Source organism: Streptomyces sp. NPDC043952 (assembly GCF_056435325.1).
Window position 1 is genome coordinate 1 of sequence record NZ_JBWKES010000046.1, and the last position, 50856, is coordinate 50856.

The following is a 50856-nucleotide window of genomic DNA, read 5'->3' on the forward strand; positions in this document are numbered from 1 at the left end:
CGCTACGACAAGACCACCCAGTCCTACCAAGCAGCCGTCACCCTCGCAGCACTCCTGATGTGGGCGTGACATTTGACGACAGATCCTAGCGCGGCCTCGGCGGTGGTCGGGCACCACATGCACTTCTTCCCGGCATGCTCTTGTGGGCTCATCGCGCTGTTCGACGGCTTCTCGTGAAGCACGATGAGCTGGTTGATCAAGCGCTTCTCCTCGGCCGGATCAAGGTCCGGCTCCGGCGGCTGTGGCGGTGCGGGTTCCATCGTTCTCCTTGGTGGCGCGCACCCCGCCCAGGGTCTTCTGGGACTCCGGGTGGGGTGGCGGCCCGCCGCGCTCGTGGTGGAAGGCGAGCCGCTGCCTTCCGGCGGCGTGCCTGGTGGGTGCGGCCCTGGCCCGAGACGGCCGCCATGGGGGTGCTTCAGTGCGAGGCCCTCGTGAGCACCAGGGCGAGGGCAGGAGCGGTCACAGCGGCCACGTAGACGAGCAGGCCGACGATCACCCTCACCGCGCCGCGTTGCCCTCGTAGTGGTCGAGGAGGGCCCGCAGGACGCGCGCCAGGCGGCGGGCGTACTCCACCTCGCCGTCGGGGCGGGGCGCCGGCCGTGCCGCGAGCTTTCCGCGGGCCTCGCCGGCGCACGCGCTCGCGCAGTAGCGGCGGCTGCTCTCCTTCGGCAGTTGGGCGAGCTTCTTCTCCACCTCGGGGATGAGCATTTCCAGGTGGTCGCGCAGTCGGCCGATGAGGGTGTCGAAAGCCTCGGGCGCCGGGAGCGGCGCGTCGGTCTCGTCCTCGGGGCCGAGCGCCTGGGCGGCGGTTTCGCGCATGGTGGCGATGTCCACGGGCTCGGTGCCGGTGGCCTGCTTCACGCGAGCGCTCATCGGGTCACCGGCCTTCCGAGGAGGCAGAGCGGGCACTGGCACGCGGGGTAGGAGTCGGCCAGGGGCAGCGGCGGCAGCTTGCCGTCGACGGCCACGGTGACCGTGCCCCGGTCCTGGGTGATCGTGCCGTAGCGGTCCACGGTGTAGACCCGCATCGTCATCCGGCCACCCCGTGCGTTCACCGGGGGCTGGGCGGTAGCGTTTGTCATGTCGACGCTCCCTCTCGGGTTCGAGCGTTGGCCACGCCCGGCGGTCGTGTGCCCGCGGCTGCCGGGTCTTCGTGGCGTTTCTGTAGGGCTAGGCATCTCCCGGCGTTCCGCGTCGGCAGCCGCAACTTCCGATCTGCCAGACTCGGGCGGCGCCGCGGACGACAACTTCGCCCGCCGCGCGCAGAGGACGGTTCACGTCTCCGCAGTCGAAGCACGCCTCGCCATGAAGGCGGACGGCGCTCACACGACGGTCAACGACCGCCGGGGTGAGCGAACGTGCTTCCTGCATTTCCCGTGCCCGTCTTTGGCGCCTGCGCGTGGCACACATGTTGAGGGTGATGGAGCGTCACAACTACCCCGGCAAGGGGTACTTGGTAATCGGCAGTGCTCAAGTGGCGGCGCACCACTCCGCGAAAGATGTCAGTGTCTCCGAGTCGGTGCGGCGCAGGCGCCGCAGTGTCGAAGCGTCTTCCCGGACCCAGGGATGGTCACGGGTGTGCTGAGGTGCGATCTTGCGAGCAACCTTCAGCGACTCGAACGCGCCGTCGGGCATGCCCGCCCAAAGCTGCGCGCGCGCCAGCTCGATGTAGAAGCCCGAGCGGCGCTCTGCGGCAAGGCTGGTCGGAGGCTTCCACTCGTGTGTGACGTCCAGGGCAGTGCTCACATGGTCGCCGCCCAGGCTGACCGCGACCGACACCTGGTGAATCCGCACAGAGTCGGGCCCGAAGGCGGTGCCGTAGTACACGTCTTCTTTGACCTGCTCGGCCAGGCGCGCAGCGTCGCTCAAGTGCGCGACCGCAGCGTCCGCGTCCTTGGCACGGCCGGCGATGACGGCAGCCCTCATATGCAGGGCGCCGCGTGCGGCATGCTGTGCTGCCGTCGTCGGTGCGGGTGCCGCGTCGATGGCCTGCCTGAGTGCGCGTAAGCCTGCGGCGTGAGCGCGGGCCGCGAAGAAGGTCTCGGTGCGCACGTACGCCACGGATGCGGTCAGCAGGGGATCCTCGGCCGCCGCCGCGGCCCACCGCATCAGTTCGATCAGGCGCGCCGAGAGATCGTGCGCGCCGAGCTTGTAGGCGGCCGCATCGGCGCAGCGGTAGGCGCTCACCAGCAACTGCGCCGGTTCGGTGCGGTCGCCGTCGGCTGCCGTGTGGTAGGCCCGTGTCAGCTCGGTCAGCAGCTCCGGGAGGTCGCGAACGATCCGCGTGTACTGCGCGCCGAGCCGCCACTTCACAGCCGCATCGACTGCATCGCGCAACTCGGACACCGGTCGGACGGGACCGTCGTCCGGGCAGTCGTACGAGGCGATGGCTGCCGACAGCATCGGCAGGCCCTCCCGCGCCTGTGAATGAGCGGGCCCGCGATCGTGGCGCAGTCGTACCGGGTCTACCCCCAGTGCGTCGGCGAGGGCTTGGAGGGTATCGTCGCTGACTCCTCTTTCGCCGCGCTCGATTTTGCGGATCGTCCCCAGAGCGACGCAGGCGGCATCCGCCAGCTCCTGCTGGGTCATCTTGGGCCGGACGACGCTTCGGTAGTAGGCGATCCGTCGGCCTACTCCTCCGTCGGTGTTCGCGGGCATACTGTCTCCGTTCGGGCATCCATTCCGAACGGTACTGGCGGGAGACCGCGTCTGTACTGAAGCAGCCTCTCGCCAACTCGGTGGGACTACTCCCTTGTTGTCACCCCGCGAGGCTCACCAGCTCCATGAGGCCGTCGATGCGCCAGTCCGCTGCTGCCACGGTCTTCGGGTCATCGGCCCAGAGATGCCCCCAGGGCCCGCGCCGCAGGTGCGCGGTGCGCAGGCCGGCCGCCTTCGCGGGGTGGACATCGTTCGCTGGGTGATCCCCGACATAGACGGTGCGGGCTGGCGAGGCCTCGGCCACCTCGATGACGCTCTGGAAGAACTCCTGCTGAGGCTTGGCCACGCCCCACTCTGCCGATGTGGCGATCAGGTCGGCGGGCAGGTCCAGGCCGCGCAACAGCTGGCCCGCGCGGGCGGTCTGGTTCCCGGCGACGATGACACGGACGCCCGCCTGACGGAGAGCAGACAGAGCGGGCCGTACGTCGTTGTAGAGGTCGGCCTCATCGAGATGCTCGCCCCGGCCTGCTGCCTCACGGGCGCGGTACTCCGCGTCAAGGTCAATGCCAGGCCGCAGCAACCGGATCGCGTCCGCGTTGTCCTGGCCTGCGGCCACGACGGCTCCGACGAGCGCGGATAGGGTGTGTCTCGGTACGTTGAGCCAGTCTGCCCACGACGCCCAATACCGATCGTCACGGATGATCGTCTCTCCGACATCGAACACGATGGTCTCAATCACCCATGCAGCGTACGTGCCTTCGTGGCGTAAGAATTCGACCACGTGCCTCGATCGGAACGTGGGATCGATGCACGGAGCTGAGGCTCGATTACGAGGCGCTGGTGCCGGTCTGCATCAGCGCCGCCATGTCCTTGTTGTGGGCTGCGGCGATGCGGAGCCGGTGGCTGTAGCGGGGGTCGGTGTCGCCCGACTCGATCATGGTCGGCGAGTGCGTATTGGCCATGCAGGTCAGCAGGCCCCCGTCGTAGGAGATGCTGACCTGCCGCCCCCGGTCGTACTCGTGCGCCGGGACGGGGATGGCCGCGGTGGAGGGCGCGGCTTGATGCCCTACTCTACCGGCGTTGTGTTGGCGGCGATCCACTCCAGACAGGCTTCGGAGCCCGCCTCGATCGGCACTGCCGCGACTTCTGGATTCTGCCACGGATGATGTTTCAGGAGGTGGGCTTCCAGTTCGGGATACCGGGCGGCAGTGGTCTTGAGCAGCAGCTGCCACTCCTCGCCTGTACCGAATTCCCCGTCGTGCCAGAAAGCGGAGATCACCGGGCCGATGATTTGAGCGCCTGCCGCCAGGCGACGACTGACGACGGTACGTGCGAGTTCAACAGCTTGTTCCCGTTTCGGGGTTGCCGTGGATACCTGGAAGTAGCCAGCCATGCCGCGAGCGTAGCTTGATCTCTGATCTCCGCGAAGACGGACCGCAGCGCCCCACTGGCCCCGAAACGAACACCGAGTAGGCCGCTGTAGCGGGCGTCGGGTCGCGGTTCACAGGTCACCGATGCGTTCGCCCAACGCGCGACGTCGGGTCGTGATCCAGTCCGGTTCGTCAGGAGGCACTGGACAAGATGGACTGGCCTGCCGCATGGCTGATGTCCGGGTGGGAAAGCCGGAATCGGCTCCGCGAGCGCCCGCCCCACACTGGAAAGACCAGAGCGAGGCGGGCTTCTTGTGGGCCTCCAGCTCGGGGTACCGCGCGGCAGCGGTCTTCAGCAGCCGCCTCTCTTCACACGCAGCCCCGGTCGAGGGGTACCGCAGATGCTTACCAGGGCAGCGGGCCCGACGTGCCGAAGTAGCCGCCGGTCGGGCCGTCCGGGCCGAGTTGGGCCATCCGGACGATGATCTCGGCGCCCTGCTCGACGGTCTGCGTGCCCTCGTGCCGGTTCAGGTCGGTCGCGGTGTAGCCGGGCTCCACCGCGTTGATCCGCATCCGCGGGAATGCCTTGGCGTACTGCACGGTGAGCATGTTGACCGTGGTCTTGGAGGCCGGGTAGGCGGCCCCCGGATAGCCCTTGCCGGCCAGGGCCAGTGAGGCCAGGCCGCTGCTGACGTTGACCACGACCGGCGCGGCGGAGCGTTCCAGCAGTGGCAGGAAGGCGTGGGTCACCCGGACCAGGCCGAAGACGTTGGTCTCGAACACCTCCCGCATCACGTCGGCGGTCAGCTCCGCGGCGCCGATGATGTCGCCGCCGGGTGACCGCACCTCGATCCCGGCGTTGTTCACCAGGACGTCCAGGCCGCCCTCGGCCTCGATGGTGGCCGCCGCGGCGGTGACCGACGCGTCGTCGGTGACATCGAGCCGTACGAAGCGGGCGCCGAGCCCGGCCGCGGCCGCCGCGCCCCGCTCGGGGTCGCGCGCTCCCAGGTAGACGGTGTGGCCCGCGGCGATCAGCCGGCGGGCGGTCTCATGGCCGAGGCCCTTGTTGGCCCCGGTGACTAACGTTGTCGTCATGGGGCACAGCTTCCCTCCGGTCGCCGCGGTCGACCACTGGATTACGGCGAGGACGGGTTCGCCGGACTTCACGCCTCCGCCCTGCGTCCACGTCCTCCCCGTCGGGAGGGATCACATCGCGGCCGGTACGGTCCGCCGATGTCTTGGCGGCAAATGCAGGGGGCCCGCCCATGAAATGACGCCTGAAGAAAGAGAATTGGCCCGATGGTGGGGTGAATCGGCTGGCGGGACCGTTGCCTTGGGCTCGTACGTGTGTCTGAGGGTGGCAACCCCGTCCGGACACAGGTCGGTTAATGCTTGCTCACGCGCTGGTTGCAACGGGGTGAGCGCGTCATGATGGGCCCATGACGTTGGCCTCGCGCGCGTACGCGCAACTGGCGACCTGGCCGGACCTGAGACAGGCCGTGCCGAGCTGCGGTCAGGGACAGGCGGTGGTCTCCGCCAAGGGTGAGATCGTCCATTTCCACTCCGGCCGCGATGTCGATCTGCGGCTGACCGACCGGGCCATCCGGCGGTTCGCCAGGGACCTCAAGCGCTCCGGCGCGATCAGGATCGTGCCCGGCTCGCCGTGGGTGACCCTGCGCCTCGACGCCGCGAGCGACGTCGATCTGCTGCTGACCCTGGTCAGTGTGGCGCTCCAGGCGCAGCAGTTCCCGCCCGGCCCGGTCGACCGCCCCCTGATGGGCTGCAACGACCAGCGTGGCGCGGGGTTCGTGAAGGCGGATCTCGGCGCCCTCTGGTAGGCGGGCGGCCCGCGCGTCATACGGCGATGACGCGGATCCCGGCCTCCTCGAAGTGCTGGACCGTCTCCGGGTCCACCGCCGTGTCCGTCACCAGGGTGTCCACCAGGTGCGCGGGGCAGATCCGGGCGAACGCCCGCTGGCCCAGCTTGCTGGAGTCCGCGGCGACCACGACCCGCTCGGCGCGCTCGCACAGCAGCCGGTTGATCGCCGCCTCGGCCTCGTCGTGCGCCGCCGCACCGTGCACCACGTCGAAGGCGACCACCCCGAGCACCGCCACGTCCAGCCTGATCTGCCCGAGCACCCCGTCCGCGAGCGGACCGACCAGCTCGTACGACTGCGGGCGGGCCACCCCACCGGTGACCACGATCTTGAACTGGGGCCGTACCGCCAGCTCGTTGGCGATGTTGAGCGCGTTGGTGACCACGGTCAGCGCCGGGGAGCCGGTGGCCAGGTCGGCGCGGACGGCGAGGGCACGGGCCACCTCCGTGGTCGTCGTACCCCCGGTCAGCCCCACCGCCTCGCCCGGCGCGACGAGATCGGCCACCGCGGTGGCGATGCGCTGCTTCTCGGAGGCACGGCGGGCCGTCTTGTAGCGCAGGGGGAGTTCGTACGACACCCCGTGCACCACCGCGCCGCCACGGGTGCGGACCAGCATCTGCTGCTCGGCGAGCCGGTCGAAGTCCCGGCGGATCGTCGCCGCCGACACCGCCAGCTCGGCGGCCGCCTCCTCGACGTCCAGCCGGCCCCGCTCCACGAGCAGTTCCAGCAGCGCCTTCCAGCGGGCGTCCCGCGACATCCGCGGCCTCCGATCCTCGGTCGTTCTCAGATCGGTGACCCTAGCGCACCCCCGAAGTGCGCCCCTCGTCCGCCAAGAATGCTTGATTGTGCTCGAAAGCTCGCTATATCTTGCAGGAATAATCAGTCAGGGCAGGGGAAGGTGTGGGCATGACTCATGTCGAGGACGAGCTGAACAGCCAGCCGGCGTGCTGGACGCGGGCCGCCGGGGAGGCGGGGCGGCACCGGGACGCGCTGCCGGCGGCGGGCGAGAGGGTCGCCGTGGTGGGCTGCGGGACGTCGTACTTCATGGCGCAGGCGGTGGCCGCGCTGCGCGAGGGCGCTGGGCAGGGCGAGACCGACGCCTTCGCCGCCTCGGAGTTCCCCTACGGACGGTCGTACGACCGGGTGGTCGCCCTCACCCGCTCCGGTACGACCACCGAAGTGCTGGAGCTGCTGGGCCGGTTGCGCGGTACGGCGACCCGCACCACGGCCGTCACCGCCGACCCGGCCACGCCCGTGATGGGCGCCGCCGACGAGGTCGTGGTGCTGGACTTCGCCGACGAACGCTCCGTCGTCCAGACCCGGTTCGCCACCACCGCCCTCACCCTCCTGCGCGCCCATCTCGGTCTGCACACGGACTCGGTCGTCGCCGACGGCCGCACCGCGCTCACCACCCCTGTGCCCCAAAGCCTCGTCGAATGCACCCAGTTCACCTTCCTGGGGCGCGGCTGGACGGTCGGGCTCGCGAACGAGGCCGGGCTGAAGATGCGCGAGGCGTCCCTGTCCTGGACCGAGGCGTACCCGGCGATGGAGTACCGGCACGGCCCGATCAGCATCACCACGAAGGGCACCGCCACCTGGGTGTTCGGCGAGGCGCCCGAGGGGCTCGCCGAACAGGTCCAGGGCACCGGCGGGCTGTGGATCGCGGGCGGCCTCGACCCGCTCGCCGAACTCGTCCGCGCCCAGCGGCTCGCGGTCGCCGTCGCCGCCGCGCGCGGCCTCGACCCGGACCGGCCGCGCCACCTCACCCGCTCGGTGATCCTCACGGCGGACGCCTCCGCCCGCGAGGCCGGGGCCGCCGGGCTTCCCGGACCCCGCGACCCCCAGGCGCCCCACGACGCCTCCGAGAGCGCCGGCTCCGCCGGCTCCGTCTGACACTTCCCGCCGTACCGCGCCCCGGAAGGACACCCGAAGTGCCTCTCGCACCCACCGGCGAGCTGGTCGCCCGCGCCGTCGAAGCCCGCTCGGCCGTCGCCGCGTTCAACGTCATCACACTGGAACACATCGAGGCCGTCATCGCTGGCGCCGAGGCGGCCGACGCGCCCGTCATCCTCCAAGTCAGCGAGAACGCGGTCAAGTTCCGCTACGGACGGCTGCTGCCGCTCGCCCGCGCGGCCCGTGCCACCGCCGAACGGGCCGCCGTACCCGTCGCGTTGCACCTGGACCATGTACAGAGCGACGACCTGCTGCGCCAGGCGCCCGGCGCCGGGTTCAGCTCGGTGATGTACGACGCGGCCCGGCTGCCGTACACCGAGAACCTCGCCGCCACGCGGGCCGCCGCCGACTGGGCGCACTCCCAAGGGCTGTACATCGAGGCCGAGTTGGGGCAAATCGGCGGCAAGGACGGGCAACCCCCGCTGGACGCGCACGCGCCCGGCGCCCGTACCGACCCCGCGCAGGCGCGGGACTTCGTCGGCGGCACCGGCGTCGACGCCCTGGCCGTCGCCGTCGGCAGCGTGCACGCCATGACCACGCGCACCGCCGCCCTCGACCACGCCCTGCTCAAACAGCTGTTCGCCGCACTGCCCGTCCCACTGGTGCTGCACGGCTCCTCCGGCGTACCGGACGACGGGCTGGTCGAGGCGGTCGCGGGCGGCATCGCCAAGGTCAACGTCGGCACCGCGCTCAACATCGCCATGACCGGTGCCATCCGGGAATTCCTCGCCACCCACCCGGAGGCCGTCGACTCCCGCACGTACCTCACCGTCGGCAGGGAGGCGATGGCGCGGCAGGTGCGACACCTGATCTCGGTCGTCACCGGTGCCGCCGGGCCCGCTATGCCTGCCTGACCGCCCGCTATGCCGTTCTGACCGCCTTCAGCAGCACGAACTTCGGGTCGCTCGCGACGAGTTCGCAGTTGCCGAACACCCGCTTCAGGGTGACGTGATAACCCAGGTGCCGGTTGCCGATCACCCACAGCTCGCCGCCCGGCCGCAGTGCGCGCCGCGCGCCGGTGAACATCCGCCGCGCGGTCGCGTCCGTCGTCGCCTGGTGGGAGTGGAACGGCGGGTTGTTCAGGACGAGGTCCACGCTGTCCGGTGCCACCCCGGCGAGTCCGTCGCCGACCCGGAACTCGGCATGCCCCGGTACCCCGTTGGCCTTGTAGGTGGCCTCGGCGGAGGCCACCGCCTGGAACGACTCGTCCACGAACAGCACCTCCGCCGCCGGGTCGGCCAGCGCCACCGCCGTACCGACCACGCCGTTGCCGCAGCCGAGGTCCACCACGCGGGCCGGTCCCGGTCCGGGCAGGTGCTGGAGCAGGAAGCGGGTGCCGATGTCCAGCCGGTCGGCGCAGAAGACGCCCGCGTGGTTGACGACCGGGTGGCCGGAGATCGCGCCGACCCCGGCCGGGAGGTCGTAGCGGTACGGCCACGGGTTCGCGGGCCGCTCCATCGCCGGGTCCGGGGTGCAGAAGATCAGCCGGGCCTTCTGGCGGGCCAGCGAGGTCCGGGTCGGGCCGAGGATACGCTCGAAGGTCCGGAGCGTGGAGGTGTGGATCTCCTTCACCATGCCGGTGCCGATCACCACCGTGTCCGGGTGCACGGCGGGCGCGAGCCGCAGCAGCTGGTCCTCCAGCAGCGCCAGGCTTTTCGGCACCCGTACCAGCAGCACGTCCACCCGCTCGGGCGGCTCGTCCTGGGTGGTCAGCAGCGGTACGGCGCCCGGTTCGACACCGGCCCGCGCCAGATTGGCACGGCTCGCCTCCTGGCCCAGGAACGAGTCGGTGATCTGCGTCGGCCGGTGGTCCGCCAGCGCCGTCACCAGCGCTCCCCAGCGGTCCCCGAGCACCACCACCCGTCCGGTCAGCGGCACGTTCTCCGCCGCCAGATGGTGCAGCAGATACGCGTCGGAGGCGTCCCAGGCACGCAGCCGGTCGCGGGGGTCCTCGGGGAAGCGGGCCAGCTCGACCTCGCCCCACGGTGTCGTCATACGGTCGCTCATCGCGCTCCAGGCTAGCGGAACCGCAGATCAGGGCCCGTACGACCGCGGACCCGCAGGGGAGTGGGCCGAAGACCCGCAGGGGGCTGGGCCGAAGACTCGTAGGGGCTGAACCGAAGACCCGTAGGGGGCCGGTCAGGGTTTTGGCCCTGACCGGGCCGGAGCCCCGGCCGGTGGCGGGAGCGGTGCGGCAGGATGGGGACGTGGACGCGGAACTGTTCCCCCGTGAGCGCGCGCGGATCGCGCCGGGTGCCGCGCACGTCCCGGACTGGCTGCCGGCCGGGCGGCAGCGGGAACTCCTCGCGGCCTGCCGTGACTGGGCGCGGCCCCCGGCGGGGCTGCGTACTGTGCGCACACCGGGCGGCGGCACCATGACCGCCCGCCAGGTCTGCCTCGGCCTGCACTGGGGCGTCGTACGCGCCTGCCCCGCCTGCGGACGGCCCGTACGGGACAACCCCGACTGCCCCGGCCCCCATCAGTACCCCTACGCGTACACCCCTACGGCCGCCGACGGCGACGGTGCCCCGGTCAAGCCCTTCCCGAAGTGGCTGGACGGGGTGGCCCGGCGCGCGGTGGCCGACGCGCTCGGACCGGCGGCCGTACCCGGCCCGTCGTACGACATCGCGCTGATCAACTTCTACGACGGCGCCGCCCGCATGGGCATGCACCGCGACAGCGAGGAGCGGGCCGACGCCCCGGTCGTCTCGCTGAGCCTCGGCGACACCTGCGTCTTCCGGTTCGGCAACGCGCGGACCCGGACCCGGCCGTACACCGACGTCGAGCTGCGCAGCGGCGACCTGTTCGTCTTCGGCGGCCCCGCCCGCGCCGCCTACCACGGCGTGCCCCGCGTCCACCCCGGCACGGCACCGCCCTGGCTGGGGCTGGCCGGACGGCTCAACATCACGCTGCGGGTGAGCGGGCTGTGACGGCGGCACGGGCCACGAGCGCTGCGGATCATGGGAGACTCGCCCTCATGAGCGGCAAGGCGGAACCCCGGACGGCGGGGGAGAGGACCCCCACGAGGGCGCGGCTGGACCGGGGGCGGGGCGCGCTCGGGCCCGCGCTGGAACTGGTGCACACCGGGCGGGCCCCGACCCGAGCCGTGCTCACCGCCGAACTCGGCGTCACCCGCGCGACGGCCGGCGCGGTCGCCGCCGAACTGGAGGCCCTGGGCCTGATCCGGGTGGACGCCCGCCCCGCCGCGGCGGCCGGCTCCCAGGGCCGCCCCTCGCACCGGCTCGACGTCGCCGAGGAGGGACCGGTGGCGCTCGCCGCACAGGTGCACGCCGACGGCTTCCGGGCCGCGCTGGTCGGCCTCGGCGGCCGGATCGTGGCCACCGCGCCCGGCTGCGAGACCGTGGCCGCCGACCCGGCGAAGGTGCTCGGCTCGGTGGTCGAGGCGGGCGCGGAACTGCTGCGCACCACCGGCCGCCGCTGTGTCGGCGCCGGGCTCGCCGTGCCCTCCGCCGTCGCCCAGCCCGAGGGCCTCGCCCTCAACCCGCTGCACCTCGCCTGGCCCGTCGGGGCACCGGTCCGGCGGCTGTTCGAGGAGTGCGTGCGCGCGGCGGGCATCGACGGGCCCGCGTTCACCGGGAACGACGTCAACCTCGCGGCGCTCGCCGAACACCGGCACGGCGCGGGCCGGGGCGCCCGCGATCTGCTGTGCGTGGCCACCGGGCACCGCGGCGTCGGCGGCGCCCTCGTCCTCGACGGCCGTCTGCACACCGGCAGTTCGGGACTCGCCCTGGAGGTCGGCCACCTCACCGTCAACCCCGAGGGCCGCCCCTGCCACTGCGGCGGCCGGGGCTGTCTGGACGTCGAGGCGGACCCGCTGGCGCTGCTCGTGGAGGCCGGCCGCGAGCCGGGCCCGGAGGTCTCGCTCCTGAAGCAGGCCGACGACCTGCTGCGCACCCAGTACGACGACCCCGCGGTACGCCGGGCCGCCGAGGCCCTGATCGACCGGCTCGGCCTCGGCCTCGCCGGGCTCGTCAACATCCTCAACCCCGACCGCATCATCCTCGGCGGGCTGCACCGCAGCCTGCTGGACGCCGATCCGAGCCGGCTGCGCGCCGTCGTCGCCGACCGCAGCCTGTGGGGTCAGAGCGGCGGCGTCCCGATCCTGCCGTGCACCCTCGACCACAACAGCCTGGTCGGCGCCGCCGAACTGGCCTGGCAGCCGGTCCTGGACGACCCGCTGGCCGCACTGCGCTGAACCCCTCGGGGAGGTCACGCCCGGCCGCATGTCAACGCCCGCGCAGGGATGGCTTGTCGATGCGGGCCGTCGGCCGGCATGGCACCCCGCTGTCACGCCCAGTCGACGGAGAACGCCCTCCACGGGTGTTCGGTGAGGATCCGGTCGACCAGTTCCGGGCCCAACTCCGCCGCCAGGCGCGGGCGCAGGCGGCGCAGCAGATACGGCATTCCCGGACCGCCGTCGACCGAGCGCGTACCGGCGGTCACCGTGTCGCCGCCGAGCAGCAGCCGGTCGCCGAAACCGGCCTCCGCGAGGGCGCGGGCACCGGCCGGCATCTGCCAGTCGGTGGCGTGATGGGCGCGCGAGGGGCCGTCGAAGGCGAGCCAGCAGCCGGTGGTGGCGGCCTGCCGCTGCGTCACCGGATCGGGGAAGCGGTTCAGATGACCGAGGATCACCCGGTCACCGGGCACGCCCAACTCACCGCAGAGCAGGTCGAGTACGTCCAGGGCGCCGGTGCCCAGCTCCAGGTGGACGGCGATGGGCGCGCCGGTCGCGTGGTGCGCCTCGGCCGCCGCCGCCATGGTCCAGCGGGCGTGCGCGTCGAGCGCGTGGAACCCGCCCGCCACCTTGATCAGCCCGGCCCGTACCCCGGTCGTGCCGATGCCCTCGGTCAGCTCGGTGACGAACACCTCGGCCAGCCGGTCGCGCAGCCCCGCCAGCAACTCCGGTGCGACATGCGGGGCTTGGTGCAGGCCCGTCGCGCAGACCAGGTGCACTCCGGTGGCGCGGGACAGGGCCGCGAGGTCGGCCGCGCGGCGGCCCATGCCGTGCGGCGTCCACTGCACGACGGCGGCACCGCCCGCCGCCCGGAACGCCTCCAGTTCGGCCCGCGCGGCGGCCACGTCGTCCAGCTCCTTGCCCGGCAACTGCCTGCTGCGCAGGAAGAGATGGTCGTGCGCGTCGCACACCCCCAGCTCCTGCGGGCGGATGTCGCCGAGGACGGTACGGATCACCAGTGCCGCCCGCGCGCAAGCCGGTCGAGGCCGGGGGTGGACAGGTGCAGCACCCGGAAGAGGTCGCCCTCGGCCTTCGGGGTGTCGTGCTCCCAGAGGGAGAAGTGGACCAGCTCCCAGCGGTACGGGTCGGCGGCGGTCGCGGCCAGCACGGCACCGTCCTCGGCGGCCAACTGCTCAGTCGCGCCTACCGCTTCCTCCATCAGGCGTGCCAAGTCGGCGCCCTCCGGCACCGGTTGCCGGCGCCGCAGCGCGAACGCGGCACGGGTGCCGGTGCCCTCCGCGTAACCGAGCCCGGTCCACTGGCGCACGGCCGGACGCCCGAAGTCGTCGGCCAGACGCTGGAACCCGCCGCCCCACAGGAAGCGGTTCATGCCCTCGACCGTGTGCCACAGACAGAACGGCGCGTACTGGTTCACCGGCGAGCCGTGGACGCCGCGTTCGCGCAGCAGATACGCCTTGAGGCCGAGCCCTTCCCAGTCGTCCAGCAGCTGCCCGACGCGGTTCACACGGGCGCGGATGATGTCCGTGCCGTAGTCCGCGGGCAGCGTCACCTCGTACTGCATGGCGTGCATCAAGTGGCCCCTTCCCTCAGGCGGTTCGGGGCGCGAGGAGGGCCAGCAGCCCGTCGACGGCCGCGTCGAAGGCGGCGGGGGAGCCGGCGGCACGGGCCAGCACATAGCCGCCCTGCACGGTCGCGAGGATCGTCGCGGCGATCCGCCCGGCGTCCAGCTCCGGCGCGAACTGCCCCTGCCGCTTGCCCTCTTCGACGACCCCGGCGAGCCGTTCCCGGATCCAGGCGAGGGTCTCGTCCACCGGGGCGCGCAGCTCGTCACTGGCGATCACCTCCGGGTCCATCGTCAGCCGGCCGACCGGGCAGCCGCGCAGCACCTCGCGCTCGCGGCGCAGATACGCCTCGACGCGTTCGTACGGCGTGCCGGGGCCGTCCAGCGAGCGCTCGGCCGCCGCCCGCAGCTGCTCCGCGGTCCGCCGGATCGCCGCCAGAGCGAGGTCCGGCTTGCCCTTGAAGTGGTGGTACATGCTGCCCTGGCCCGCGCCCGCGCGCTCCAGGATCGCCTTGGGGCTGGTGCCCACGTAACCGCGCTCCCAGAGCAGGTCGCGCGTTGACTCGATGAGTCGTTCGGAGGTGCTCATGAAGGCAGTGTACATACTGGTAGATACAGGAGTGCTCGCCTTGCGGGGGTGCGGGGGTGCGGGGGTGCGAGGGTGCGGGGGTACGGCGGGCGGTTCGTGGCTGCTCGCCGTACACCACGCGCCGTACGGTGCGCCCCCTATGCACTGTCCGCCGGTTCCGGTCAGCCCGCCGCGACCGGGTGGCTGGCGGCCAGTTCCTGCCCACCGGGGGCCGACCTGATCGCCGCCGGGACGGGTGTCCGCGCGGGGGAGGCGGGGGCAGCCGTCCCGATGGCTGCCGCCGCGACCGGGGTGGGTGTGGGCTGGTGTTCCGGGGCGCGGCGCGGCGTACGGGCCGGATGGCCGGGCGTGGCGGGCAGGGTGAACCAGACGACCTTGCCGTTGTCGCCGTCCGGCCGCGCGCCCCAGCTCTCGCTGACGGCGGCGACCATGGCGAGGCCCCGGCCGCAGGTGGCGAGCGGCGTCGTCTCCTCCGCGCCCGCGTCCGCGTCGTTGGTCGGCACCGGCAGGCGCGGATCGTGATCGTGGACCGACACGGTGAGCCGGTCCGGCTGGAGCTCCAGCTCGACCGTGCACGACTTGTCGGGCCTGGCGTGCCGGTGGACGTTGCTGAGCAGCTCCGTCACGCCGAGCGCGGCGCGGTCTATCAACGGGTCCAGATGCCAGTAGCGCAGTTGCGCAGAGACGATTCTGCGGACCTGGCCGATCCGCGACGGCAGGGCTTGGAGCTCCACCGTGCAGTGCCTGCTTGGGTGACTGATCACGGCTGCGACTCCCCGATGTGAGGTCCGGAAGGGAACCGGAAAGACACGGAGAACAACGGATCCAGCAGGCCCCCCGGAAAAGCGGCCGCCTGCTGTCGTGGCCGGCGGGCTGGTTCGCAGCGTTATCGCCGGTAAACCCAGAGTGACGTGAGACCAGCGTGGCGCAGGGGGCGGCTTGGTGCAACTCGCCGCGTCCGGATGGAGACGGGGCTGGGATGGGAGACCTGGGGGTGAGAGACCTGGGGGTGTTGGGGATGGGTGGTTGGCGGGGGCCTCGGGCGCCGGCGGGCACGGCGTGCCGCCCGGACACGCCGTGACGCCTGGCAATTCGTGCCGGCCGGGCACGGCGTGCCGGGGCCCCGTGCCGCTTGGCGCGGCACGCCGCCCGCACGGCACGAGTCGTCGGAGACCGCACCTGCCGCCTGCACACTGTGCCGCCCCGGCGGCGCGCGCCACCCCGGCACCGCGAGACCGCCGTGGCCCCCTTCAGTCGCCGCGTCCCGCCGCCCGGCGGACCGCCTCGATGAAGCGGCGGGCCGCGGGGGTGCCCGGTTCGCCCGGAGCGGGGTCCTGTTCGGCCAGCGTCAGCAGGTACCGCTGGCCGTTGAGGTCGGCCAGGGCCTTGTCGTCCGGGGCGAACCACGGCTTGGAGGCGCGCACCGCCTGCACCGGTGCGCTGTCGATCTCGCTGCCGTAACTGTTGAGCAACTCCACCCTGCCGTCGTTGATCCGGACCTGTCCGGCCCGAGTGAGCGAGCGCATGCGTTTCCCGATCCGCACGCCCTTGGCCGTGAACTCCGGCTCCGCCATCCCTCGCCGCCCCCTTGTGCGCGTGTTCCCGTGTTCCGGTGTGCGCCCCCGTTCGCGTGCGGGACCATCGTCCCGACGCGTGCAGTCTGCCGCGCCACGGCACGGAGCACCAGTGCGCGCGGGGGCGCGCACGACAGCGGCCCGGAGCACACGCGGCGGCACACCGGGTCGTCTCGTACGCCTGTGCCCCAGGGCGCCTTTGGGCCGCCCAAAGATGCGTTTATGCAGGTGGGAAGCGGTGTGAAAGATGCTTATGCTCGAAAGTGCCGGCCCGCCCGAGGCGCCGTCGGCGCACAGCGTAAGGAGCACCGACGTGAGCATCACCCACCAGACCAGGACCGGCGCCACCCTCGATGTCGACCGTACCGACCCCGCCTACCGCGGCTGGCTGAAAGAGGCCGTGCGCAAGGTGCAGGCCGATGCGAACCGGTCGGCCGACACCCACCTGCTGCGCTTCCCGCTGCCCGAGCGCTGGGGCATCGACCTCTATCTGAAGGACGAGTCGACGCACCCAACCGGCAGCCTGAAGCACCGCCTGGCCCGCTCGCTGTTCCTCTACGGCCTCTGCAACGGCTGGATCCGGCCCGGCCGCCCGGTGATCGAGGCGTCCAGCGGTTCCACCGCCGTCTCCGAGGCGTACTTCGCCAAGCTGATCGGGGTGCCCTTCATCGCGGTCATGCCGCGCACGACCAGCGCCGAGAAGTGCCGCCTTATCGAATTCCACGGCGGTCGCTGCCACTTCGTGGACGACTCACGGAAGATGTACGAGGAGTCCGCCCGCCTCGCGGTGGAGACCGGCGGCCACTACATGGACCAGTTCACCTACGCCGAGCGGGCCACCGACTGGCGCGGCAACAACAACATCGCCGAATCGATCTTCCGCCAGCTGGAGTTGGAGCGGTTCCCGGAGCCGGCGTGGATCGTCGCCACGGCGGGCACCGGCGGCACCTCGGCGACGCTCGCCCGCTATGTGCACTACATGCAGTACGACACCCGTATCTGCGTCGCCGACCCGGACAACTCCTGTTTCTTCGAGGGCTGGACCGCCGGCGACCCGGACGTCACCTGCGACTGCGGCTCCCGGATCGAGGGCATCGGCCGGCCGCGCATGGAGCCGAGCTTCGTGCCCGGCGCGATCGACCGGATGATGAAGGTCCCGGACGCGGCCAGCGTCGCCGCCGTACGGGCCCTGGAAGGGGTGATCGGCCGCAAGGCGGGCGGCTCCACCGGGACCGGGCTGTGGAGCGCCCTGAAGATCGTCTCCGAGATGGTGGCCGAGGGCCGTACCGGCAGCGTCGTCACCCTGCTGTGCGATCCGGGCGACCGGTACCTCGACAAGTACTACTCGGACGCGTGGCTCGCGGAGCAGGGCCTGGACATCGCGCCGTACACGGCGGCGATCGAGACGCTGCTGGCCACGGGGGTATGGCCGCAGCCCTGACCGGCGCCGGACGGCGAGCGGAAGCGGCGGTCGCCCGTGTCCTCGTGGACCGGGTCCGCTCAGCGCAGTACGGCCGCCAGCAGGTCGGTGCCCAGCGACGTCAGGTCGGACAGGTTGAGGGTGTAGCGGACGTACCGGCCCTGCCGCCGGGCCGTGAGCAGGCCCGCGCGGCGCAGGACGGCGAGGTGGCGGGAGACCTCCGGGGGCGAGAGTTCCCAGGCGTGGGCCAGCTCACCGGTGGTGTGCGCGCCGCGGGCCAGGGTGCGCAGCAGCCGCAGCCGCAGGGGATGCGCGAGCGCGTCCAGCCGTAGCGTGACCGTTTCCAGGGATACCGGCTCCGGCGGGCGCGCCTCGGCCACGGGGTACTGCACCACCGGCTGCCAGCCGGGCGCGTGGACCACCACCAGGTGCGGGCTGCCGAAGACGCTGGGGAGGAAGGTGACCCCCGTGCCGTGGGCGGACGTCGCGTTGTCCTGGAGCTTGTCCACGACGATATGGCCGCCGTCCGGCGCCAGGGTGACGGCGCTGGAGACCGACGCGAGTGCCGCGCCGATGCCCTGGCGCTTCAGCAGGTCGTTCTTCAGCCGCAGATCGGTGGCGAGTCGCGCGGCGACGCCCGTCCAGGCGGCGGTGAAGAAAGCGTCGGCGCACTGTTCGAGGGTGTGCCGCACCCGTGCCCGTACGGCGGCCGGGTCCGCGAGCAGCCGTTCCGCGAAGGCCTCCTGGAGCGCGCCGCGGGCCTGCGCCAGGTTCAGGGCCCGCTCCCGCGCCGTCGCGTCGGCGAGCGGCGACGGCGCGGCGAAGTGGACCCGGTTGCTGCCGCAGGTGGTGATGAGCGCGGCGGTCACATAGGTCTCGTCGTCGATCCGGTCCACCTCGTCCAACTCCTTGGCGAGGGTGGGCCGGGGACGGGCGGGGACCAGGAAGTCGGCGCGTGAGGAACGCCAGAGGAACTCCGCCTCCCTGAGCCGCTCGGCCAGCTCCGGCCGCAGACCGGCCCAGACGTCCGCCGCCCAGCCGGCGAGCCGCGGGTGGTGGCCGGGTTCGGCGAGCACGTGCAGCATCGCGGTCAGCTCGGCCAGCGGGGAGGCGGCGAACCGCAGCCGCCCGGACGGCATTCCGCCGATGTCGATCCTCAACGTCATCCCGTCATCATCGCCGGTCGGACGGCCGGCGAACGCGTCGGTTGACGGTGTCCGTCAACCGGCGTGGCCGGTACGGCGACCGCACGCACCGTTGACGCCATGGCAACCACCACGCTCCGGCCGCGGCTCGGGCCGCGCGCCCTCGTCCGTGCCTCCGGAGGCTCCCGCTATGCCGTCGCCCTGGTCGTGGACGCGCTCGGCACCGGCCTGCTGCGGCCCTTCCTGCTGCTCTACGGGGTGACCGTGCTGCGGCTGTCCGCGCCGGCCACCGGCATCGCCATGACGGCCGGCGTCGTCGGGGGCCTGGTGTGCGTGCCCGGCGTCGGCCGCTGGCTGGACCGGGGCGCACGCAGCACCGTCGTGGCGGCGTCGATGCTGGTGCGGGTGGTGGGCGTGGCGCTGCTGCTGGCCGCCCCGGCGGGGCACGTGGGGATGTTCGCGGCGGCGGCACTCTTCCTCGGCACCGGCAATCAGGCATGGCCGGCCGCCCACGCGGCCCTGGTGGCCACGGTCGCCCACGGCCGCGAACGCGACGCCGCTCTCGCGGGCGCCCGTGCCCTGCGCAACGCCGGTCTGGGCGCGGGCGCCCTGCTTGCCACCGTGTGCCTGGCGGGCGGCACCAGCGCGTTGCGGGCGCTGGCCGCCCTCACCGGGCTCGCCTGTCTCGTCGCGGCGGCCCTGGCATGGTCGGTCCGTCTGCGCGCGCAACCGGCCGCCGCCCCGGCCGAGGACAGGACGGACGGGCCCGCACCCCGGATGGGTGTGCTGCTGGCCGCCAACGTGGTCTACGTCTTCTGCCTCAACGTCCCCGAGATCGCGCTCCCGCTCATCCTGGTGACACAGGCGCACGCGTCCCCGGTGTGGTCGGCGGCCATCTTCGTGGCCAACACGGTCCTGGTGGTCACCTTGCAGGTTCCGGTCACCGTCCTGCTGTCCCGCTTCTCCCGGCGGACCGTGCTGGCCCTGGCCGGCGTGGTGCTCGCCGCGTCGTACCTCGGCTTCCTCGCGGCCACCTCACTGGGACACGGCTGGAGCGCCCCGGCCGTCGCCGCGGTGTCCGTGGTCTGCACCCTCGGCGAGATCGTCTACGCCGGCAGCGCCACCGCGCTCGTCACCGCCCTCGCCCCGGCCCATGTGCTGGGCCGCGCCCTCGCCCGCTTCCAGCTCTCCACGGGCTTCGGCCTCGCCGTCTCCCCGGCGGTCATCACCGCTCTCGCCGCGCGCGGCCCGGCCGCCCTCTGGGGCAGTCTCGCCGCGGCGACGCTGGTGTCCGCCTCCGCGGTCGCCGGCGAGAAGGATCGGGGGGCGGGGCTTCTTCCGTGACGGACGCCCGTGACGGACGCCCGTGACGTGGCGTGAGCCGGGCTGTGGTGAACAGGGCCGTGCTGAGCAGGGGTTGCGGTGAGCCGGGTCGTGGTGAGCCGGGCCGCGGTGGGTCAGGTCGTCAGCTGCCGGTCCAGCGCGCCGGCCGCCTGCCGGAAGGCGCGCCCCACGCCCGGCGCGGCCAGCCGGCAGCCGAGGCGGAACGCGGCGGTGCCGTCGAGCGCGAAGACCACCCGGATCCGGGTGCCCCCGCCGGCCGGGACCAGCCGCCACTCCTCGACCCAGGCACGGGCGCCCGGAGTGTTGGTCACATCGACGCGGTACGAGTACAACTCGGGCTTCTCGGCGACCAGGACCGTCTCCTTGAAGCGGATGCCGCCGCGCAGCCGGACATCGCGTCCGCCGTCCGCCGACCGGGCGGAGGCCATGGCCGGGAACCACTGCGGGATGCTCGCCACGTCCTCGGCGAGCGCCTGGTAGACCAGCTCCGGTGCGGCGGTCATGTCCCGGCCGAACACCAGCCGTACGGGCGCGCGGTCGACGAAGTCCGGGCCGACCGGACGCAGACGCTGGGCCATGGCGGACAGCCTCCTCGCGAAGTCCCGCACGGAGATGGGGAGTTGAGCCTTGCTTCCGTGCGGAAGGGTCACCGGCAGCATAGTTGACGCGGTGTCAGTCGTCCTCGGTGGCGGCACCGGGTTCCGCGGGGTCGCCGTCCGGTTCCTCGTCGTCACCGGCCGCGTCCTCGGGGTCCGGTTCCCCGGCCACGATCAGCCGCCGCAGATGCTCGGAAGCCTCGGCGCGCGTCTCGTGCGGCAGCCCCGAGTCCGTCACCAGGGTGTCCACCTGGTCCAGCGTGGCGAACGAACTCAGGCCCACCGTGCCCCACTTGGTGTGGTCGGCGACCACCACCACGCGGCGCGCCGAGTGCACCAGACGGCGGTTGGTCTCGGCCTCCGCCAGGTTCGGCGTGGACAGGCCCGCCTCCACCGATATGCCGTGCACGCCGAGAAACAGCAGATCGAAGTGGAGCGCGGCGATCGCCTGGTCCGCCACCGGACCCACCAGCGAGTCGGACGGGGTGCGCACCCCGCCGGTCAGCACCACCGTGGCCGTGCCCTGCCGCTGCCCCGAGGTGCGCTGTGCCGCGTGGAACACGTCCGCGACCCGCACCGAGTTCGTCACCACGGTCAGGTCCGGCACCTCCAGCAGATGCTGGGCGAGCGCGTAGGTCGTCGTACCGCCGGACAGGGCGATCGCGGTACCGGGGGTGACCAGGGCGGCGGCGGCCCGTGCGATGTCCTCCTTGGCCGACAGCTCCAGGCCCGACTTGGCCTCGAAGCCCGGCTCATGGGTGCTCGCCTCGACCACCGGGACCGCGCCGCCGTGCACCTTCTCCAGCACGCCCTGCCGGGCCAGCGCGTCCAGGTCACGGCGCACGGTCATGTCCGACACCCCGAGCCTGCGGGTCAGTTCGTTGACCCGTGCGCCGCCGCGGCGCCGGACCTCGTCCAGGATCAGGGCACGGCGCTGCTCCGCGAGGAGGTGCTGATTCTCGCTCACGTACGCTCCGGTCCTTTCGCCGCCAGCCGTTCCACACACCCGGCGCACCCGCCACGAGCAGCGCGTCCGGCCGTCCCGAGGGTGTGCGGGCGTCCCATCTTTTCACGGGACGGTGCGGGGTGCGGCACCGCCCGGTCCGCGCGGCCGGCCGGCCCGGCGGCGCGGCCGCCGCACTGCCGATCGGGGAGATTCTGTGACGAGCGGTGTGCGGCCTGCCGGAACCGGACATCAAGCGCGCACGGACACAGGCCGCACGGCGTCGCGGGGGAAGTGTGGAACGCGCTCGGGAACACCCCGGAGGACAGGACCAGCGGGCCGGGGGACGTGCGCCCGAGCCGGCCGACCTGGAGCTGCTGGTGCACGGGGTCGGCGGTACGACCTCGGAGGAGATGCTGGGCGACGCGCGCACCGTGCGGGTCGCCGGGGACGACACGGCGGCCCTCTTCCGGCGTGCCGAGGACGTCGCGCGGGGCGGTCCTGAGCACCGGGGCGAGCCGGTGCGGGAGGCGTACGTCTGGTGCAACCTCACCTCCGGGGACGCGGGCCGCGCCCTGTGGCTGTTGCTGCTGCCGTTCATGGTGGTCAACCTCGCCCACTGGATGCGCCCCGCCGGAGGCCGGCCGCGTGCCGTCCGGCTCTACGGCCTGCTGGTGCGGCTGGCCGCCCTCACCCTCACGGTGCTGCTGGTGGCGGCCGCGTGCGAGGTGGCCCTGGACCTGGTGGCCTGGCAGTGCGCCGGCGCGCCAGCCTGCGCCCGGCGGCATTTCTGGCTGGCCTTCCTCACCCCGGACGCGGCCGGCGGCCCCGGCGTACGGCGGTGGGCGGCGCTGCTCGGCACGTCCGGCGGCTGGTGGTCCCAACCGGGACGGCGGCTCGCGCTCGCGGCGCTGGTGCCGGGCGGGCTGGTGCTGCTGCTCTGGTACCTCGCGCACCGCACATGGAGCGCGTACGAGTCCCACCGCCCGCTGCTCCGGGGCCCGGAACCGGCGGCGGACCCCGACGACAGCGCGTTGGCGCGGCCCGGCTTCTGGTACGGGCGCCGGCTGGTGGCCCGGCTGCGTGCCGCCCACACGGCGGCCGGGCTGCTGACCATCGCCACCGCCCTCGCCACACCGGCGGTCCGCTTCGACCACCGGCCCGGCGGGCCCGTTGCGCTGGACGCCCTCGGCTGGCTGCTGACCGTCCTGCTGCCGGCCGGAGCGGGCGCGGCGGTGGCCGTGGTGTGCCGCCGGGGCCGCGCGGAACACCGCGTCGACCAGGAACTCGACCGGCACCTGGTACGGCTCCTGCCGCTGGCCGCGCTCGCCCTGCTCCTCCTCGCCGCCCTCTACACCGGCTGGTCCCGCCCCACCTGGCACTCGACCGGCCGCCTGCCGGGAGACCCCGCCTTCGGCGGCCTGATGTTGGCCCAGGGCGCGCTGGTGGTGGTGCTCGGGGTGGTGGCGTGGCGGATGGACCGCAGGGGTGCGGGGGAGCGCCGTGGGAGGGAGGGACGCGCTGACGGCCCCGAATCCCAGCGCCCCGCCACCCCCCGCCCCGGCCCCCATGGTCTCGGTGGGCCGGCGACCGTGTTGCTCGCCTGTGCGCTGGGTGGGGTGATGTCCGGTGGGGTGGCTCAGCGGGCGGCCGATTGGCTGGGCGGGGGCGTCATCGCGGGGCCGCCGGTGTCGCTGACCTGGCAGGGGTCCATGATCCCGCCGCTGCTCGCGGTGCTGCTGGTGCCGGCGCTCCGGCTCGCCGCCGGCACCGCCCGGCTCGCCCGTGCCGAACGCGCCCGCGTACGCCGGGAGCATCCGGGGGAGCCCGAGGACCCGGCCCGTACCCGCGCCATCGCCCACGCCCGTGCCATGGCCGCGCTCACCGACCGCGCCCCGCTCGTCCTCACCGTGCTCTGCGCCGCCACCCTGGTGCTGGGCGGCGGGGCGCTGGCCGGGGCCCTGGCCGGCGGAAAGACGCCGGACAGCGCGGCGAGCGGCACGGTCGCCGCCGTACGGATCGCCGCCGGAGTCTCGCAGGGGCTCGGCTCATGGCTGGTCGGGCTCGGTTTCCTGCTGTTCGTGACCTGGGGGCGGCGCGCCTACAAGGACCGCGGCGCCCGGCGTACCGTCGGCATCCTGTGGGACGTCGGCACGTTCTGGCCGCGCGCCGCACACCCCTTCGCGCCCCCCTGCTACGCCGAGCGCGCGGTGCCCGACCTGACCTGGCGGATGGCGACCTGGACCGGGGCGACCGGGGGCCGGCTGGTGCTCTCCGGCCACTCCCAGGGCAGCGTGCTCGCCGCCGCGGCCGCCTGGCAGCTGCCCCCGGCCGCCCGGTCGCGGGTCGCGTTGCTGACGTACGGCTCACCGCTGGAGCGGCTGTACGGCCGCTGGTTCCCGGCCCACTTCGGGCCCGCCGCGCTCGCCGGGCTGCACCGCGACATCGCCTGCTGGAGCAACCTCTACCGCCGCACCGACCCGATCGGCGGCCCGGTCCGCCTGCCCGCCGACGGCCGGCCCCCCGTGGACCAGCCGCCCTTGCGGGACCCCCTCGCCTACGGCCGCACCCCCGAGCACCCGCTCCCGACCCCGATCCTCGGCCACTCCGACTACCAGGCCGACCCGGTCTTCGCCGAAGTACGGGCACGGCTGCTGGCCCGCCTGCGCGCGGAACTCCCCACCCCACGCGGGGAGTCGGCGACCTGACGCCCGCGCGGAGAGCGCGGGGCTCAAGGCAGTTCCGGCAGGTCCTCCGGGTACAGCAGGGTCAGGTCGTCGGTGGTCGGGTCGGGGAGCTGGGCGACGCGGCTCGCGTGGCGTTCGACCATGGCCTCGAAGGTCTGGCGGGCGGTGCGGCCGTTTCCGAACGCGGGGCCCTTCGGGAGGGTGGTGAAGTAGGTGAGCAGGGCCTCGGCGGTGCCGGGGGCGAGTCGGTACTCGTGCTCGTCGGCCTGCTGTTCCACGATCCGCAGCAGCTCCTGAGGACCGTAGTCGCCGAACGTGATGGTGCGGGAGAAACGGGACGCCACACCGGGGTTGACGGACAGGAAGCGCTCCATCTCCGCCGTGTACCCGGCGACGATCACCACCACCGCGTCCCGCTGGTCCTCCATCAGCTTCACCAGCGTGTCGATGGCCTCCTTGCCGAAGTCACGCCCGGCGTCCTGAGGCGACAGCGCGTACGCCTCGTCGATGAACAGCACCCCGCCGTGCGCCCGCTGGAACGCCTCCTGGGTGCGGATCGCGGTGGAGCCGATGTGCTCGCCGACCAGGTCGACACGGGACACCTCGACCAGATGGCCCTTCTCCAGCACACCGAGGGAGGCGAGGATCTCGCCGTACAGCCGGGCGACCGTCGTCTTGCCGGTGCCGGGGGAGCCGGTGAAGACCAGATGCCGCTTGACGGAGGCGGCCTTGAGCCCCGCCCGCTGCCGCCGCCGGCCCACCTCGATCATGTCGGTCAGCGCCCGCACCTCGCGCTTGACGCTCTCCAGGCCCACCAGCGCGTCGAGTTCCCCGAGCACGTCCTTCGACGTACGCGGCGGCTCCACCGGCTGCGGCGCGGTGACCGGCGGCTCCGGCTCGGTGCTGCGCTGGCCGGGGATCGAACCGAGCAGCCCGGTGGAGTGCGACACCGTCTGCACGGCCGTCTCCCGCGGCGCCGGGGGCCGCAGGCTGCCGCTCTCGTCGCTGGTGCAGTCCTCCACGACCGGGCCCGACCCGGACCCGGCGTCCGGGCCGCCGCCCTCGGCGAACTCGTAGCCTCCGCGCGCACAGCGCTCGGTGCGGCACTTGCGCAGCGTGGTGCGGCAGCCGTCGATCACATGGAAGCCGTAGCCGCCGCTCCCGCTGACCCGGCAGTTCAGGAAGCTGCCCCGGCCGCCCGCGGAGACGTAGAACCCGGCCTCGGCGGGGGAGTCGACGGTGCAGCGCTCGATGGTCGGGTCGGCGCCCTTGGTGACGATCACCCCGGTCTGGGTGCCGTCCACCGTGCAGTTGTTCAGGGTGCCGCCGCTGCCGTGGTCCCGGAACCAGGCGCCGGTCGCCGCGTCCCTGATCCGGCAGTCGTCCAACTGCGCGGTCGCGCCGTCGCTCACCGACACGGCCGTGTTGCGCACCTGGGACAGGTCGCTGTCCACCACGTCCGCGCGCGAACCGCGGTCCAGCACGAACAGCGCGTCCGGCACGTCGTGCACCCGGCAGGAGTCCAGCACCGCGGTGGCGCCGTCGCTCACCCACACCGCCGGATAGTCACCGGTGCTGTCGAAGATCTCGCACTGGTTGGCGTCCACACGGGTGCCGGGGTCCCACACGGAGAGCCCGTTGCGCCCGAACTGCCGGACGGTGGTCCGGGTCAGCGTGAGCACCGAACGCGAGCGCAGATCGACCGCGTTCTCCGGGATGTCGTGGATCCGGCAGTCCTCCAGCGTGAGCACCGCGTCCGTGTCCAGGGTGACGCCGTCGGCGGTGGTGCGGTGCACATCGCAGTCGGTCAGCTGCGCGGCGGCCCGCTGGGTGACCTGGACGCCGGAGCCGCGGACCTCGTAGATCTCGCAACCGACCGCCTCCAGCGAGGAGTTCTCGCCGGTCACGGTGAGCCCGGTGCCGGAGGCGTGGTGCACCCGGCAGCGCTCCAGGCGCGGATGGCCGCCGCCGCGCACCGCCACGCCCGCCTGTCCGGCCGCCACGATCTCGCACTCCTCGAACACCCCGCTGCCGCCGTCGAGTACGGCGATGCCGATGCCGGCCGGGTTGTCCACGGTCAGCCGGCGCACGGTCGGCCGGGCCGCGCCGCGCACCTCCACGCCGACGGCCGAGCGGGTCACGATCCGCACGTCCATCAGCTCGGGCGTGCCCTCCTCGACCAGCAGCGCGGGCGCCGCCGCGTCCTGGCCCTCCACATGCAGGTCGTGCACCACGGCCGAGGCCCGCACGGTCAGCGGCACCCCGTCCACCGGGGCGATCCGCACCGAGCCGGGAGAGCCGTCCGGCCCGCGGAGCGTCACCGCCCGCTGGATCACCAGGTTCTCCCGGTAGGTGCCGGGGGCGACGGTGAGGACGTCGCCGTCGGCGGCGGCCTCCAGGGCGGCGGCGAGCGATGCGTACTCACCCGTGCGGCGCCGCCACCGCGAGGTGCCGGTGTGCGTCACCTGGACCGTGCCCTGTGCCATGGCGTTGCTCTGCCCCCACCTCGTCGTACTGATGGCCGCTGACGGCCGGCGCCCCGTCCGGGCGGCGCTGCCGGTGCCGGGTCCGTGAGCGGGCCCGGCCGCCGGGCCTGCCCGTTCGCGTCCCCGCCTGCTGCGAGTCCTGACGTGCCGCCGCCTGCGGGTCGTCGCCGAAAGCGCTTCGGCCGGTCCACCGTAGCGTGTGCGTCCGGGGTGGGTTGACCACAGCCCGCCCCCGGTCAGCTGCCGGTGCCCGCCTTGCCCCAGTCCGGGCCGGCCCGGTTCCAGGCCTGGTCCCAGCGGGCGTACCGGCGGCGGACCATGCGCCAGACGGTGAGCCGCCGGGCGGCCTCGATCAGGGCGGCGGCCAGCAGGGCGGCGCCGAATCCGGCCAGGACGGCGTGGGTCGTGGCCGTGACGGAGTCCAGCGGGCGGGTCGTTATTCGGCCCCGCGGATCCGTCCAGAGCCCGAAGTGGTCACCGGTGTGCGGGGACTTGAGGTCGGCGAGGACCGGGCCGTGCTGCGCGGTGCCGTCCGGCGCGGACCAGTCGGCGACGACGCGGCTGCGGGTCTCGTGCACGCCGGTGGTGTCGGGGTCGCTCTCGGGTGCCCGGCCCAGCGGTCGCACCACGGTGGCGGTGACCAGGTGGTGGGTGTGCTGCTCCACCCGCGCGGCACGCTGGAGCGAGTCCTCGGTGAGGAAGCCGACCAGTGCGCCGGTCAAGGGCGCCACCACGGTGATCAGTACCAGGGCCGCCAGCGCCACCCACGCCTCGGCCAGATCGGTCGCGCGGCACAGCGGATTGCGTCTCCAGCGCCACAGACCCGTGACTGCACGCATCTCACCACCCCCCACGTCCCCCGCGGCCGGTCGCGACCGCGACGTCTCACGCATTTCTCATGTCACCCCAACGACCGGGAACGCCACCAGGGTTCCCCGATCGCGAAAGCCGACCCCCCGGACCACCAGCCTTGGCGCTACCAGCTACCAGCTACCAGCTACCAGCTACCAGCTACCAGCTACCAGCTACCGGCTACCGGCTACCGGCTCACGCCCGCTCCAGCACCCGCACCGGGTCGCCGACCCGCACGGTGCCGCGGGTGAGCGGAACGACGTTCTGCCCGAAGACGAGACTGCTGCCGAAGCGGCGATGCCGGGCCAGTGTGTACAGCGGCTCACGGCCGCGCGCGGCGGTGCCCTGGTCGGTGGTGGTCACCACGCAGCGCCCGCAGGTGCGCGCCACGCGGAAGACGACCTCGCCGATGGAGATGCGCGCCCATGCGTCCTCCGCCCATGCCTCGGTGCCGGACACCACGACACTGGGCCGGAACCGGTTCATGGGCAGCGGCCCCTCCCCGGCGTGACGGCCCTCGGCTATCAGGGAGTTGAGGGCGTCGAGCGAGGCCGATGCGGTGACGAGCAGGGGGTAGCCGTCGGCGAAGCTGACCGTCTCGCCCGGCAGCGCGTAGTCGGGGTCTACGGGGCGGCGGGTGGCCGGGTCGTCCAGATGGACCAGGCGCACGTCCTGGTCGAGATAGGCGCTGCACCAGGCGTGCGCGGTGGCGGCGGCCGGCACCGCTTCCACCTTCTGCCCGAAGATGTGCACCGGCACGGTGCCCTCGGGCTCCGGGACCTCGACGGTCACCGCCGCCCGGTCGGCCGCCGACAGACGCAGACCGCCGCCGGCCAGGGGCTCGGCGGCGGCCAGGGCGAGACGCGGCTGCTCCCGCTGGGTGACGACCTTCCCCCCGGCGTCGATCAGCGCCCAGCGCCGGTCTCCGGCCAGCCCCCAGGGCTCCACCGCGGCCGCGTCGGCCGCCAGGCCCCGGAACGCCTTGACCGGGTAGAGGTGGATCGACTGCACTTCGGCGATGTCCATACCGCCATCGTGCCAGGTGCCACCGACAGCGGGGGCGCTTCGATCAGTATCCCCGCTGCTGGGGGTGGTTGTACGGGTCCTGGTACGGCGCCTGCACGGGGCGCGGCGCGGCCGGGCGCATCGCCTCGTAGCCGGTGCCGGGTGCCATCGGGCGCTGCTGCTGCGGGGCCTGCGGGCCGGGATAGCCGCGCGGGGCGCTCGCCTGCTGCGGGATGTACGCCGTGGGCGCCTGCTGGAACGGGGCCGGCTGTGGCTGCTGCGGGTAGCCGTAGCCGGGGGCCTGGGGCTGCGGGGAGGGCGCGGCCGGGAGGGCGGGGAGGGCCGACGGCAGGGCGGGAAGGCTGCTGCCCATGTCGTAGGCGGCGGGGACCCGGATCGGGGCGATCTGCGGGGTGCCCCGCTCGGCCACGAGGGAGTCGTAGATCGGAGTGTCCCGGAAGGAGGCGGAGTAATAGCCGCCGCCATAGGTGGAGCGGGGGGAGGTCATGGCACATAAGTTAAGCCCACGATGTGCTGGTTGGGGAGACCGATAAGAGGGTTGTTTTCCGTGTCGGCGGTGACCGGGGATCCTCAATACGAGCGAAGTTGTCGAAAAAGGGCAGCGGTTCACGTATGGATCATGTAAGGAACGGATTTCCGGGCCGGGTTACCGGCGGTCGACCAGCGATCTTCACGGGTCTTCGCGTGCGCGGCCCATGGGAGTTCGGCGGTGCCGGGCATAGATTGGGCATGCGGGGATGAACCGGGCGTCCGCGGACACGCGGGCGGGGAGGCGAGGGGGTCGACATGTCAATGCCGAAGGGATCGAACACACCGGTTCCGGCCACCGCGCTGCGGGTCGAACTGGGTCGGCGGCAGGGGCCCGGAGTGCCCGACACGGACGCCTCCGCGCTGTTGCTCGCCGCCGGAAAGGTCCGCTCCGACGCGGACTTCGTCTTCTACAACCAGCCCGTCCACCCCTCGGGGGCGGTGCGCCACGAGGGCAAGCGGACCGAGGGCGCGCTCGTCGTCGACACCCTGTCCGTCGATCTCGCGCGCGTGGAGGGCGCGGTCGAGCGGATCGTCCTCGCCGCCTCGGCGGACGGCGGCACGTTCGGGCAGGTCCCGGACCTGTACATCGAGGTGACCGACCCCGCGACCGGGCGGCTCGTCGCCCGCTTCGACAGCCCCGGCGCGAGTGTCGAGACCGCCTTCCTGCTCGGCGAGTTCTACCGCCGCCAGGGCGGCTGGAAGTTCCGCGCCGTCGGCCAGGGCTACGACAGCGGACTGGAGGGCCTGGCCACGGAGTTCGGCATCACCGTGGACGAGCCGCAGCACGCACCACCCCCACCCGCGCCGGTGCCGCCCGCCCCGGCACCCCTGGCCGACGCACCACCACCCCCCGCCTGGACCCGCGTGACCGCCGCGCCACCGCCCCCTGCCCCCGCCGCGCCGCCCGTCCGCCTCGCCAAAGTCACCCTCACCAAGGCCGCCCCCTCCGTCTCGCTGGCGAAGCAGGGCGGTACCTCGGGCGTCATGCGGGTGAACCTCAACTGGGGGACACGCAAACAGGTTTCCGGCTGGGGCGCCCGCTGGGGCGGCGGCGGTTCCGGGGACCTCGACCTCGACCTGTGCGCCCTGTACGAACTCGCCGACGGCCGCAAGGGGGTCGTCCAGGCGCTCGGCAACTCCTTCGGCTCGCTGCACCGGCCGCCGTACATCCATCTCGACGGCGACGACCGCACCGGTGCGGTGACGAGCGGCGAGAACCTCACCGTCAACCTGGACCACCTGGCAAAGCTGCGCCGCGTCCTCGTCTTCGTCACCGTCTACGAGGGCGCGACGTCCTTCGCCGGACTGCACGCCACCGTCACCCTCCAGCCGCAGTACGGCGCCCCCGTCGACTTCTCGCTGGACGAGTGCACGGTCCCCTCCACCGTGTGCGCGCTCGCCCTGATCACCAACACGGGCGGCGATCTCGTCGTCCGGCGCGAGGCCCGCTACCTCGTACCGGAGCGCGGGGTGAGCCCGCAGCGGACCATCGACCACGCCTACGGCTGGGGCATGAACTGGACGCCCGGCCGCAAGTGACTCAGCCCTCGTCGGGCACCGCGCCGGGACGGGCGTACGTACGGCCCTTCCAGGCGGCCCCGCGCCCCCGGTAGTGCTGCACGGCCGAGTCCACCGTCATCAGCAGGTACAGGAACGCGGTGCCCGGCAGCAGCGGGGCCAGCCACAGCGGCTGCCGGTAATACCGCAGCATCGGCACGTACGTGCCCGCCATCACCGCCCACGCCAGCGCGCCGGCGGCGGCCACCGGCGCGCTGCCCGCCGCCGCGCCCGCGACCACGGCCACAGGCGGCACCAGATACACCAGCGCGAGCCCGGCCACCGTGCCGAGCAGCAGCAGCGGGTTGTGCCGCAGCTGGGCGTAGGCGCTGCGCGAGACCATCCGCCACAGGTCGTGCAGCCGCGGATACGGCCGGACGCTGTCCACCCGGTCGGCCAGCCCCAGCCAGACCCGGCCGCCCGCGCCCTTGACCGCGCGGGCGAGGGCGACGTCGTCGATGACCGCGTGCCGGATGGCATCCGGGATCCGCGCCTTTTCGGCCATGCCGGCGCGCAGCAGGACGCAGCCGCCCGCCGCGGCCGCCGTGCGCGAACCCTCCCGGCCGATCCAGCGGAAGGGGTACAGCTGCGCGAAGAAGTACACGAACGCCGGGACCACCAGCCGCTCCCAGCGGCTCTCCACCCGCAGCCGCGCCATCTGCGAGACCACGTCGAAGCCGCCGCCCTCGGCCGCCGCGACCAGTTCCCGCAGGCTGTCCGGGGCGTGCGCGATGTCCGCGTCCGTCAGCAGCAGGTACTCCGGCTCGCGCGCGCGGGCCAGCGCGATGCCGTGCCGCACCGCCCACAGCTTGCCGGTCCAGCCCGCGGGCGGCTCGCCCGGCGAACCCACGGTGAGCGGCAGCCCGCCGTGCCGTCCGGACAGCGCGCGGGCCAGCTCCCCGGTGCCGTCCGTGCTGCCGTCGTCCACCAGGAAGACCTCGGCCCGCCCCGGATAGTCCTGCGCGAGCAGCGACGGCAGGCTCGCGGGCAGCACGGCGGCCTCGTCACGGGCCGGTACGACCACGCAGACCGACGGCCACGCGTCCGGTTCCCGGCGGCGCGGCAACCGGACGTCGGTGCGCCAGAAGAAGCCCTGGCACAGCAGCAGCCAGCACCAGGCGGCCAGCGAGACGACGGTGATCCACAGGAAGGCGCTCACGGGCGCAGTCTGCCCCACCCGAGCCGTTCACATGAGCGGATCGTCTATCGTGGCCGGGTGAAGATCGCGCTCATGGACTCCGGAATCGGTCTGCTCGCGGCCACCGCCGCGGTACGACGCCTGCGGCCCGACGCGGATCTCGTCCTCTCCCTGGACCCCGACGGCATGCCCTGGGGACCGCGCACCCCCGAGGACCTCACCCAGCGTGCGCTCGACGTCGCCGAGGCCGCCGCGGCCCGCCGGCCCGACGCGCTGATCGTCGGCTGCAACACGGCCAGCGTGCACGCCCTGCCCGCGCTGCGCGCCCGCCTGGAGCCCGGCGTCCCGGTGATCGGCACCGTCCCGGCGATCAAGCCGGCCGCGGCCGGCGGCGGACCCTTCGCGATCTGGGCGACCCCCGCCACCACCGGCAGCGCCTACCAGCGCGGACTCATCGCGGACTTCGCGGACGGCGTGCCGGTGACCGAGGTGCCGTGCTGGGGTCTCGCCGAGGCCATCGAACACGCGGACGAGGCGGCGATCGAGGCGGCCGTCGCCGCGGCGGCCGCGCTCACACCGGCCGAGGTGACCACCGTCGTCCTGGGCTGCACCCACTACGAGCTGGTCGCCGAGCGCATCCGCGCCGCCGTGCAGCGCCCCGGCGCGGCCCCGCTGGTCCTGCACGGCTCCGCGGGCGCCGTGGCCGCGCAGGCACTGCGCCGACTGGGTGAACCGCCCGCCTGCGATGCGCCCGCGGACGGCACCCTCACGGTGCTGCTCAGCGGCCGGGAAGGCGAGCTGCCGGCGGCGGCGCTGCACTACGCCGAGGGGCGGCTGCTGCCCGCGGTGAGCCCCTTCGCCGACCGCACCTGACCCGCTCACCCTTGGCCGGCCAGGGCCGCGCGGGGGCGGACGCGGCCCGAGAGGCGGTACTCGCACCGGGATTCCTGAGTAACCTCGTACTCATGAGGGACCAGCCCCGTACCGAGGACGATTTCACCCCCGAGATCTGGACCGGACGCGCCACCAACCGGGTGCAGTGGCTGCTGGCCCTGGCCGGGGCGGCCTGCCTGGCCCTGGGGATCAAGCTGGCCGTGGACTCCGCGTGGACGTCCGGGATCACCGCCCTGACGATGTCCGTGGTTGGCTGCATCGCGGCCGGACTGCTGGTCATCTTCGGCACCCTCGCCTTCGTCCACGTCGATCTCAGACTCGACCGGGAGTGCGTCGAGGTGCGCTGCGGCCACGCCGGACTGCCGCGCCGGCGCATCCCGCTCTCCCATGTCGCGGGCGCCGACTTCACCGCCCTGGTGACCCCCCGGCAATGGGGCGGCTGGGGCTACCGCTGGCGCCCCGAGAAGGGCACCGCGGTCGTCGTCCGCCGGGGCGAGGGCATCGTGCTCAGCCTCTGGGACGGACACACCTTCACCGTCACCGTCGACAACGCGGAATCCGCGGTCCGGGTGATCAGGGCACGGCTGCGGTCGATCACACCGGGGACGGCGGCCTAGCGGAACACCGACCGGTCCCGGCAGCGTGCCCGCGCGCAAGCGAGGCCCCCGGCGGCTCCGCAGCGGCGCCCGGCGGGGCGTCGGCCGGCCGCGGACCGCGGCTGTCGACGCCGAGGTCAGCGGCCGTACACTCACCCGCGTGACCGTCACCGCAACTTCCGTGGACCAGCCGGACCAGCTCCGGCCGTCCCCCGCGCCCGGCGGGCTGCGCCGCCGGCTGGCGCGCCTGGTCCCGGCCGTCGCCTCCGCCCTGTGCGGAGTGCTGCTCTACGTCAGCTTCCCGCCGCGGCCCCTGTGGTGGCTGGCCCTGCCCGCGTTCGCCGGGTTCGGGTGGGTGCTGCGGGGGCGCCGCTGGAAGGCGGCGCTCGGGCTCGGCTACCTCTTCGGGCTCGGTTTCCTGCTGCCCCTGCTGGTGTGGACCGGCGTGGAGGTCGGCCGCCTGCCCTGGCTGGCCCTGGTCGCGGTGGAGGCCGTCTTCATCGCCCTGGTCGGCGTGGGCATCGCCGCCGTGTCCCGGCTGCCCGCCTGGCCGGTGTGGGCCGCGGCGGTCTGGATCACCGGCGAGGCCGTACGGGCGCGCGTGCCCTTCGGGGGCTTCCCCTGGGGGAAGATCGCGTTCGGGCAGGCGGACGGCGTCTTCCTGCCGCTCGCCGCGGTCGGCGGCACCCCCGTGCTGGGCTTCGCGGTCGTCCTGTGCGGCTTCGGCCTGTACGAGGCGGCCCGGCTGATCGCCGAACGGCGCCGCTCGCGCACCGTGCGCCGCGCCGCGGCCGCCGCCGCGCTGCTCAGCGTGGCCGTACCGGTGGCCGGCGCCCTCGCCGCGCGCGGCCTGGTCAGCGACAAGGCCGAGGACGGCACCCGGACGGTCGCCGTGATCCAGGGCAATGTGCCGCGCGAGGGCCTGGAGTTCAGCGCCCAGCGCCGCGCCGTGCTCGACCGTCATGTGAAGGAGACCCTCAAGCTCGCCGCCGACGTCAAGGCGGGCAAGGTCCCCAAGCCCGACTTCGTGCTCTGGCCGGAGAACTCCTCCGACCTCGACCCCTTCAACGACCCGGACGCCGCCGCCGTCATCGACGAGGCATCGCAGGCGATCGGCGTGCCCATCTCGGTGGGCGCCGTAGTGGACCGGGACGGCAAGCAGCTCAACGAGCAGATCCTGTGGGACCCGGCCAAGGGCCCGACGCAGACGTACGACAAACGGCAGATCCAGCCGTTCGGCGAGTACATGCCGCTGCGCGGGCTCGTGGGGGCCATCAACAAGGACTGGACCACCATGCTCCGCCAGGACTTCAGCCGGGGCACCAAGCCGGGCGTGTTCGACATGGACGGCGCCAAGGTCGGGCTCGCCACCTGCTACGAGGCCGCCTTCGACTGGGACGTGCGGGACACCGTGACGCACGGCGCCGAGATGATCTCCGTGCCCAGCAACAACGCGACCTTCGACCGCAGCGAGATGACCTACCAGCAGCTCGCCATGTCCCGGATCCGCGCCGTCGAGCACAGCCGCACCGTGACCGTCCCGGTGACCAGCGGCGTCAGTGCGATCATCATGCCGGACGGGAAGATCACCCAGAAGACCGGCATGTTCGTGCCCGCCTACCTGGAGCAGAAGGTGCCGCTGCGCACCTCCACCACGCCCGCGACCGAGCTGGGCATCCTGCCGGAGCTGGCGCTCGTGCTCGTCGCCGCGGGCGGCATCGGGTGGGCCGTCGGCTCCGGACTGCGGGCCCGGCGCACCGCCGAGGCGTAGGCGCCGTACCCCCTGGTCGCCGTACCCGACCAGTCGCCGTACCCACCTGATCGTCCTGCCCGACCGGCCGCCGTACCCGATCCGGACCTGCGCCGGAGCGGGGGAGCGGCCGGTTAGGGTCGGTCCCATGGCTACACCTGACTTCATCCGCACCCTGCGTGCCTCGGCCGGACACCAGCTGCTCTGGCTGCCCGGAGTGACGGCGATCGTCTTCGACGACGAGGGCAGGGTGCTGCTCGGCCGGCGCACCGACACCCGGAAATGGTCGGTGATCGGCGGCATCCCGGAGCCGGGCGAGCAGCCCGCGGACTGCGCGGTGCGGGAGGTCTTCGAGGAGACGGCGGTACGGTGCCGGCCCGAGCGGATCGTCCTGGTCCAGGCGCTCCGGCCGGTCACGTACGGCAACGGGGACGTCTGCCAGTACATGGACATCACCTTCCGCTGCCGGGCGGTGGGCGGCGAGGCGCGGGTCAACGACGACGAGTCGCTGGAGGTCGGCTGGTTCGCGGTGGACGCGCTGCCCGGCTTGAACGAGTTCTCGCTCACCCGGATCAAGCGGGCCCTGACCGAGGAGCCCACCTGGTTCGAGCCGGCCACGCTCGGCTGAGACCGGACACGGCCGGGCCCCTCCCCGGCGTCGGCCGCCTTCGTTAGGGTCGGCCCATGACCTCCCCCATCCAGCCCCTCGCCCTCGATCTGGCCGGCCGCACCGCCCTCGTCACCGGTGCCGCGAGCGGTATCGGCCGCGCCTGCGCCCTGCGTCTCGCGGCCGCCGGGGCACGGGTGAGAGCCGTCGACCGGGACGCGACGGGGCTCGCCGCGCTCGCCGAGGAGGCGCGGCGGACCCCGGACCTCGCGGGCACCGTCGTCCCGCACCCGCTCGACCTGACCGACCTGGACGCGGCCGAGACGGCGGCGGCCGGCACCGATGTGCTGGTCAACAACGCGGGGCTGCAACTGGTGCGCCCCATCGAGGAATTCCCGCCGGACGTCTTCCATACGGTGCTGACCGTGATGCTGGAGGCGCCCTTCCGCCTGGTGCGCGGCGCCTTGCCGCACATGTACGCGCGGGGCTGGGGCCGGATCGTCAACGTGTCCTCGGTGCACGGGCTGCGCGCTTCGGCGTTCAAGTCCGCGTACGTCGCCGCCAAGCACGGACTGGAGGGCCTGTCCAAGACGGCCGCGCTGGAGGGCGCCGCGCACGGCGTCACCTCCAACTGCGTGAACCCGGCCTACGTCCGCACCCCCCTGGTGGAGAAGCAGATCGCCGACCAGGCGCAGGCCCACGGCATCCCCGAGGAGCGGGTACTGTCCGAGGTGCTGCTGAAGGACAGCGCGCTGCGCCGGCTGATCGAACCGGAGGAGGTCGCCGAGGCCGTGGCCTACCTGTGCAGCCCCCAGGCGTCCTTCGTCACCGGTACGTCCCTGGTCCTGGACGGCGGCTGGACGGCCCACTGAGGGCGCTCAGGCACCGGTCAGCTCACGCCCGGTGACCACCTCGGAGTCGATCCGCACGAGCACGTCGTCGCGGACCGGCATCCAGGAGTCCGGGCCGCCGGGGAGTTCGCGGCCGTCGGTGCCGGGCAGCAGCACGGCGCGGCCGGTGACGACCACGCTCCAGCCCGAGCGGGTCGCCGCGTCGAACTCGTCCGCCTCGAAGGCGACCACGGCACCGTCGATGGCGCGCACCAGGTCCGAACCGGCCGAGGTGCGCAGCAGCACGGCGGAATCCGCGTCGAGGCAGAAGTTGACGGGGAGGACCGCGGGGAGCGCCTGCTTGGTGTACACGACCCGGCCGACCGGCACCCCTGCCAGCAGGCGCAGGCAGGCCTCCCGGTCGAGCGCGCGAAAGCCGTCGTTCTGTTGCACCAGGCCATCGTCCCCGCGCGGACCCGGCCGGGATAGGGCCGGTCGGCCCCTGCCGCTGCCCCGGTGGCCTGCCGCGCCGCCGAAGGGCCCTTCGCGGGGCGCCCCGGCGGCGTCGCCCGGCCGGGTCCGCGCGGCCATGGCTCACACCAGCGCGGCCCGCAGCACACCGAAGGCGCTGCGCGGGTCGGCCAGGGCGTGGTGGATGCCGGGGATCTCGCGGTCGACGCCGAACAGCTCGTACACGGCGTGCATGGCGCCGCGCACCGAGTACTCCACGGTGAAGACGACGTCCTCCGGGACCTCGGTGTACTGGCCGAGGAAGGCGAAGTTCGCCGCGCCGCGCGGCACCACGAGCGGCCGGTCGGCGGCCGTGCGCGGGGCGAACTGGCTGGTGATGTACGGCATCATGACCGGGATCACCGTCGTGGTCGCCGCCACGCTCTCCTCGATGTCGGACATGCCGAGGTGGCCGAGGAGTTCGGTCAGGATCTCGCGGCCGGTGCACTCGGCCATCGGCTTGCCGGTGAAGTCGCCGGGCCGGTCCGGGAAGAGGCCGTAGCCCCACAGCGTGTACACGTCCTCGGGCTGGCCGTCGAAGTGCGGGGCGTGCGGGACGACCATGGACATCAGCCAGCCGGAGTCCGTGAAGGTCGTCAGCGCGCCGGTGCCGGGCAGATTGCCGGACAGCTCCTCGATGCGGTGCAGCAGCAGCGGGGAGCGCATGGTGAGCGTGAAGGACTCCCACTTCGCGTCGTCCACGCTGCCGTTGAACACGGCGGGCCGGCCGAAGTCGTCCGCCTTGGCCGCGACCGCCTCCCACAGCCGCCAGCCGCCGTCGCGCTTGTCCCGCACCAGCTCGGGTGCCCGGTCGTCACCGCCGTACGTGGCGTCGGCGGTCATCGAGCCGAGGGTGAGGAACGCGTAGTCGTCCGGGCCGAGTTCACAGGTCTCCAGGGTGCCCGCGCGCTCCAGGTGGAGCCGCCGCAGCCGTCGTACGCCCTGCTCGTCGGTGGTGAAGTCGGCGTCCGTGACCCGTACGCCGTGCTCGAAGCGCACCCCGCGGGCCTCCAGCCAGGCGCGCACCGGGCGGATGATCGAGTCGTACTGGTTGAGCCTGGTACGGCGCACCCCGGACAGGGTGTGCATGCGCGGGAACTCCTGGAGGAAGCGCAGGAGATAGCGGCGCAGTTCGATCGCGCTGTGCCAGTTCTGGAAGGCGAACGTGGTGCGCCACATCGTCCAGAAGTGCGTGCCGAAGAAGTGCGGGGAGAAGTAGTCCTCGATGCGGCGGCCGCCGATCAGCCGCTCGGGCAGCATCAGCAGCCGCAGCAGCTCCGCGCGGTCGTGGGCGTCGAGGCCGTAGTCGGCGGCGTCCAGGACGCGCGCGCCCGAGCCGATCAGCCGGGCCTTGGCCTCGGTGGGCCACTTCTCGTTGAAGTCGATGATCTCCTGACGCACCGAGACGGTCTCGTCGTCCAGGGTCGGAATCGTCTCCAGCAGGTCCCACAGGCAGGTGTACGCCTCCTCCTCCAGCATCCGCCCGCCGCGGGTGACGTAGCCGGCGGGCTGCCCGCTGCCGTCCATGGAGCCGCCGGCCACCGGCAGCTCCTCCAGGACGCGGATGCTGTCGCCGGGAAGACCGGCGTCGCGGACCAGGAAGACCGCCGCCGCGAGCGAGGCGATGCCCCCGCCGACGAGATGGATCCGTGACTGCCGTGGAGCGTCTGCCATGACGTTCCTCCGTTCTGTGCGCCCCGGCGGACCGGGACGGCCTTGGTGCGCCCGGCGGACCGGACGGCCGAAAGTGGTACGGCTTTCAGCCAACACCGGGGGTGCCCCGCGCGGCAGGGCCGTAGGTCCCCGTCCGTGGGGCCTGTGGGCGCCCAAGTGGGGACCGGTTGCCGTTCGGCGCGCACCCCGGTGACCAGCAGGATCGGTGGCGCACCGGCACCGGAGCCCGTCGGGGCACACACCGGAGCCCCCCGAGGCGCACAAGGAGCACAGGCATGTCCACCACCACACGCGGCGGAAAAGAGTCCCCTGGCGGGGCAGAGTCCGCCGGCGGGGAAGACACCCGCGGCGGAAGATCGTCCCGCGGCGGGGAAGAACCCCGCGGCGGAGAGGAACCCGCTCCACCGGCTTCCCTCGGCCTGCCCGCCGCCACCGCCCTGGTGATCGGCAGCATCATCGGCACCGGAGTCTTCGCGCTCCCCTCCGCCCTCGCCCCCTACGGGCCGATCGCCCTGGTGGCCTTCGGCGTCGTCACCCTGGGCGCCCTCGCGCTGGCGATGACCTTCGGCTCGCTGTCCGGGCGCGTTCCGGGCAGCGGCGGCCCCTACGTCTACGCCAGGGAGGCGTTCGGCGAGTTCGCCGGGTTCCTCAACGCGTGGTCGTACTGGATCACCGCCTGGGCCGGGAACGCCGCGATCGCGGTGGCCTGGGTCGGCTATGTCGAGGTGTTCGTCAACACCGGGCACCGCACCGGGATCTCGCTGCTCATCGCGCTCACCGGACTGTGGATACCGGCCGCGGTCAACCTCACCGGGGTACGCAACACCGGCGCCTTCCAAGTGGTCACCACCGTCTTGAAGTTCGTGCCGCTGGTCTTCATGGCCACCGTGGGGCTGCTGTTCGTCAAGGCGGACAACTTCGGCCCGTTCAACGCCAGTCACCAGTCCGCGCCGGGCGCGATCTCGGCGGCCGCGGCCATCGCCCTGTTCAGCTATCTCGGCCTGGAGGCCGCCTCGGTCGTCGCCGGGCGCGTGCGCGAACCGGGCCGCAATGTGCCGCGCGCCACCGTGTACGGCACGCTCGCCTGCGCCGTCATCTACATCCTCGGCACCCTCGCGGTCCTCGGCACCGTCCCGCACGGCCGACTCGGCTCCTCCAGCGCGCCGTTCAGCGACGCGGCGAACAACATCTTCGGCGGCGGCTGGGCCGGCGACGCGGTCGCGGTGGCCGCCATCGTCTCCGGCGTCGGTGCCCTGAACGGCTGGACCATGCTGTGCGCCGAGATGCCGTACGCCGCCGCCCGCGACGGACTCTTCCCCGCCGCCTTCGCCCGGCTGCGCGGCAAGAACGACGTACCGGTCTTCGGGATCATCGCCTCGACCGTACTGGCCTCGCTGATCACGGTGTTCAGCTACACCCGCTTCCAGGACGTCTTCACCAAGATCGTGCTGCTCAGCGTGCTCACCGCGGTCATCCCGTACCTCTTCTCGGCCGCCGCCCAGCTGTACTGGCTGCTGGTGCGCGGCCGGCGGAGCCTGAAGCCCGCGCGGCTGGTCCGGGACGTCGTCGTGGCCGCGCTGGCGATGGCCTTCTCCTACTGGTCGATCCAGGGCAGCGGCTACCAGACCGTCTACTACGGCCTGTTCGTGGTCCTGCTCGGGCTGCCGGTCTACATCTGGCTCAAGCGCGACCGCGGCGAGTACGGCGAGACGGTGCCGGCCACCGGGCCGCCGCCCCCGCCCGCCGCCGGGCACCCCTGAACCGGCCGCGTTCGCACCCACCCCCCGCACCACCACGACTGATCCCGCGCACACCCCGAAGGGCAACCGCCATGACCACCTTCCACGTCGACTCCGAGGCCGGCCGGCTGCGCCAGGTCATCCTGCACCGGCCCGGACTCGAACTGTCCCGGCTCACCCCGCGCAACGTCGACGCGCTGCTGTTCGACGACATCCTGTGGGCCAAGCGGGCCCGCGAGGAGCACGACGCCTTCGCCCAGGTGCTGCGCGACCACGGCGCCCGCGTGCACTACTTCACCGACCTGCTCGCCCAGAGCCTCGACGTCCCCGGTGCCCGCGACTGGCTCCTCGACCGCGTGGTGACCACCGCCACCGTCGGCCCCGCGCTCGTCGAGCCGGTGCGCGAACTGTGCGCGGGGATCGACGGCGCGACGCTCGCCGCATACCTCGTCGGCGGCCTGCTCAAGAGCGACATCCCGCTCGCCAGCCCGCACAGCCTCGTCTGGAACGCCCTGGACGACGAGGAGTTCGCCCTCGCCCCGCTGCCCAACCACCTCTTCCCGCGCGACAACTCCTGCTGGATCTACGACCGGCTGTCCGTCAACCCGATGGCCAAGGCGGCCCGGCGGCGCGAGAGCCTGCACGCCGAGACCATCTACCGCTTCCACCCGCTGTTCGCCGCCCAGGCGCCGCAGCCGATCCTGGACGGCCCGGTGGGCACCCTGGAAGGCGGGGACGTCCATGTCCTCGGCAACGGCGCCGTCATGGTCGGCATGGGGGAGCGCACCACCGCGCAGGCCGTGGAGAACCTGGCCGCCCGGCTGTTCGCCGCCGGTACGGCCACCAAGGTGATCGCCGTCCAACTCCCGGCCCAGCGCGCCTACATGCACCTGGACACCGTGCTCACCATGGTCGACCGGGACGCCTTCGTGGTCTATCCGGGCCTCGCCGACTCGCTGCGCTCGTGGACCCTCACGCCCAGTGACGCCCGCCCGGTCCGCTTCGCCGTCACCGCCAACTCGGACCTCGCGACGGCACTCGCCGAGGCACTCGACCTCGACAAGGTACGGATGCTGTCCGCGCCGCAGGACATCCGGGGCGCCGAACGCGAACAGTGGGACGACGGCAGCAACTTCCTCGCCCTCGAACCCGGCGTCGTCGTCGGCTACGAGCGCAACGTCACCACCAACACCTATCTGCGCAAGCAGGGCATCGAGATCGTCACCATCGCCGGCGCCGAACTCGGCCGCGGCCGCGGTGGCCCGCGCTGCATGAGCTGCCCCATCGAACGCGACCCGATCGCCTGACACCTCCCGAGGACACGGACATGACCATCGACCTGCGAGGCCGCTCCTACCTGAGCGAACTCGACTTCACCGCCGCCGAGATCGGCCACCTCCTCGATCTCGCCGCCGAGCTCAAGGCGGCCCGGCGGGCCGGCACCGAACAGCCCCGGCTGACCGGCAGGCAACTCGCGCTGATCTTCGAGAAGACCTCCACCCGCACCCGCTGCGCCTTCGAGGTCGCCGCCCGCGACCAGGGCGCCGCCACCACCTACCTCGGCCCCGGCGACACCCACCTCGGCGGCAAGGAGTCCGTCGCCGACACCGCCCGCGTCCTCGGCCGGATGTTCGACGGCATCGAGTACCGGGGCTCCGCCCAGAGCATCGTCACCGACCTCGCCGCGCACTCCGGCGTCCCCGTCTTCAACGGCCTGACCGACACCGCGCACCCCACCCAGAGCCTGTGCGACGTGTTCACCATGCGCGAGCACAGCGCCAAGCCGCTGACCGACATCAGCTACTGCTACCTGGGCGACGCCCGCAACAACATGGGCAACTCCCTGCTCGCCATGGGCGCCCTGCTCGGCATGGACGTCCGCATCGCCGCCCCGCGCGCCCTGTGGCCCGCCGCCGGACTGGTCGCCCAGTGCCGGGCCGAGGCCGAGCGCAGCGGGGCCCGGATCACCCTCACCGAGGACGTGGAGACCGCCGTGCGCGGCGCCGACTTCCTGCACACCGACGTCTGGGTCTCCATGGGCGAGCCCGCCGACACCTGGAAGGAACGCATCGACCTGCTGCTGCCCTACCAGGTCAACGAGAAGACGCTGGCCGCGACCGGCAACCCCGGCGTCGCCTTCATGCACTGCCTGCCCTCCCTGCACGACGACCGCACCCGCCTCGGCCGCCAGCTGCGCGACACCTACGGCCTGACCGGCCTGGAGGTCACCGACGAGGTGTTCTCCGCGCCCCGCTCGCTCGTCTTCGACCAGGCGGAGAACCGGCTGCACACCATCAAGGCGGTCCTCGTCGCCACCCTGGCCGGCCGGCCCGGCACCGCGGAGGGCTGACCGGTGCGCATCGTCATCGCCCTCGGCGGCAACGCGCTGCTGCACCGCGGCGAACGCCCCGACGCCGCCGTCCAGCAGGCCAACATCGACCGCGTGGCCCTCGCGATCGCCGCCCTCGCCCAGGACCACGAGGTCGTCGTCACCCATGGCAACGGCCCCCAGATCGGGCTGCTCGCCATGGAGAGCGCGGCCGACGCGGCACTGAGCGCCCCCTACCCGCTGGATCTCCTCGGCGCCCAGACCCAGGGCATGATCGGCTCCCTGCTGGTGCGCGCCCTGCACGGCGCGCTGCCCGGACGGCGGATCACCGCGCTCGTCACCCACACTCTCGTACGGGCCGACGACCCCGCCTTCGGGCACCCGGAGAAGTACATCGGCCAGGTGTACTCCGCCGAGGCCGCCCGCGCGCTGTCCCGCGAACGCGGCTGGCACATCGCGCGGGACACCACCGGGTGGCGCCGGGTGGTGCCCTCGCCGGCACCCGAGCGGATCCTGGAGACCGGCACCGTCCAGGACCTGCTGGGCCTCGGCACCCTCGTGGTCTGCGCCGGGGGCGGCGGCGTCCCGGTCGTGGACGGCGGGCACGGCGGGCCGCGCGGCGTGGAGGCCGTGATCGACAAGGACCTGACCGCGGCCCTGCTCGCGGAGGACCTCAAGGCGGACTTCCTGCTGATCCTCACCGATGTGCCGCATGTGTACGCCGACTTCGGCGGCCCCCACCAGCGCCCCGTCCTGGAGGCCACGCCCGCCGGACTGCGCTCCGGCGACTTCCCGGCCGGCTCCATGGGCCCCAAGACCGAGGCGGCGGCCCGCTTCGTGGAACGCACCGGCGGCCTCGCCGCGATCGGCGCCCTCGACGCGGCGTACGACATCGTGCGCGGCAGGGCGGGCACGCTGGTACGACCCGAGCCGTGACGACGCCTTCCCCGCGTCGCCGACGTGTCCGCACCGGTGTGCCCACAAGGGCCCGCCGGTGCGCGGGCGTTCACAGCTTCAGCGTGAACCAGGTCGTCTTGCCCTCGTCGGTGGGCCGTACCCCCCAGCCGTCCGCGAGGGTGCGGACCAGGAACAGGCCCCGCCCGGACTCCTCGTCGCCGGCCGCGTGCCGGGGCTGGGGCAGGTGCGGGCTGCGGTCGCTGACCTCGACGGTGAGATCCGTGGCCGTACGGCACAGCCGCAGCCCCACCGGGCCCTCGGCGTGCCGCACCGCGTTGGTCAGGGTCTCCGACAGCAGCAGGAGCGCGTCGTCCACCGGTGCCGGGCACCCCCACGAGGCCAGCGTCCGGCGCAGGAAGGCCCGGCCCTCGGAGACCGAGGAGGCGGCGGCGGGCAGCTCGGTGGTGACGGCGGCCAGCGGCGCCGCCGGGAGCCGCGCGAACAGCAGGGTCACATCGTCGTCGTGGCCGTCGGCGTCCCGCAGCAGCTCGGCCAGCACATGGTCGGCCGCCGCCTCCAGGCCGGCGGAGTGCGGGAAGAACGCGTCCAGGACGGCGGTGAGTTCACCGACCCGCGCCTCGATGTCGCTGCCCGGCGTCTCGATCAGGCCGTCGGTGTACAGCACCAGCGTGGCGCCCGGCGCGATGTCGAAGGCCGCGTGCTCGTACAGCACACCGCCCACCCCGAGCGGCGCGTTGACCGGCGCGGGCAGCGCCCGCACGCCCTCACGGGGGCCGACGACGAGGGTCGGCAGATGCCCGGCGGAGCAGACGGTGACGGTGCCCGTGTCCGGGGCGATGACCAGATAGCAGCAGGTGACGAGCTGGTCCGGCACGTCCAGGTCGGCGACCACGGTGTCCAGTGCCTGCATCAGCTGGCGGGGCTGCATGCCCGTCTTGGCGAGCGCGTGCGCGGCCGAGCGCAGCTGGCCCATCACGGCCGCCGCCTCCAGACCGCGGCCCATCACATCGCCGATGAGGACGCCGACCCGCCCGGCGCCCAGCGGTATCAGGTCGAACCAGTCGCCGCCGACCCCGGCACCCTGGGTGGCCGGCCGGTAGCGGCTCGCGGTGTCCAGACCGGGCAGCGCGGGCGGCGTGCCCATCAGACTGCGCTGGAGCGTGAGGGCGATGTGCCGCTGCTGTTCCAGCAGGGCCGTCAGCTCCGCCTCCACCTGCTTGCGGTCGCTGATGTCCCGCACGATGGCGCACGCCCCGACGACCTTGCCCGCGGTGTCACGGGTCGGCCACAGCGTCACGTCGACGTCCAGCAGCGCCCCGTCCTTGGTGACCCGCAGCGTCTCGAAGTGCTCGACCCTCTCGCCGAGGCGCAGGCGTTCGAGCAACGCCCAGATGTCGTCCTGGAGTTCGGTGGGGGCGAGCAGGGAGACGTGCCGGCCGATGACCTCCTCGGCGGTGTAGCCGTACAGCTCGGTGGCGGCCGCGTTCCAGTACGTGATCTCGCCGTCCAGGGTCTTGGCGAGAATGGCGTCCTGGGAGGACTCCACGAGCGCGGCCAGTTCGTTGATCCGGGCCTCGGCCGCCTTGCGCTCGCTGACGTCGCGCACCGCGGCGGAGACCAGCGGCCCGTCCGCCGTCTCCATCGGGCTCAGACTGATCTCGACCGGGAACTCGCTGCCGTCCTTGCGCAGTCCGTGCAGTTCGAGGCCCGCGCCCATGGGGCGCACCTGCCGGTTGGCCGCGTAGCCGTCGCGGTGCCGGGTGTGGTGGCCGCGGAAGCGGTGCGGGACGAGCAACTCGACCGGGCGGCCCAGCAGTTCCTCGCGCCGGTAGCCGAACAGGGCCTCGGTCTGGGCGTTGACCAGCCGGATGACGCCGGTGTCGTCGACGATCACCATGGCGTCCGGCGCCGCCTCCAGCAACCCCCGGAACCGCTCCTCGGCCGTCGACGGGCCGGCCTCCGGCAAGCGGGCTCCGCACCGGCACCGCCGGGAGACCGCGGGGTCCGCCGCACGGGCCGGCCCGTCCACGCAAGCATTCATATCCACCCCGCCATGTCGCTCGTGATGCTACGGACAGCCCAGCGCAACCGGCCGCCCACCGCCGTGACTTGTCGCGTCCTGGCCGGAACACGCCCCTGCGACGGGCGAAGGCGCGCAGGACCGGTCCCGGCCGAGCACAAGCGGTCGCGTCCGTCAGAGTGCCCGATCAGGGCCGGTCGGCCCCGGACCGGGGCCCTGAGGGCCCTGCCCGTCCGGGGGGCGCCGCGACGAGACTCGGGGCGATCCCGAACGGGATGTCCGACAACAGGAGGTGGACGTCATGTCCCGCACCGTCACCGTGGGCCTCGACGGCTCCCCCGAGAGCCGTACCGCCGCCGAATGGGCGGCGGGCGAGGCGCGACTGCGCGGACTGCCGCTGCGCCTGGTGCACGTGTGGGAGCCGGTGACGGAGTCCATGGCGCAGGATCCGGTCATCGGCGTGTCGGCGCAGCGGCACTGGACCGAGCGGATCCCGCGCGAGACGGCCGGGGAACTGCGGCTGCGCCACCCCGACCTGGAGATCATCTCCGAGCACCAGGACGGCTTCCCCGGCGAGTTGCTCGCGGCGGTCGCCGAAGAGTCCGAGCTGCTGGTGCTCGGCTCACGGGGCCTCGGCCGGGTCGGCGGCTATCTCGTCGGCTCCGTCGGCTTCTCCGTGGTCGCGCGGGCCGGCCGTCCGGTCGTCCTGGTGCGGTCAGGCCGGCAGCCCGACGGCGACGCCCCCGAGGGCCCGGTCGTCCTCGGCGTCGACACCACCGCGCCGGACGACACGGTCTTCGCGTTCGCCTTCGAGGAGGCCGAACGGCGCGGGACGCCGGTACGGGCCGTGCGCACCTGGTCCATGCCGCCGTACTACGTCTACGGTTTCGCCGCCGACCCCACCTTCGACCAGGAGTGGTCGCTCCAGGAGGAGGCCGCGCTCACCGAGGTGCTCAAGCCCTGGCGGCTGAAGTACCCCACCGTCGAGGTCACCGAGGAGTGCGGGTACGGAAGCGCCTCGCTGCGCCTGGTCGAGGCCTCGCACGGCGCCGCGCTCGTGGTCGTCGGCCGACGCCGCCGCCCCGCGTCGTTCGGCACGCACATCGGTCCGGTGACGCATGCGGTACTGCACCACGCGACGGCACCGGTGGCGGTGGTGCCGCACGACTGAGGGCGACGGACATGAACTGCGGCGCGCCCCATCCGGGTTGGTCCGGGTGGGGCGCGTGGGGTGACCGGGGAGTTCGCCGACGGGCTTGGCCGAGTGGGCCGAGGGGAGTGCCGGGACACCCTGACGGCGGGGCGGTCGCGGTGACCGTACCGCACGCCCCGCCGTCCGTCGGCGAGCGACAACTCACCCTAGTTTCAAGGCCGGTTCATGCTTCTCCGCCGCCCCGCCACGGTGGCGGGGTCGCCGTCCTGTGGGTGCGGTGGGTGACGCGGTCGGTGCGGCTGCGCAGACGGTCCTGGAGGCGGTCGGCGAGCTTGCGGACGCTGTGCTCACGGGCGTGCACGACCACGAGGCAGTGGCCCACCCGGATCTCGGCGCCGGCGGTCCAGGGCCCTCCGACGTGGTGGGCCGACGCCCTGGCGACCCGGATCTCGCCGCTCACGGGCGGCAGCTCCGGCCGGCCGAGCACGGCGTCCATCTTCTCCCGGAGATAGGCGAGATCGTCCTCGGTCATCTCGCCGTCGGCCCGTACGCGGACGGCGACGGCGCTCTCGGGGGTGCGGACGCCGGTGTCCCTGGCAGTCATGTGCTCCACTCCCTCTGATCGTTGCGTGCTGATCGTTCGGTGCAGCGCACCCAGCGTGCCCCGCGCACCGCCCCCGGCCCCAGGGCCGCCCGACCCGACCCACCGGGGCCGGTGGTCCCCCCGGCCGGACCCGCTTTCCTGAACCGGGCAACCTCCTCTGCAACGCGGCCAGTCGACGACCGTGCTCGTGTGAGCCCTGTACGCGCCCCCGCGCACGCGAGCAGACTGCGGTCTCCCCGAGGAAGGCAGGTCGGTCATCATGCTGTTGCGGCTGCCCACGTCCGTGTCCGAAGCCCAGGAGTGCCTGGCCGCGGGTGCCGTCCCGGTGGGCGGGGCGACCCTGGTGTGGGCCACCTGGCAGCGCGAGGGCTTCCCCGAACTGGCCATGTCGCTGAGGCGGTTGCCGCAGGCCAACGTCATCGGCCCCGAGACGCTGGGCGCCGCCGTACTGCTCGGACAGCTCGACGGCCGGGTGCCGGACGTGCTGCGCCTCGCGGCGGCCACGGTCGGCACCGGGGCGGTGCGCCGCACGGCGACGGTCGGCGGCAACCTCGTGGGCAGCACGCTGCGTTGCCTGCTCCCGGCCGCGCTCGTCCTCGACGCGCGGGCCACGGTGCTGGAGTCCGACGGCCTCCGCGAGACCGACCTGGCCGAAGTCGTCGCGAAACGGCCCCTGTTGCTCAGCCTGCGCTGGCGCGCCCCGCTCGCCTGCGCCTACCGCAAACTCCCCGCCGACGCGGGCGGCCCGCCACCCCTCGTCGTGGCCTCGGCCCTGCACGCCGGCGACGGCACCGGCGACAGCGCGGGACACGGCATCCGGGTCGCCGTACGCGACGGCTACGAGGTGCTCGCCGGCACCGCCGTACGCAGCGCCGACCCCGAGGAGACCCTACAATCCCTGCGCGCGACCGCCCTCGGCGACCTGCCCGCCGCCGCGTGGACGGTCGTACGACCCCAGGTGCTGGACCTGCTGGCCGGCGGGCGGTGATCCGTTCCGGCCACCCTCCCGGCTGGTCACGGCGGCGCTGGCGGAGCGGTCCAAAGGGTGTTGCAGAAGGCTTGGCGGCGGGCGTTTTCGCTCTATAGGCGGGGTAAGGCAGAGCACACGCCCGGCGCGGATCCTCAGCTGTCACCCTGGGTTGTGCCGCGGGCCAGGTCGGCCAGTCGTGCCGCGTCCGAGGTGCCGGGTTCGGCCGACCAGAGCACAAGTTGCTGTTCTGGGGCACCGGCGTAGCGGAAGGTGTCCCAGTCGAGGGTGAGTTCGCCGACGCTGGGATGAGTAATGCGTTTCCTGCCGAAGTCCTGGTGTGCGACCCGGTGTTCGGCCCACCAGACCCGGAACTGCTGATCGGCAACGGCCAGCTCGCCCACGAGAGCCGTGAGCGCCGGATCCGTCGGATTCGTTCCGGCTTCCATCCGCAGGACCTCGACGCATGTGCGAGCCACGTCCTCCCACTCCGGATAGATGTCGCGCATCACGGGGTCGGTGAAGACCATGCGGACGTAGTTGCGCTCGGACTCGGGCACGGCCGCGAAGTCACACAGCAGCTCCGCCGCCAGTGGGTTCCACGCGAGGATGTCGAGGCGTGGGCCGAAGACGATGACGGGTGTACCGGCGAGCTGGCCGAGCAACCGGGTCAGATGCGGGTGCACTCTCGGCCGGGCGGACCGACGCGGCGCCTTGCGGTGTCCGGCCCGCGCGGCCTGGCCGACCAGTCCTTCCACGTACGTCCTCTGGTCGCCGTCCAGCCGCAGCTCCCGCGCGAGGGACTCGAGCACCGGCGATGACGGTGCCAGTCGGCCCTGCTCGATGCGTACGTAGTAGTCGGTGCTGATCGCGGCGAGCTCGGCCACCTCCTCGCGGCGCAGCCCCCGCACACGGCGCTGGGTGTGCGTGCGCTCGGGAAGCCCCACCTGCGCCGGTGTGAGCTCGCCGCGGCGGTGCCTGAGGAACTCACCAAGCTCACGAAGATGCGCGGAACCAGTCACTTCTCCAGCATGGCACCGGGGAAAAGGCTCTGCCTGGGATAGATCTTTCCTAGGAAGCAGTACGACCTTCCTGCGCCTGACCGCCCGCCGGACAGTGGATGACGGCCCGCAACTCGCCGGCCACCCACGATCCCCCAGGAGCAGAAGATGAGGACTGACGTCCGCTTCCCGACCAACGGCCTGCAACTCGCCGGCCACCTCTACCTTCCGGACGGCGTCGATGGATCGCTCGCCGCGATCGTCGTCGGCCACCCCACGACCGGCGTCAAGGAGCAGGCACCGGCGGAGTACGCGACGCGCTTGGTCAAGGAAGGGTTCGCCGTCCTGACGTTCGACGCCGCTTTCCAGGGCGAATCCGAGGGTATGCCCCGCGGCCTGGAGGACCCTTTCCAGCGTGCCGAGGACTTCCGCGCGGCAGTCTCCTACCTCACCACCCGCCCCGAGATCGACCCCGACCGCATCGGCGTGATGGGCGTGTGCGGCTCCGGCGCCTACGCGCCCTACGCCGCCCAGACCGACCACCGGATGAAGGCCGTGGCCGGCGTGTCCGGGACCGACGTGCCCAGCTTCTTCCGCGGCGCCGACCCCGAGGTCTGGCAGGCGATGGTGGCAGACTCCGGAAACCTCCGCAGCGCCGAAGCCGCCGGCGAGCCCGCGGCGGCGTTCGCGGTGCTTCCGCAGACAGCCGACGCCGATACCCCCGCCCCGACGGCCGAGTTCGTCGACTACTACAAGACGCCCCGCGGCAGCCACCCGCGCTCCACGGGTGACATGGTCGTGCGCAGCGCGGATCTCCTCGATCAGTTCGACTCCTTCGCCGACGTCGCCAAGATCGCGCCGCGCCCGCTGCTCATGATCGCCGGCACCGAGGCGGTGACCCGCGGGTTCTCCGAGAAGGCCGTCTCCGACAGCCCCGGCAACGCCGAGCTGTTCCTCGTCGAGGGCGCCACCCACGTCGACCTGTACGACCGCGACCAGTACGTGACTCCTGCCGTCGCCAAGCTGGTCGCGTTCTTCCGCAAGCACCTCGCATGAGCCGGCAAGCGTGAGCGGCCATCCAGCGGGTGCCTGCTCCGCGCCGCGGGCCGTCGCTCCAGCCAGGGCGAGGTGTCCGCAACCAGCATTACGGCCTCATCGCGCTCGCGGTGGCCGGCCGGATCGAAACGAGCAGGTCGGCCGCCGCGGGAGCCGAGCTTCTGTCAGCTACAGCCCAGTCGCCGACGCGGGTGTTCTTCCTCCGGGGCGAGTGGTGGGGCGTGGTTGCCGAGCGGAATCGCGATCCGGATCTCGGCTGGGTAGAGGCTGTGCGGGTAGCGGCAGAACTCCAGGAACCCCGTCCGGTTCCTCCTCGGCTCGATGTGGCCGTATAGCCTCTCCCCACCGCGCTCGGCCCAGTCCCGCCCAGGCCCCGCCGCCAGGCCACCAGCGAGCCGGTGCCGCCGCGGGTGATCCGCGGAAACCGCCTGCCCTCATCGTCATCGGTCCCGTTGCGGAAGAAGTCCCGACGTCCGACGTCGCTTCTGCCGGCTCATCACTCGGTCGACCTGCCTTCACCGCTGTCGGTCACGCGTACGACGACCGACTACGAGCCGTGGCCGGCGAGGCGAACGTCGCCTGACGCGGCGCTAGGTGTTCTGTCCGGGGAGGTTGTGGACGGGTGAGCCAGGTCTCGGCTGAGGGATCTTGAACAGGTGAGGGCCTTCCGGTTCGGTGTGGATTG

General features: G+C 73.1%; 48 protein-coding genes. 21 read left to right on the forward strand and 27 right to left on the reverse strand.

What is annotated here, in order from left to right:
• Positions 1-498: 498 nt before the first annotated feature.
• From AC069R_RS31260 to AC069R_RS31290, 7 genes are all read right to left on the reverse strand, one after another.
• Positions 499-873, reverse strand: a complete 375-nt coding sequence (locus AC069R_RS31260; RefSeq protein ID WP_478770093.1) for a DUF6415 family natural product biosynthesis protein — start codon at positions 871-873, stop codon at positions 499-501.
• Complete coding sequence (locus AC069R_RS31265; protein WP_478770094.1) at positions 870-1082, reverse strand: hypothetical protein; 213 nt, start codon at positions 1080-1082, stop codon at positions 870-872. Before AC069R_RS31265 ends, AC069R_RS31260 begins: the two co-directional genes overlap by 4 nt.
• A 388-nt stretch (positions 1083-1470) precedes the next feature.
• Complete coding sequence (locus AC069R_RS31270) at positions 1471-2658, reverse strand: helix-turn-helix domain-containing protein (RefSeq protein ID WP_478770095.1); 1188 nt, start codon at positions 2656-2658, stop codon at positions 1471-1473.
• Positions 2659-2758: 100 nt separating this feature from the next.
• The gene (locus AC069R_RS31275) at positions 2759-3397 is read right to left on the reverse strand and encodes an HAD family hydrolase (protein WP_478770096.1); all 639 of its coding nucleotides are present in this window, start codon (positions 3395-3397) and stop codon (positions 2759-2761) included.
• An 88-nt stretch (positions 3398-3485) separates the two neighbouring features.
• On the reverse strand, positions 3486-3818 hold the full coding sequence (gene tgmA / locus AC069R_RS31280) for a putative ATP-grasp-modified RiPP (RefSeq protein ID WP_478770097.1): 333 nt from the start codon (positions 3816-3818) through the stop codon (positions 3486-3488).
• On the reverse strand, positions 3725-4051 hold the full coding sequence (gene cutA / locus AC069R_RS31285) for a divalent-cation tolerance protein CutA (protein ID WP_478770098.1): 327 nt from the start codon (positions 4049-4051) through the stop codon (positions 3725-3727). Before cutA ends, tgmA begins: the two co-directional genes overlap by 94 nt.
• A gap of 382 nt (positions 4052-4433) precedes the next feature.
• The gene (locus AC069R_RS31290) at positions 4434-5123 is read right to left on the reverse strand and encodes an SDR family NAD(P)-dependent oxidoreductase (RefSeq protein ID WP_478770099.1); all 690 of its coding nucleotides are present in this window, start codon (positions 5121-5123) and stop codon (positions 4434-4436) included.
• Positions 5124-5467: 344 nt separating this feature from the next.
• Between AC069R_RS31290 and AC069R_RS31295 the strand changes: the two genes are divergently transcribed.
• Entirely contained in the window at positions 5468-5866 is a 399-nt protein-coding gene (locus tag AC069R_RS31295; RefSeq protein ID WP_478770100.1) for a luciferase domain-containing protein, read from the forward strand.
• Between the two features lie 16 nt (positions 5867-5882).
• On the opposite strand, the gene AC069R_RS31300 is transcribed toward AC069R_RS31295, so the two are convergent.
• The gene (locus tag AC069R_RS31300; protein WP_478770101.1) at positions 5883-6662 is read right to left on the reverse strand and encodes a DeoR/GlpR family DNA-binding transcription regulator; all 780 of its coding nucleotides are present in this window, start codon (positions 6660-6662) and stop codon (positions 5883-5885) included.
• A gap of 149 nt (positions 6663-6811) precedes the next feature.
• On the opposite strand from AC069R_RS31300, the gene AC069R_RS31305 reads away from it, so the two are divergent.
• Complete coding sequence (locus AC069R_RS31305) at positions 6812-7798, forward strand: SIS domain-containing protein (RefSeq protein WP_478770102.1); 987 nt, start codon at positions 6812-6814, stop codon at positions 7796-7798.
• Between the two features lie 38 nt (positions 7799-7836).
• Positions 7837-8712: a class II fructose-bisphosphate aldolase gene (locus AC069R_RS31310; RefSeq protein ID WP_478770103.1), complete on the forward strand. Its 876-nt coding sequence runs from the start codon at positions 7837-7839 to the stop codon at positions 8710-8712.
• A 7-nt stretch (positions 8713-8719) separates the two neighbouring features.
• Here the strand turns inward: AC069R_RS31310 and AC069R_RS31315 are convergent, their stop codons facing one another.
• Positions 8720-9853 carry a methyltransferase gene (locus AC069R_RS31315; RefSeq protein ID WP_478770137.1) on the reverse strand — a complete coding sequence of 378 codons (1134 nt, stop codon included), beginning with the start codon at positions 9851-9853 and terminating at the stop codon, positions 8720-8722.
• Between the two features lie 212 nt (positions 9854-10065).
• On the opposite strand from AC069R_RS31315, the gene AC069R_RS31320 reads away from it, so the two are divergent.
• Positions 10066-10788 (forward strand): alpha-ketoglutarate-dependent dioxygenase AlkB family protein, encoded by a 723-nt coding sequence (locus AC069R_RS31320; protein ID WP_478770104.1) that lies wholly within the window; start codon positions 10066-10068, stop codon positions 10786-10788.
• Between the two features lie 47 nt (positions 10789-10835).
• Positions 10836-12074, forward strand: coding sequence for an ROK family protein (locus tag AC069R_RS31325; RefSeq protein WP_478770105.1), 1239 nt, complete (start codon positions 10836-10838; stop codon positions 12072-12074).
• A 92-nt stretch (positions 12075-12166) separates the two neighbouring features.
• On the opposite strand, the gene AC069R_RS31330 is transcribed toward AC069R_RS31325, so the two are convergent.
• The 5 genes from AC069R_RS31330 to AC069R_RS31350 form a co-directional block, all read right to left on the reverse strand.
• A complete protein-coding gene (locus AC069R_RS31330) occupies positions 12167-13069 on the reverse strand; it encodes a phosphotriesterase family protein (protein WP_478770106.1) in 903 nt (300 codons plus the stop codon).
• Positions 13066-13644, reverse strand: a complete 579-nt coding sequence (locus tag AC069R_RS31335) for a DUF4865 family protein (protein ID WP_478770107.1) — start codon at positions 13642-13644, stop codon at positions 13066-13068. Before AC069R_RS31335 ends, AC069R_RS31330 begins: the two co-directional genes overlap by 4 nt.
• A gap of 16 nt (positions 13645-13660) precedes the next feature.
• Complete coding sequence (locus AC069R_RS31340; protein ID WP_478770108.1) at positions 13661-14224, reverse strand: TetR/AcrR family transcriptional regulator; 564 nt, start codon at positions 14222-14224, stop codon at positions 13661-13663.
• Between the two features lie 161 nt (positions 14225-14385).
• Entirely contained in the window at positions 14386-14988 is a 603-nt protein-coding gene (locus tag AC069R_RS31345; protein WP_478770109.1) for an ATP-binding protein, read from the reverse strand.
• Between the two features lie 486 nt (positions 14989-15474).
• The gene (locus tag AC069R_RS31350) at positions 15475-15798 is read right to left on the reverse strand and encodes a hypothetical protein (RefSeq protein ID WP_478770110.1); all 324 of its coding nucleotides are present in this window, start codon (positions 15796-15798) and stop codon (positions 15475-15477) included.
• Between the two features lie 313 nt (positions 15799-16111).
• Here AC069R_RS31350 and cds1 point away from each other — a divergent pair, with 313 nt between their 5' ends.
• Positions 16112-17239, forward strand: a complete 1128-nt coding sequence (gene cds1 / locus AC069R_RS31355; protein ID WP_478770111.1) for an L-cysteine desulfhydrase Cds1 — start codon at positions 16112-16114, stop codon at positions 17237-17239.
• Between the two features lie 59 nt (positions 17240-17298).
• On the opposite strand, the gene AC069R_RS31360 is transcribed toward cds1, so the two are convergent.
• The gene (locus AC069R_RS31360; protein WP_478770112.1) at positions 17299-18384 is read right to left on the reverse strand and encodes a DUF5937 family protein; all 1086 of its coding nucleotides are present in this window, start codon (positions 18382-18384) and stop codon (positions 17299-17301) included.
• 99 nt (positions 18385-18483) lie between these two features.
• Between AC069R_RS31360 and AC069R_RS31365 the strand changes: the two genes are divergently transcribed.
• Complete coding sequence (locus AC069R_RS31365; RefSeq protein WP_478770113.1) at positions 18484-19707, forward strand: MFS transporter; 1224 nt, start codon at positions 18484-18486, stop codon at positions 19705-19707.
• 113 nt (positions 19708-19820) lie between these two features.
• On the opposite strand, the gene AC069R_RS31370 is transcribed toward AC069R_RS31365, so the two are convergent.
• Together AC069R_RS31370 and AC069R_RS31375 are read right to left on the reverse strand one after the other, a co-directional pair.
• Positions 19821-20285 (reverse strand): SRPBCC family protein, encoded by a 465-nt coding sequence (locus tag AC069R_RS31370; protein WP_478770114.1) that lies wholly within the window; start codon positions 20283-20285, stop codon positions 19821-19823.
• Positions 20286-20379: 94 nt separating this feature from the next.
• On the reverse strand, positions 20380-21270 hold the full coding sequence (locus AC069R_RS31375) for a DeoR/GlpR family DNA-binding transcription regulator (RefSeq protein ID WP_478770115.1): 891 nt from the start codon (positions 21268-21270) through the stop codon (positions 20380-20382).
• Positions 21271-21542: 272 nt separating this feature from the next.
• On the opposite strand from AC069R_RS31375, the gene AC069R_RS31380 reads away from it, so the two are divergent.
• A complete protein-coding gene (locus AC069R_RS31380) occupies positions 21543-23954 on the forward strand; it encodes a hypothetical protein (RefSeq protein WP_478770116.1) in 2412 nt (803 codons plus the stop codon).
• Between the two features lie 23 nt (positions 23955-23977).
• On the opposite strand, the gene AC069R_RS31385 is transcribed toward AC069R_RS31380, so the two are convergent.
• The 4 genes from AC069R_RS31385 to AC069R_RS31400 form a co-directional block, all read right to left on the reverse strand.
• Positions 23978-26419, reverse strand: a complete 2442-nt coding sequence (locus tag AC069R_RS31385) for a right-handed parallel beta-helix repeat-containing protein (RefSeq protein WP_478770117.1) — start codon at positions 26417-26419, stop codon at positions 23978-23980.
• Between the two features lie 236 nt (positions 26420-26655).
• Positions 26656-27258, reverse strand: a complete 603-nt coding sequence (locus AC069R_RS31390; protein ID WP_478770118.1) for an Rv1733c family protein — start codon at positions 27256-27258, stop codon at positions 26656-26658.
• Between the two features lie 208 nt (positions 27259-27466).
• Positions 27467-28297, reverse strand: coding sequence for an MOSC domain-containing protein (locus AC069R_RS31395; RefSeq protein WP_478770119.1), 831 nt, complete (start codon positions 28295-28297; stop codon positions 27467-27469).
• A gap of 43 nt (positions 28298-28340) precedes the next feature.
• Positions 28341-28784: a DUF6643 family protein gene (locus AC069R_RS31400; protein WP_478770120.1), complete on the reverse strand. Its 444-nt coding sequence runs from the start codon at positions 28782-28784 to the stop codon at positions 28341-28343.
• A gap of 305 nt (positions 28785-29089) precedes the next feature.
• Between AC069R_RS31400 and AC069R_RS31405 the strand changes: the two genes are divergently transcribed.
• Entirely contained in the window at positions 29090-30367 is a 1278-nt protein-coding gene (locus AC069R_RS31405; RefSeq protein WP_478770138.1) for a TerD family protein, read from the forward strand.
• Position 30368: 1 nt separating this feature from the next.
• Here the strand turns inward: AC069R_RS31405 and AC069R_RS31410 are convergent, their stop codons facing one another.
• A complete protein-coding gene (locus tag AC069R_RS31410) occupies positions 30369-31562 on the reverse strand; it encodes a glycosyltransferase (protein ID WP_478770121.1) in 1194 nt (397 codons plus the stop codon).
• Positions 31563-31601: 39 nt separating this feature from the next.
• Between AC069R_RS31410 and AC069R_RS31415 the strand changes: the two genes are divergently transcribed.
• The 5 genes from AC069R_RS31415 (at position 31602) to AC069R_RS31435 (ending at position 36242) form a co-directional block, all read left to right on the forward strand.
• Positions 31602-32396: a glutamate racemase gene (locus AC069R_RS31415; RefSeq protein WP_478770122.1), complete on the forward strand. Its 795-nt coding sequence runs from the start codon at positions 31602-31604 to the stop codon at positions 32394-32396.
• Between the two features lie 92 nt (positions 32397-32488).
• On the forward strand, positions 32489-33034 hold the full coding sequence (locus AC069R_RS31420; protein ID WP_397987626.1) for a hypothetical protein: 546 nt from the start codon (positions 32489-32491) through the stop codon (positions 33032-33034).
• Positions 33035-33173: 139 nt separating this feature from the next.
• The gene (lnt, locus tag AC069R_RS31425) at positions 33174-34784 is read left to right on the forward strand and encodes an apolipoprotein N-acyltransferase (protein ID WP_478770123.1); all 1611 of its coding nucleotides are present in this window, start codon (positions 33174-33176) and stop codon (positions 34782-34784) included.
• A gap of 127 nt (positions 34785-34911) precedes the next feature.
• Positions 34912-35391: an NUDIX hydrolase gene (locus AC069R_RS31430; protein ID WP_478770124.1), complete on the forward strand. Its 480-nt coding sequence runs from the start codon at positions 34912-34914 to the stop codon at positions 35389-35391.
• Positions 35392-35447: 56 nt separating this feature from the next.
• Complete coding sequence (locus AC069R_RS31435; RefSeq protein ID WP_478770125.1) at positions 35448-36242, forward strand: 3-hydroxybutyrate dehydrogenase; 795 nt, start codon at positions 35448-35450, stop codon at positions 36240-36242.
• 6 nt (positions 36243-36248) lie between these two features.
• Here AC069R_RS31435 and AC069R_RS31440 read toward each other — a convergent pair whose 3' ends face one another.
• Positions 36249-36653: a pyridoxamine 5'-phosphate oxidase family protein gene (locus AC069R_RS31440; protein WP_478770126.1), complete on the reverse strand. Its 405-nt coding sequence runs from the start codon at positions 36651-36653 to the stop codon at positions 36249-36251.
• A gap of 141 nt (positions 36654-36794) precedes the next feature.
• Entirely contained in the window at positions 36795-38384 is a 1590-nt protein-coding gene (locus AC069R_RS31445) for an oleate hydratase (protein WP_478770127.1), read from the reverse strand.
• Between the two features lie 275 nt (positions 38385-38659).
• On the opposite strand from AC069R_RS31445, the gene AC069R_RS31450 reads away from it, so the two are divergent.
• From AC069R_RS31450 to AC069R_RS31465, 4 genes are all read left to right on the forward strand, one after another.
• Positions 38660-40144: an APC family permease gene (locus AC069R_RS31450; RefSeq protein ID WP_478770128.1), complete on the forward strand. Its 1485-nt coding sequence runs from the start codon at positions 38660-38662 to the stop codon at positions 40142-40144.
• A 71-nt stretch (positions 40145-40215) separates the two neighbouring features.
• Positions 40216-41430, forward strand: a complete 1215-nt coding sequence (locus tag AC069R_RS31455) for an arginine deiminase (RefSeq protein WP_478770129.1) — start codon at positions 40216-40218, stop codon at positions 41428-41430.
• Between the two features lie 20 nt (positions 41431-41450).
• Positions 41451-42473 carry an ornithine carbamoyltransferase gene (argF, locus tag AC069R_RS31460; RefSeq protein WP_478770130.1) on the forward strand — a complete coding sequence of 341 codons (1023 nt, stop codon included), beginning with the start codon at positions 41451-41453 and terminating at the stop codon, positions 42471-42473.
• A 3-nt stretch (positions 42474-42476) separates the two neighbouring features.
• Positions 42477-43388 (forward strand): carbamate kinase, encoded by a 912-nt coding sequence (locus tag AC069R_RS31465; RefSeq protein WP_478770131.1) that lies wholly within the window; start codon positions 42477-42479, stop codon positions 43386-43388.
• A gap of 70 nt (positions 43389-43458) precedes the next feature.
• Here the strand turns inward: AC069R_RS31465 and AC069R_RS31470 are convergent, their stop codons facing one another.
• Positions 43459-45411, reverse strand: coding sequence for a PAS domain S-box protein (locus AC069R_RS31470; protein WP_478770139.1), 1953 nt, complete (start codon positions 45409-45411; stop codon positions 43459-43461).
• Positions 45412-45691: 280 nt separating this feature from the next.
• Here AC069R_RS31470 and AC069R_RS31475 point away from each other — a divergent pair, with 280 nt between their 5' ends.
• On the forward strand, positions 45692-46561 hold the full coding sequence (locus tag AC069R_RS31475) for a universal stress protein (RefSeq protein ID WP_478770132.1): 870 nt from the start codon (positions 45692-45694) through the stop codon (positions 46559-46561).
• 205 nt (positions 46562-46766) lie between these two features.
• Here AC069R_RS31475 and AC069R_RS31480 read toward each other — a convergent pair whose 3' ends face one another.
• The gene (locus AC069R_RS31480; RefSeq protein WP_478770133.1) at positions 46767-47147 is read right to left on the reverse strand and encodes a hypothetical protein; all 381 of its coding nucleotides are present in this window, start codon (positions 47145-47147) and stop codon (positions 46767-46769) included.
• Positions 47148-47406: 259 nt separating this feature from the next.
• Between AC069R_RS31480 and AC069R_RS31485 the strand changes: the two genes are divergently transcribed.
• A complete protein-coding gene (locus AC069R_RS31485) occupies positions 47407-48135 on the forward strand; it encodes an FAD binding domain-containing protein (protein ID WP_478770134.1) in 729 nt (242 codons plus the stop codon).
• A 134-nt stretch (positions 48136-48269) separates the two neighbouring features.
• On the opposite strand, the gene AC069R_RS31490 is transcribed toward AC069R_RS31485, so the two are convergent.
• Positions 48270-49136 (reverse strand): helix-turn-helix domain-containing protein, encoded by an 867-nt coding sequence (locus AC069R_RS31490; protein WP_478770135.1) that lies wholly within the window; start codon positions 49134-49136, stop codon positions 48270-48272.
• A 147-nt stretch (positions 49137-49283) separates the two neighbouring features.
• On the opposite strand from AC069R_RS31490, the gene AC069R_RS31495 reads away from it, so the two are divergent.
• Positions 49284-50171: an alpha/beta hydrolase gene (locus AC069R_RS31495; protein ID WP_478770136.1), complete on the forward strand. Its 888-nt coding sequence runs from the start codon at positions 49284-49286 to the stop codon at positions 50169-50171.
• Positions 50172-50856: the final 685 nt, after the last annotated feature.

Excerpts from the sequence above, each read along its gene's own strand:
- AC069R_RS31260 (WP_478770093.1), bottom strand. The coding sequence starts at position 873 with ATGAGCGCTCGCGTGAAGCAGGCCACCGGCACCGAGCCCGTGGACATC.
- AC069R_RS31265 (WP_478770094.1), bottom strand. The coding sequence starts at position 1,082 with ATGACAAACGCTACCGCCCAGCCCCCGGTGAACGCACGGGGTGGCCGG.
- AC069R_RS31270 (WP_478770095.1), bottom strand. The coding sequence starts at position 2,658 with ATGCCCGCGAACACCGACGGAGGAGTAGGCCGACGGATCGCCTACTAC.
- cutA (WP_478770098.1), bottom strand. The coding sequence starts at position 4,051 with ATGGCTGGCTACTTCCAGGTATCCACGGCAACCCCGAAACGGGAACAA.
- AC069R_RS31290 (WP_478770099.1), bottom strand. The coding sequence starts at position 5,123 with ATGACGACAACGTTAGTCACCGGGGCCAACAAGGGCCTCGGCCATGAG.
- AC069R_RS31295 (WP_478770100.1), top strand. The coding sequence starts at position 5,468 with ATGACGTTGGCCTCGCGCGCGTACGCGCAACTGGCGACCTGGCCGGAC.
- AC069R_RS31300 (WP_478770101.1), bottom strand. The coding sequence starts at position 6,662 with ATGTCGCGGGACGCCCGCTGGAAGGCGCTGCTGGAACTGCTCGTGGAG.
- AC069R_RS31305 (WP_478770102.1), top strand. The coding sequence starts at position 6,812 with ATGACTCATGTCGAGGACGAGCTGAACAGCCAGCCGGCGTGCTGGACG.
- AC069R_RS31315 (WP_478770137.1), bottom strand. The coding sequence starts at position 9,853 with ATGACGACACCGTGGGGCGAGGTCGAGCTGGCCCGCTTCCCCGAGGAC.
- AC069R_RS31325 (WP_478770105.1), top strand. The coding sequence starts at position 10,836 with ATGAGCGGCAAGGCGGAACCCCGGACGGCGGGGGAGAGGACCCCCACG.
- AC069R_RS31335 (WP_478770107.1), bottom strand. The coding sequence starts at position 13,644 with ATGCACGCCATGCAGTACGAGGTGACGCTGCCCGCGGACTACGGCACG.
- AC069R_RS31340 (WP_478770108.1), bottom strand. The coding sequence starts at position 14,224 with ATGAGCACCTCCGAACGACTCATCGAGTCAACGCGCGACCTGCTCTGG.
- AC069R_RS31350 (WP_478770110.1), bottom strand. The coding sequence starts at position 15,798 with ATGGCGGAGCCGGAGTTCACGGCCAAGGGCGTGCGGATCGGGAAACGC.
- AC069R_RS31360 (WP_478770112.1), bottom strand. The coding sequence starts at position 18,384 with ATGACGTTGAGGATCGACATCGGCGGAATGCCGTCCGGGCGGCTGCGG.
- AC069R_RS31365 (WP_478770113.1), top strand. The coding sequence starts at position 18,484 with ATGGCAACCACCACGCTCCGGCCGCGGCTCGGGCCGCGCGCCCTCGTC.
- AC069R_RS31370 (WP_478770114.1), bottom strand. The coding sequence starts at position 20,285 with ATGGCCCAGCGTCTGCGTCCGGTCGGCCCGGACTTCGTCGACCGCGCG.
- AC069R_RS31385 (WP_478770117.1), bottom strand. The coding sequence starts at position 26,419 with ATGGCACAGGGCACGGTCCAGGTGACGCACACCGGCACCTCGCGGTGG.
- AC069R_RS31390 (WP_478770118.1), bottom strand. The coding sequence starts at position 27,258 with ATGCGTGCAGTCACGGGTCTGTGGCGCTGGAGACGCAATCCGCTGTGC.
- AC069R_RS31395 (WP_478770119.1), bottom strand. The coding sequence starts at position 28,297 with ATGGACATCGCCGAAGTGCAGTCGATCCACCTCTACCCGGTCAAGGCG.
- AC069R_RS31400 (WP_478770120.1), bottom strand. The coding sequence starts at position 28,784 with ATGACCTCCCCCCGCTCCACCTATGGCGGCGGCTATTACTCCGCCTCC.
- AC069R_RS31405 (WP_478770138.1), top strand. The coding sequence starts at position 29,090 with ATGCCGAAGGGATCGAACACACCGGTTCCGGCCACCGCGCTGCGGGTC.
- AC069R_RS31420 (WP_397987626.1), top strand. The coding sequence starts at position 32,489 with ATGAGGGACCAGCCCCGTACCGAGGACGATTTCACCCCCGAGATCTGG.
- AC069R_RS31430 (WP_478770124.1), top strand. The coding sequence starts at position 34,912 with ATGGCTACACCTGACTTCATCCGCACCCTGCGTGCCTCGGCCGGACAC.
- AC069R_RS31435 (WP_478770125.1), top strand. The coding sequence starts at position 35,448 with ATGACCTCCCCCATCCAGCCCCTCGCCCTCGATCTGGCCGGCCGCACC.
- AC069R_RS31445 (WP_478770127.1), bottom strand. The coding sequence starts at position 38,384 with ATGGCAGACGCTCCACGGCAGTCACGGATCCATCTCGTCGGCGGGGGC.
- AC069R_RS31450 (WP_478770128.1), top strand. The coding sequence starts at position 38,660 with ATGTCCACCACCACACGCGGCGGAAAAGAGTCCCCTGGCGGGGCAGAG.
- AC069R_RS31455 (WP_478770129.1), top strand. The coding sequence starts at position 40,216 with ATGACCACCTTCCACGTCGACTCCGAGGCCGGCCGGCTGCGCCAGGTC.
- argF (WP_478770130.1), top strand. The coding sequence starts at position 41,451 with ATGACCATCGACCTGCGAGGCCGCTCCTACCTGAGCGAACTCGACTTC.
- AC069R_RS31470 (WP_478770139.1), bottom strand. The coding sequence starts at position 45,411 with ATGAATGCTTGCGTGGACGGGCCGGCCCGTGCGGCGGACCCCGCGGTC.
- AC069R_RS31475 (WP_478770132.1), top strand. The coding sequence starts at position 45,692 with ATGTCCCGCACCGTCACCGTGGGCCTCGACGGCTCCCCCGAGAGCCGT.
- AC069R_RS31480 (WP_478770133.1), bottom strand. The coding sequence starts at position 47,147 with ATGACTGCCAGGGACACCGGCGTCCGCACCCCCGAGAGCGCCGTCGCC.
- AC069R_RS31485 (WP_478770134.1), top strand. The coding sequence starts at position 47,407 with ATGCTGTTGCGGCTGCCCACGTCCGTGTCCGAAGCCCAGGAGTGCCTG.
- AC069R_RS31495 (WP_478770136.1), top strand. The coding sequence starts at position 49,284 with ATGAGGACTGACGTCCGCTTCCCGACCAACGGCCTGCAACTCGCCGGC.